Annotated in this window: 57 protein-coding genes (2 of these 57 cut by a window edge); 34 read left to right on the top strand and 23 right to left on the bottom strand. The window is 50.1% G+C overall.

Annotated features, from left to right (window positions below; all coding sequences use genetic code 11):
• The 3 genes from AC4QZR_RS00690 to ispE all read left to right on the top strand — a co-directional run.
• Positions 1-557: the final stretch of a trans-sulfuration enzyme family protein gene (locus AC4QZR_RS00690; RefSeq protein ID WP_494479208.1), read on the top strand. 577 nt of this gene lie to the left of the window's left edge; the window shows 557 of its 1,134 coding nt (coding positions 578-1,134); its start codon lies off the left edge, out of view; its stop codon occupies positions 555-557.
• Between the two features lie 54 nt (positions 558-611).
• Complete coding sequence (locus AC4QZR_RS00685; protein WP_494479207.1) at positions 612-1,175, top strand: LURP-one-related/scramblase family protein; 564 nt, start codon at positions 612-614, stop codon at positions 1,173-1,175.
• Positions 1,176-1,260: 85 nt separating this feature from the next.
• Positions 1,261-2,067: a 4-(cytidine 5'-diphospho)-2-C-methyl-D-erythritol kinase gene (gene ispE / locus AC4QZR_RS00680; RefSeq protein ID WP_494479206.1), complete on the top strand. Its 807-nt coding sequence runs from the start codon at positions 1,261-1,263 to the stop codon at positions 2,065-2,067.
• Here the strand turns inward: ispE and AC4QZR_RS00675 are convergent.
• From AC4QZR_RS00675 to tgt, 3 genes are read right to left on the bottom strand one after another with little or no spacing between them, the layout of a single operon-like run.
• Positions 2,023-2,964, bottom strand: coding sequence for a DMT family transporter (locus AC4QZR_RS00675; RefSeq protein WP_494479205.1), 942 nt, complete (start codon positions 2,962-2,964; stop codon positions 2,023-2,025). The two genes, ispE and AC4QZR_RS00675, sit on opposite strands and share 45 nt — an antisense overlap.
• On the bottom strand, positions 2,964-4,040 hold the full coding sequence (locus AC4QZR_RS00670; protein ID WP_253400578.1) for an LptF/LptG family permease: 1,077 nt from the start codon (positions 4,038-4,040) through the stop codon (positions 2,964-2,966). The genes AC4QZR_RS00675 and AC4QZR_RS00670 overlap by 1 nt, the downstream gene beginning before the upstream one ends.
• A 13-nt stretch (positions 4,041-4,053) precedes the next feature.
• Positions 4,054-5,184 (bottom strand): tRNA guanosine(34) transglycosylase Tgt, encoded by a 1,131-nt coding sequence (tgt, locus tag AC4QZR_RS00665; protein ID WP_494479204.1) that lies wholly within the window; start codon positions 5,182-5,184, stop codon positions 4,054-4,056.
• A 381-nt stretch (positions 5,185-5,565) separates the two neighbouring features.
• Between tgt and AC4QZR_RS00660 the strand changes: the two genes are divergently transcribed.
• The 4 genes from AC4QZR_RS00660 (at position 5,566) to rsmG (ending at position 8,427) form a co-directional block, all read left to right on the top strand.
• Positions 5,566-6,669, top strand: coding sequence for a glycosyltransferase (locus tag AC4QZR_RS00660; RefSeq protein ID WP_494479203.1), 1,104 nt, complete (start codon positions 5,566-5,568; stop codon positions 6,667-6,669).
• The gene (locus AC4QZR_RS00655; protein ID WP_007659731.1) at positions 6,660-7,268 is read left to right on the top strand and encodes an RNA polymerase sigma factor; all 609 of its coding nucleotides are present in this window, start codon (positions 6,660-6,662) and stop codon (positions 7,266-7,268) included. The genes AC4QZR_RS00660 and AC4QZR_RS00655 overlap by 10 nt, the downstream gene beginning before the upstream one ends.
• A gap of 245 nt (positions 7,269-7,513) precedes the next feature.
• Positions 7,514-7,726, top strand: coding sequence for a hypothetical protein (locus AC4QZR_RS00650; RefSeq protein ID WP_494479202.1), 213 nt, complete (start codon positions 7,514-7,516; stop codon positions 7,724-7,726).
• Between the two features lie 68 nt (positions 7,727-7,794).
• The gene (gene rsmG, locus AC4QZR_RS00645; RefSeq protein ID WP_494479201.1) at positions 7,795-8,427 is read left to right on the top strand and encodes a 16S rRNA (guanine(527)-N(7))-methyltransferase RsmG; all 633 of its coding nucleotides are present in this window, start codon (positions 7,795-7,797) and stop codon (positions 8,425-8,427) included.
• Between the two features lie 102 nt (positions 8,428-8,529).
• Here rsmG and AC4QZR_RS00640 read toward each other — a convergent pair whose 3' ends face one another.
• Positions 8,530-9,483 carry a YheT family hydrolase gene (locus AC4QZR_RS00640; RefSeq protein WP_494479200.1) on the bottom strand — a complete coding sequence of 318 codons (954 nt, stop codon included), beginning with the start codon at positions 9,481-9,483 and terminating at the stop codon, positions 8,530-8,532.
• Positions 9,484-9,604: 121 nt separating this feature from the next.
• Here AC4QZR_RS00640 and AC4QZR_RS00635 point away from each other — a divergent pair, with 121 nt between their 5' ends.
• From AC4QZR_RS00635 to rpsT, 3 genes are all read left to right on the top strand, one after another.
• Complete coding sequence (locus AC4QZR_RS00635) at positions 9,605-9,973, top strand: hypothetical protein (RefSeq protein WP_494479199.1); 369 nt, start codon at positions 9,605-9,607, stop codon at positions 9,971-9,973.
• A gap of 151 nt (positions 9,974-10,124) precedes the next feature.
• The gene (locus AC4QZR_RS00630) at positions 10,125-10,502 is read left to right on the top strand and encodes a hypothetical protein (RefSeq protein WP_494479198.1); all 378 of its coding nucleotides are present in this window, start codon (positions 10,125-10,127) and stop codon (positions 10,500-10,502) included.
• A 420-nt stretch (positions 10,503-10,922) separates the two neighbouring features.
• Entirely contained in the window at positions 10,923-11,183 is a 261-nt protein-coding gene (rpsT, locus tag AC4QZR_RS00625; protein WP_116542815.1) for a 30S ribosomal protein S20, read from the top strand.
• 522 nt (positions 11,184-11,705) lie between these two features.
• Here the strand turns inward: rpsT and pyk are convergent.
• On the bottom strand, positions 11,706-13,133 hold the full coding sequence (pyk, locus tag AC4QZR_RS00620; RefSeq protein WP_253400570.1) for a pyruvate kinase: 1,428 nt from the start codon (positions 13,131-13,133) through the stop codon (positions 11,706-11,708).
• A gap of 3 nt (positions 13,134-13,136) precedes the next feature.
• Complete coding sequence (locus AC4QZR_RS00615) at positions 13,137-13,568, bottom strand: IPExxxVDY family protein (protein WP_494479197.1); 432 nt, start codon at positions 13,566-13,568, stop codon at positions 13,137-13,139.
• 159 nt (positions 13,569-13,727) lie between these two features.
• On the opposite strand from AC4QZR_RS00615, the gene AC4QZR_RS00610 reads away from it, so the two are divergent.
• From AC4QZR_RS00610 to lgt, 5 genes are all read left to right on the top strand, one after another.
• The gene (locus AC4QZR_RS00610) at positions 13,728-13,964 is read left to right on the top strand and encodes an acyl carrier protein (protein ID WP_007659745.1); all 237 of its coding nucleotides are present in this window, start codon (positions 13,728-13,730) and stop codon (positions 13,962-13,964) included.
• Positions 13,965-14,026: 62 nt separating this feature from the next.
• The gene (fabF, locus tag AC4QZR_RS00605; protein ID WP_494479196.1) at positions 14,027-15,280 is read left to right on the top strand and encodes a beta-ketoacyl-ACP synthase II; all 1,254 of its coding nucleotides are present in this window, start codon (positions 14,027-14,029) and stop codon (positions 15,278-15,280) included.
• 66 nt (positions 15,281-15,346) lie between these two features.
• Positions 15,347-16,024 carry a ribonuclease III gene (gene rnc, locus AC4QZR_RS00600; RefSeq protein ID WP_253400567.1) on the top strand — a complete coding sequence of 226 codons (678 nt, stop codon included), beginning with the start codon at positions 15,347-15,349 and terminating at the stop codon, positions 16,022-16,024.
• Between the two features lie 270 nt (positions 16,025-16,294).
• On the top strand, positions 16,295-18,175 hold the full coding sequence (gene nadE / locus AC4QZR_RS00595; protein ID WP_494479195.1) for an NAD(+) synthase: 1,881 nt from the start codon (positions 16,295-16,297) through the stop codon (positions 18,173-18,175).
• A 172-nt stretch (positions 18,176-18,347) separates the two neighbouring features.
• Positions 18,348-19,190, top strand: a complete 843-nt coding sequence (lgt, locus tag AC4QZR_RS00590) for a prolipoprotein diacylglyceryl transferase (protein WP_494479194.1) — start codon at positions 18,348-18,350, stop codon at positions 19,188-19,190.
• Between the two features lie 68 nt (positions 19,191-19,258).
• On the opposite strand, the gene AC4QZR_RS00585 is transcribed toward lgt, so the two are convergent.
• Complete coding sequence (locus AC4QZR_RS00585) at positions 19,259-20,128, bottom strand: hypothetical protein (protein WP_494479193.1); 870 nt, start codon at positions 20,126-20,128, stop codon at positions 19,259-19,261.
• A 116-nt stretch (positions 20,129-20,244) separates the two neighbouring features.
• On the opposite strand from AC4QZR_RS00585, the gene AC4QZR_RS00580 reads away from it, so the two are divergent.
• Complete coding sequence (locus tag AC4QZR_RS00580) at positions 20,245-20,640, top strand: VOC family protein (RefSeq protein ID WP_494479192.1); 396 nt, start codon at positions 20,245-20,247, stop codon at positions 20,638-20,640.
• Between the two features lie 56 nt (positions 20,641-20,696).
• On the opposite strand, the gene AC4QZR_RS00575 is transcribed toward AC4QZR_RS00580, so the two are convergent.
• The 5 genes from AC4QZR_RS00575 to cdd all read right to left on the bottom strand — a co-directional run bounded on the left by AC4QZR_RS00575 (position 20,697) and on the right by cdd (position 26,246).
• Positions 20,697-21,884 (bottom strand): acyltransferase family protein, encoded by a 1,188-nt coding sequence (locus tag AC4QZR_RS00575; protein ID WP_494479191.1) that lies wholly within the window; start codon positions 21,882-21,884, stop codon positions 20,697-20,699.
• A gap of 89 nt (positions 21,885-21,973) precedes the next feature.
• Complete coding sequence (locus AC4QZR_RS00570) at positions 21,974-23,122, bottom strand: helix-turn-helix transcriptional regulator (protein WP_494479190.1); 1,149 nt, start codon at positions 23,120-23,122, stop codon at positions 21,974-21,976.
• A gap of 162 nt (positions 23,123-23,284) precedes the next feature.
• Positions 23,285-24,625, bottom strand: coding sequence for a hypothetical protein (locus tag AC4QZR_RS00565; RefSeq protein WP_494479189.1), 1,341 nt, complete (start codon positions 24,623-24,625; stop codon positions 23,285-23,287).
• A 233-nt stretch (positions 24,626-24,858) separates the two neighbouring features.
• Complete coding sequence (locus AC4QZR_RS00560; protein ID WP_494479188.1) at positions 24,859-25,497, bottom strand: alpha/beta hydrolase; 639 nt, start codon at positions 25,495-25,497, stop codon at positions 24,859-24,861.
• 266 nt (positions 25,498-25,763) lie between these two features.
• On the bottom strand, positions 25,764-26,246 hold the full coding sequence (gene cdd, locus AC4QZR_RS00555) for a cytidine deaminase (protein WP_494479187.1): 483 nt from the start codon (positions 26,244-26,246) through the stop codon (positions 25,764-25,766).
• 127 nt (positions 26,247-26,373) lie between these two features.
• On the opposite strand from cdd, the gene AC4QZR_RS00550 reads away from it, so the two are divergent.
• Entirely contained in the window at positions 26,374-27,723 is a 1,350-nt protein-coding gene (locus AC4QZR_RS00550) for a saccharopine dehydrogenase family protein (RefSeq protein ID WP_494479186.1), read from the top strand.
• A gap of 22 nt (positions 27,724-27,745) precedes the next feature.
• Here AC4QZR_RS00550 and AC4QZR_RS00545 read toward each other — a convergent pair whose 3' ends face one another.
• From AC4QZR_RS00545 to aroQ, 5 genes are all read right to left on the bottom strand, one after another.
• The gene (locus tag AC4QZR_RS00545) at positions 27,746-28,462 is read right to left on the bottom strand and encodes a tRNA1(Val) (adenine(37)-N6)-methyltransferase (RefSeq protein WP_494479185.1); all 717 of its coding nucleotides are present in this window, start codon (positions 28,460-28,462) and stop codon (positions 27,746-27,748) included.
• Between the two features lie 358 nt (positions 28,463-28,820).
• Positions 28,821-29,285, bottom strand: coding sequence for a ribonuclease HI (rnhA, locus tag AC4QZR_RS00540; RefSeq protein ID WP_494479184.1), 465 nt, complete (start codon positions 29,283-29,285; stop codon positions 28,821-28,823).
• A gap of 174 nt (positions 29,286-29,459) precedes the next feature.
• Positions 29,460-30,026 carry a MarC family protein gene (locus tag AC4QZR_RS00535; RefSeq protein ID WP_253401932.1) on the bottom strand — a complete coding sequence of 189 codons (567 nt, stop codon included), beginning with the start codon at positions 30,024-30,026 and terminating at the stop codon, positions 29,460-29,462.
• Between the two features lie 114 nt (positions 30,027-30,140).
• On the bottom strand, positions 30,141-31,202 hold the full coding sequence (locus AC4QZR_RS00530; RefSeq protein ID WP_494479183.1) for an aminotransferase class V-fold PLP-dependent enzyme: 1,062 nt from the start codon (positions 31,200-31,202) through the stop codon (positions 30,141-30,143).
• Between the two features lie 80 nt (positions 31,203-31,282).
• Positions 31,283-31,735, bottom strand: coding sequence for a type II 3-dehydroquinate dehydratase (aroQ, locus tag AC4QZR_RS00525; protein WP_494479182.1), 453 nt, complete (start codon positions 31,733-31,735; stop codon positions 31,283-31,285).
• Positions 31,736-31,862: 127 nt separating this feature from the next.
• Here aroQ and xerD point away from each other — a divergent pair, with 127 nt between their 5' ends.
• The 8 genes from xerD (at position 31,863) to lolA1 (ending at position 42,489) form a co-directional block, all read left to right on the top strand.
• Positions 31,863-32,762, top strand: coding sequence for a site-specific tyrosine recombinase XerD (xerD, locus tag AC4QZR_RS00520; RefSeq protein WP_253400555.1), 900 nt, complete (start codon positions 31,863-31,865; stop codon positions 32,760-32,762).
• Between the two features lie 53 nt (positions 32,763-32,815).
• Positions 32,816-33,211, top strand: coding sequence for a hypothetical protein (locus tag AC4QZR_RS00515; protein WP_494479181.1), 396 nt, complete (start codon positions 32,816-32,818; stop codon positions 33,209-33,211).
• A gap of 133 nt (positions 33,212-33,344) precedes the next feature.
• Positions 33,345-34,997, top strand: a complete 1,653-nt coding sequence (locus AC4QZR_RS00510) for a beta-N-acetylhexosaminidase (RefSeq protein ID WP_494479180.1) — start codon at positions 33,345-33,347, stop codon at positions 34,995-34,997.
• A 146-nt stretch (positions 34,998-35,143) separates the two neighbouring features.
• Positions 35,144-36,118, top strand: coding sequence for a YjgN family protein (locus tag AC4QZR_RS00505; protein ID WP_494479179.1), 975 nt, complete (start codon positions 35,144-35,146; stop codon positions 36,116-36,118).
• Between the two features lies 1 nt (position 36,119).
• Complete coding sequence (locus AC4QZR_RS00500; protein ID WP_494479178.1) at positions 36,120-37,190, top strand: M48 family metallopeptidase; 1,071 nt, start codon at positions 36,120-36,122, stop codon at positions 37,188-37,190.
• A 224-nt stretch (positions 37,191-37,414) separates the two neighbouring features.
• Positions 37,415-38,449 (top strand): quinone-dependent dihydroorotate dehydrogenase, encoded by a 1,035-nt coding sequence (locus tag AC4QZR_RS00495; RefSeq protein WP_494479177.1) that lies wholly within the window; start codon positions 37,415-37,417, stop codon positions 38,447-38,449.
• Between the two features lie 752 nt (positions 38,450-39,201).
• Positions 39,202-41,814: an FtsK/SpoIIIE family DNA translocase gene (locus AC4QZR_RS00490; RefSeq protein WP_494479176.1), complete on the top strand. Its 2,613-nt coding sequence runs from the start codon at positions 39,202-39,204 to the stop codon at positions 41,812-41,814.
• Between the two features lie 30 nt (positions 41,815-41,844).
• On the top strand, positions 41,845-42,489 hold the full coding sequence (lolA1, locus tag AC4QZR_RS00485) for an outer membrane lipoprotein periplasmic chaperone LolA1 (protein WP_494479175.1): 645 nt from the start codon (positions 41,845-41,847) through the stop codon (positions 42,487-42,489).
• Between the two features lie 68 nt (positions 42,490-42,557).
• On the opposite strand, the gene AC4QZR_RS00480 is transcribed toward lolA1, so the two are convergent.
• A complete protein-coding gene (locus tag AC4QZR_RS00480) occupies positions 42,558-42,920 on the bottom strand; it encodes a hypothetical protein (RefSeq protein ID WP_494479174.1) in 363 nt (120 codons plus the stop codon).
• 208 nt (positions 42,921-43,128) lie between these two features.
• On the opposite strand from AC4QZR_RS00480, the gene pyrF reads away from it, so the two are divergent.
• Positions 43,129-43,959, top strand: coding sequence for an orotidine-5'-phosphate decarboxylase (pyrF, locus tag AC4QZR_RS00475; RefSeq protein ID WP_494479173.1), 831 nt, complete (start codon positions 43,129-43,131; stop codon positions 43,957-43,959).
• 275 nt (positions 43,960-44,234) lie between these two features.
• Positions 44,235-45,215: an alpha/beta hydrolase family protein gene (locus AC4QZR_RS00470; RefSeq protein ID WP_494479172.1), complete on the top strand. Its 981-nt coding sequence runs from the start codon at positions 44,235-44,237 to the stop codon at positions 45,213-45,215.
• A gap of 42 nt (positions 45,216-45,257) precedes the next feature.
• Here AC4QZR_RS00470 and AC4QZR_RS00465 read toward each other — a convergent pair whose 3' ends face one another.
• The gene (locus AC4QZR_RS00465) at positions 45,258-46,406 is read right to left on the bottom strand and encodes an FUSC family protein (protein WP_494479171.1); all 1,149 of its coding nucleotides are present in this window, start codon (positions 46,404-46,406) and stop codon (positions 45,258-45,260) included.
• A 36-nt stretch (positions 46,407-46,442) separates the two neighbouring features.
• Positions 46,443-48,086: an ABC-F family ATP-binding cassette domain-containing protein gene (locus AC4QZR_RS00460; protein ID WP_253400541.1), complete on the bottom strand. Its 1,644-nt coding sequence runs from the start codon at positions 48,084-48,086 to the stop codon at positions 46,443-46,445.
• A gap of 293 nt (positions 48,087-48,379) precedes the next feature.
• Between AC4QZR_RS00460 and AC4QZR_RS00455 the strand changes: the two genes are divergently transcribed.
• The 5 genes from AC4QZR_RS00455 to AC4QZR_RS00435 all read left to right on the top strand — a co-directional run bounded on the left by AC4QZR_RS00455 (position 48,380) and on the right by AC4QZR_RS00435 (position 53,839).
• Entirely contained in the window at positions 48,380-49,669 is a 1,290-nt protein-coding gene (locus tag AC4QZR_RS00455; RefSeq protein ID WP_494479170.1) for a DUF2851 family protein, read from the top strand.
• Complete coding sequence (locus AC4QZR_RS00450) at positions 49,666-51,003, top strand: hypothetical protein (protein WP_494479169.1); 1,338 nt, start codon at positions 49,666-49,668, stop codon at positions 51,001-51,003. Before AC4QZR_RS00455 ends, AC4QZR_RS00450 begins: the two co-directional genes overlap by 4 nt.
• 40 nt (positions 51,004-51,043) lie before the next feature.
• Positions 51,044-51,679, top strand: coding sequence for a NeuD/PglB/VioB family sugar acetyltransferase (locus AC4QZR_RS00445; protein ID WP_494479168.1), 636 nt, complete (start codon positions 51,044-51,046; stop codon positions 51,677-51,679).
• 265 nt (positions 51,680-51,944) lie between these two features.
• Complete coding sequence (trhO, locus tag AC4QZR_RS00440; protein ID WP_494479167.1) at positions 51,945-52,913, top strand: oxygen-dependent tRNA uridine(34) hydroxylase TrhO; 969 nt, start codon at positions 51,945-51,947, stop codon at positions 52,911-52,913.
• Positions 52,914-52,984: 71 nt separating this feature from the next.
• Positions 52,985-53,839, top strand: coding sequence for a nucleoside phosphorylase (locus AC4QZR_RS00435; RefSeq protein WP_494479166.1), 855 nt, complete (start codon positions 52,985-52,987; stop codon positions 53,837-53,839).
• A gap of 266 nt (positions 53,840-54,105) precedes the next feature.
• Here AC4QZR_RS00435 and AC4QZR_RS00430 read toward each other — a convergent pair whose 3' ends face one another.
• The 3 genes from AC4QZR_RS00430 to AC4QZR_RS00420 form a co-directional block, all read right to left on the bottom strand.
• Positions 54,106-54,405 carry a hypothetical protein gene (locus tag AC4QZR_RS00430; RefSeq protein ID WP_494479165.1) on the bottom strand — a complete coding sequence of 100 codons (300 nt, stop codon included), beginning with the start codon at positions 54,403-54,405 and terminating at the stop codon, positions 54,106-54,108.
• An 88-nt stretch (positions 54,406-54,493) separates the two neighbouring features.
• Positions 54,494-55,279, bottom strand: coding sequence for a polysaccharide deacetylase family protein (locus AC4QZR_RS00425; RefSeq protein ID WP_494479164.1), 786 nt, complete (start codon positions 55,277-55,279; stop codon positions 54,494-54,496).
• A 14-nt stretch (positions 55,280-55,293) separates the two neighbouring features.
• Positions 55,294-56,304, bottom strand: a complete 1,011-nt coding sequence (locus tag AC4QZR_RS00420) for an acyl-CoA reductase (protein WP_494479163.1) — start codon at positions 56,302-56,304, stop codon at positions 55,294-55,296.
• Positions 56,305-56,412: 108 nt separating this feature from the next.
• Here AC4QZR_RS00420 and AC4QZR_RS00415 point away from each other — a divergent pair, with 108 nt between their 5' ends.
• Positions 56,413-56,763, top strand: coding sequence for a 4Fe-4S dicluster domain-containing protein (locus AC4QZR_RS00415; protein ID WP_253400532.1), 351 nt, complete (start codon positions 56,413-56,415; stop codon positions 56,761-56,763).
• 84 nt (positions 56,764-56,847) lie between these two features.
• Positions 56,848-57,092: the 5' end (the start) of a pentapeptide repeat-containing protein gene (locus AC4QZR_RS00410; protein ID WP_494479162.1), read on the top strand. 328 nt of this gene lie beyond the right edge of the window; 245 of the gene's 573 nt are visible here — the first part of the coding sequence; its start codon is at positions 56,848-56,850; the stop codon falls past the right edge of the window.

Raw genomic sequence — 57,092 nt, 5'->3', positions numbered from 1 at the left:
CGGGCCATAGCGATGTGACGGCCGGTGTGGTGGTGGCCGGAACCTCGGAAGACAGCAACCGGAGCAAGCAGATCATGCGCACCTACGGACTCAACCTAAGCCCCTTTGAGAGCTGGCTGGCAGCCCGTGGACTGAAAACCCTGAAACTGCGTATGCGTCAGCACTGCACCAACGCGCAGGCAATAGCTGAAATGCTGGAGCAGCACCCGCAAGTAAAGCAGGTATGGTATCCGGGGTTGACCCAGCATCCGCAGCACCCGTTGGCTAAAGAGCAGGGGCAAGGCATGTTCGGTGGTATGCTGTCCTTCAAACTGAAAGACGATGCGCCGGAAACGGTAAACGCCTTTATGCAAGCCTTGCAACAAATCCCGTTTGCCCCATCGCTGGCAGGCGTGAGTACTTCCATTTCGCACCCGCTCCGCACCTCGCACCGCAGCCTTAGCCCGGAGCAGCAGCAGAAACTCGGCATCACACTCGGCCTGATCCGCTTGTCGGTAGGTATAGAGGAAACCGAAGAACTGCTGGCTGATTTGAAACAGGCGCTGGAGAAAGTTTAGGAGTTAGAAAGCTTTCGAGGGGAGAGGCCAGGCACTGACTTAAAGAAATGAGGAATGGTCATTGATATAAACCAGAAGAAAATTGCTTTCGGAGATAAGTACAACATCTTCATCAACGGAGAGCAGAAGTTCTCTGCCTCCACAGCAATCATTAGCCTTCTTCCATCAGTTCACTTACTCAGCCTCGACAGAACATACAGCAGTTTGACAATTGATAAACAATGGTCGTGGTTCAATACCAAATATAACATCAAATTACCCGGAGGAGACTCAATTGATTTTAGAGCTGCTTCATTCTGGAAAGTCCATTACAAGTGTCAGGACGGAGGCGACTTGTATGATATTTATGGGCACAAAGGCAGGAGGTACTCAGTCTATAAAAACGATACGCAAATAGCTTGGTGGGACAAGGAAATGGTTTCCTGGTTTGAGGGTGACAACTACAGAGTTTTTGCCGATGACGACTGCAGCGCTGAACTGATTATTGGCTTTTGCCTCATAGTCGACAGCCAATTCAGCAGCAACAAAAATGGGAATACGATAACCATTGATTTTGGAAACATTGGACCCCAGGCCAGAGCATTCGATTGTACCTGGAAACCGAAGCTATTCCACTAAAGTATAGCAATTGTCAATCCCGACTACAGGGAATTAAATACCACTTATCACAACTGAACTGCCTGAAATTATCAACACCATACCTATGCTGGATTTTCCGAATGCTAAGATAAACCTGGGACTGCTGGTGACAGAGAAACGCTCCGACGGATTTCATAACCTGGAGTCGTGCTTTTACCCGGTGCGCTGGTGCGATGCCCTGGAAATTGTGCCAGCAGAGGCGGAAGTATTTACGATGAGCGGCCTGCCCGTGCCCGGTAATCCGGATACGAACCTCTGCCTGAAAGCCTACAAACTATTGCAGCAGGACTTTGAGCTGCCGCCTGTGCACATGCATCTGCACAAAGCCATCCCGATGGGAGCAGGGCTCGGAGGTGGCTCTGCAGATGCGGCTTTTGTCCTGAAGCAACTTAACAGTTTGTTCGAGCTCAACCTAAGCGAAGAAAAGCTCGAAGATTATGCCCGGCAACTTGGCAGCGACTGCGCTTTTTTTATTCGGAACAAACCGGTGATTGCAGTTGAAAAGGGAGATGTGTTCAAACCGGTGGAGCTGGATCTGAGTGGCTATACCTGTGTGATCGTATACCCGGGCATCCATATTACCACAGCCGAAGCCTATGGCAATATCATACCTAAAAAGCCGAGCTGTGGCATTGAAATGTACCTGAAGCAGGATGTGCAGGTATGGAAAGAGGTACTCAAAAATGATTTTGAAGAGGCACTCTTCCCGCGCTACCCAGAATTGACAGGTATAAAAGAGCAGCTCTACAGAGCAGGCGCCGACTATGCCTCCATGACCGGCTCAGGGTCTGCCGTGTACGGGCTTTTCAGGAACGAACCTGACAACCTAATCTTTCCCGGCCACTACCTTCTCTGGAGAGGGCTGCTTTAACTTCTTGCGGCGCTCGCTGTACGTGTCCAGCACCGGGTGGATGAACACGCTGAACAGGATAATGGTAGCCCCGATGTAAAAGTTAGAGGTCATCTGCTCATTCTCGTTGAAGATGAGCCAGGCCAGCAGGATGCCGTAAATCGGTTCCATGTTCACGGTCAGGTTCATGGTATAGGCTGATATTTTCTGCATCAGCCTGACAGAAGCGGTATAGGCGTACACCGTACACACCAGCGCCAGAACCAGCAGGTATACCCAGTCCATGCCGTTCATGGCAAAGCTCAACGTACCTGTCTCCGTAAACAGTTCGGCATAGATTGGGAAGAACAGTGCAGTACCGATACAGGCGCCTGCCATCTCGTAGGCCGTAATGGTAGTGGAAGGATGCTTCTTGGCCAGACGGGCATTGATGATCGTAAAGATGGCGCCCAGCAGTGCAGACCCAACTGCCATACCTATCCCCAGCATATTGTCAAACTCCGTCTCGGCCTGGAAAATAATGTACAGGCCTAGCAGGATGATAACTCCCAGTAGGATTTCGTGGAATTTAAGCTTTTTGCTCGTGAAGGCTGGCTCCAGCAGGGCCGTCCACAAACTACAGGTGGCCATACCTACCAGGCAGAGCGAAACCGACGAGATGCGGGCCGAGGCAAAGAACAGGATCCAGTGCGCCGAGATCATCAACCCGACACCCATGATGATGAACAAATTGTTGCGCCCCAGCCAGAACTTGGTCTTGCGCCGGTAAATGATGGCGCCCAGTGCCAGTGCTGCAATGAGTGTGCGCAGGAATACCAACTCCACTGCCGGAATCGTGATCAATTTGCCAAGTATGGCTGTGAAGCCCCATAACAAAACAATGAAATGGAGCTCAATAAAATCCTTGAGACGCGGCATTAGCGTGGAATATAGCGGTAAAGTAGAAAGCCTATACCTGTAAAAATAACACTCGGCACCCAGGCCGCATACATCGGGTCAAGGTCGCCGACCTGGGCCAGGCTGCGGCTCGTGATCACGAAAATAATGAAGACGAATGCCAGGAAGAAGCCCAGCGCGATCTGCATACCTACGCCACCGCGCGCCTTGCGGGCACTCACGATCACCCCAATCACTGTGAGAATGATGATGGCAAAAGGATAGCTGTAGCGCTCGTATTTCTCGATCAGGTAGGTTTCGATATCGTCGGCACCACGGCTTATTTTCTCGTCGATAAAGCGGTTAAGCTCCGGCAGCGTCATGGTCTGCTCCAGCTTGTAGGTACTCTCAAAGTCCTTAGGCAGCATGTTGAGCGTCGTGTCCAGTGCCCCGCCGTGGTAGATGCTCTCGTTCTCGCCGTCGAAGGTGCGGAGGGTATAGCGGTCCACGCTCCATTTCTGCCTGTCGGGGTTCCACTGTACGCTGCTGGCTGATAGTCTCTTGCTCAGATTGGTGCCCTTTATTTCTTCAATGGCAAAGTTATACCCGACGTGTGCCGTGACGTTGTAACTTTCCATATACACATAAGTGTCAGGGGCTATCTTGACATGTATGTTGCGTTTGTCGTAGGTAAAGGGGCTCTTCACATACTTTACCTGAAAGGCCACGCTCTCTTTATTCGAGTTCGGGATCACCCAGCCGATCAGGCCAAAAATAAGGGCGCCGATAATGGTAGCCCCAATCAAGTATGGCACCAGGAAACGTTTGAAGCTAACGCCACCACTCAAGATAGCCACAATCTCGGTATGCGAGGCCATTTTGGAGGTCACGAACACGGTCGCGATGAACACCGTAATCGGGCTCAGCATGTTCGCGTAGAACGGGATCAGGTGGATGTAGTAGTCGAAGATGATCTCGGAAATGGGTACACTGTGCTTGATAAAGTCGTCGTTCTTCTCCGTGAAGTCAATCACCAGAATCACAGAGACCATGATCAGCACCGTGAACACATACGTGGTCAGGAACTTCTTCAGGATGTATTTGTCAATTAGCTTCAATGCTGCGCTTTAGTTACAATCTTGTCATTAGTTTTTTCACCATCACGTCTTTCCAGTCACGGAAAGTGCCGGCGATGATGTGCTGGCGGGCCTGCTTGACCAGCCAGAGGTAGAAGGTCAGGTTGTGCACGCTGGCGATCTGTCCGGCTAGGTATTCGCCGCTGTGTACCAGGTGGCGAAGGTAAGCCTTGCTGTAGAACGTGCTCACATAGCCACCTAGTTCCGCATCAATCGGGCTGTGGTCGGTGGCCCACTTCAGGTTACGAATGTTAACGATGCCCTGCGTCGTGAACAGCATGCCGTTGCGGGCGTTACGGGTCGGCAGCACGCAGTCGAACATATCTACGCCCAGCGCGATGTTCTCCAGAATATTGGCCGGCGTGCCCACTCCCATCAGGTAGCGCGGCTTGTCGGCCGGCAGGATGTCGCATACCACTTCGGTCATCTCGTACATCATCTCGGCTGGTTCGCCCACAGAGAGGCCGCCTATGGCGTTGCCTTCACGACCAAAACTGGCGATGGTTTCAGCTGACTGCACACGCAGGTCCTTGTAAGTGCTGCCCTGCACGATCGGGAAGAGCGTCTGGTCGTAGCCGTACTTTGGCTCGGTAGAGTCAAAACGGTCGACGCAGCGCTGCAACCAGCGGTGCGTGCGCTCCATCGAGTTCTTGGCGTAGGTATAGTCGCAAGGGTAGGGGGTGCACTCGTCAAAGGCCATGATGATGTCGGCCCCGATGGTGCGCTGCGTGTCCATCACGTTCTCGGGCGTAAAATCGAGTGCAGAGCCGTCGATATGCGACTTGAACTTCACACCTTCTTCCTTGATCTTACGCGTACCGGCCAGCGAGAACACCTGGTAACCGCCGCTGTCGGTGAGTATAGGGCGGTCCCAACCATTGAATTTATGCAAGCCACCGGCCTGCTCAAGTATGTTCAGTCCCGGGCGCAGGTATAGATGATAAGTGTTGCCGAGTATGATCTCAGCCTTGATGTCGTCTTTCAGTTCACGCTGGTGAACCGCTTTCACGGTCCCTGCCGTACCTACGGGCATGAAGATCGGGGTTCCGATGGCGCCGTGCGCCGTCTGCACCACCCCGGCGCGGGCCTTTGACTGTATATCTTTTGCTACTAATGAAAACTGCATGGTATGTGATTGTCAGCGCACTATGCTACAAGAAGCAAGCCAACTGGTTCAGCTGCCTGAGGGCTGCCGGTTTTTGCTAAATGGTTATCGAAATAATCTGCAAAGATACATAGCGCGCACCCACAAAACATAAACAATTATTAAATGATGAAGATGTTCGTAAATGGCTTAATTATCCCTATTTTTGGTAGTTACTTGTGCCGCGCCGGATCAGGAATTCAAAATCAGGAATGATGCCGAGGCCAGCAATTTCCTTTACCAGGCAGACGAACCTTTTCTGCCGATTAATTTGGGAAGTAGCTTTTGTGCCGCGTCATCGTGCGATTTTGAAAAATCCCGTGAGCAGCCATTTAACAATCCAACCGTCAACTTTAGCAAGATTTGATTCCAATTATACTCCTGGCGGTGCTGGCTTTTTGCGTGCTGGTGCAGCTATACTATGCTTTGTTTTACTTCCTGCCGCTGAGCAGGTATAAAGATCCGGAGCCGGACACCCTGCGGCCCGTGTCGGTGATTGTGGCGGCGCATAATGAGCAGGACAATCTGTTTGAGTTACTCCCCATGCTGCTCGACCAGCAGTACCCCGAGTTTGAGATCATCCTGGTGAACGACCGCTCTGACGATGATACCGAATTTTACGTGTATGAGCTCGAGCGCCAGTTTCCGAACTTCCGGGTGGTGACGATCAAAAAGACGCCAGAGTATCTCAATCCGAAAAAATACGCGCTGGCTTTAGGTATACGCGCCGCCAAATACGAACACATGCTGTTCACGGACGCGGACTGCCGCCCTTGCAGCGAACACTGGATCGAAAAAATGCAGAGTGGCTATCATGCTGGTGCTGATCTGGTTATCGGTTATTCCCCTTATAAAAAACTGGGTGGTTTCCTAAATCATCTGATCAGGTATGAAACCTTACTGACCGCAATTCAGTATCTGTCTCATGCAAACAAAGGACACGCGTACATGGGCGTTGGCCGAAACTTATCGTATACTAAGTCATGTTTCTTTAGAAACAAAGGGTTTGCATCTCATATCAAGACTACCGGCGGCGACGATGACCTATTTGTCAGAGATGCCGTCAACAATAGTAAAGCAAGCATTGTTATCAGCAAGGAAGGGCAAACAGTCAGCATTCCCAAAAAGACGTTTCGGGAATGGCTGGTACAAAAAAGAAGGCACATGGCCGCCGGCAGGCAGTACAATGCGGCAGACAGAGGGAGGATAGGGACTTTTATTTCATCCAATATTCTTTTTTACGCACTGGTAATTATTCTTCTTGTTCTAAATAGCCATTTGACTATATTGGCCGCTCTTGTCGGAATCCGCTACCTGGCGGTGTATCCGATCTATGTAAGTGTGGCGCGCAGATTAGACGAAGGTGTTTCTTTGCCGTTGTTGCCGCTGCTCGATATTGCTTATTTTTTTAGTTACCTGCTCCTTGGGGTATCCGTAGTATTGAACAAACGAATCAGATGGAAGTAAACAAACAATTCTCCGCAAAAGCGAAGCACGATTTCAAGCTGATACAGGCGGCTGTTGAAGAAAACGACGAGAAAGCTTATGCTGAGTTGATGAGCATATACAAGAAGCCGGTATACCACGTGGTACTCAAAATGGTGCGCAACGCCGACGACGCTGAGGACCTGACTATAGAGGCTTTTGCTAAGGCTTTTCGCAACCTGCATAAATTCAACCCGGAGTACGCTTTCAGTACCTGGCTGTTCCGCATCGCCACCAACAACTGCATCGACTTTATCCGCAAGAACCGCATCAAGACGATGAGCATCGACTCGGCCATTAAGATAGACAATGGCGACGAGATCACGATCGACTTCAAAGACAAGAACCTGAACCCGCAGGAAGAAGCCATAAAGAACCAGAAAATCGAGATCATGCAGTACGTGGTAGCCAAGCTGCCAGAGAAGTACCAGCGCCTCGTAACACTGCGCTACTTCAACGAACTTTCTTACGAAGAGATTGCCACCGAGCTAAACGCCCCGCTTGGCACCGTGAAAGCCCAGCTGCACCGCGCCCGCGAGCTGCTCTATGACATGGTGAAGAACAAGAAGCACTTGATTTAATTGTTAAATTGTTGATGGTTAAATTGTTAATCGCACACAAGAATCGCTCTGCGAACCAACCATTTAACAATCAAACAATTTAACCATTAAAAAAGATATTGATTACGTTTTTAGAGCCCCTGTTGCTTTGTGCGGCAGGGGCTCTATTTTTGGGCTGATTTCCGGACTTATTTCATATTTTTGTGATGCCCATTGTTACAGCAGGGCGCTATAAGTAGTAGAGCTATACCTTGCAAACACAGACCATGCGAAACCTGAGCGAAGCCATCCTGGTACGAATGGGCAGGCTCCATCTATACCTGCGATACAGGGGAAGGGGTGAACAAGAGCTGCATCGCAGGTACGAAGGCCAGTACCGCAACGCCGGCCTGGTGCTCTTGTTCGACCTCTTTATGGCCCTGGCCGTAGTGGTAGTGGTAGCCGCTGTGGCAGGTTTACTATACCTTGTAACAAGTTAGAAAGAGAACGAGATGTATGATTATCTCAACTTTCAAACTCTTAAATTCCTAAACTCTTAAACTCAACCATGTCCATCTCCATCCGCATACTCTTGTCAGGTTATTTTCCGGAGCTCACCGAAGACCAGCTCGATAAATATGAGCGCATGGCCGAACTGTACCGCGAGTGGAATGAGAAGATAAACGTGATCTCGCGCAAAGACATGGAGCATATTGGGGAGCACCACATCCTGCACTCGCTAGGTATAGCCAAAGTGATTCAGTTCCCGGCGCAAGCGCATGTGCTGGATGTGGGCACAGGCGGCGGTTTGCCTGGCCTGCCGCTGGCAGTGATGTTTCCGGAGGTGAAGTTTCACCTGGTCGACTCGATTGGTAAAAAGATACACGTGGTGCAGGAGATTGCCCGCGAACTGCACTTGCAGAACGTAACGGCCACCCATGCCCGCGCTGAGCAGGTGCGCGAAAAGTTTGATTTTGTGGTAAGCCGCGCCGTAACCCGTCTGGCCAATTTCTACCCTTGGGTGATGAGCAGCTTTAAGAGAGAAGCTATACCTGACAAAGGCATCTACTACCTCAAAGGCGGCGACCTCGAAGAAGAAATAGCTGAATCAGGCCTGATCACGAAGGTATACGACCTGAAGGATTATTTTACAGAAGAGTTCTTCGAGACGAAGAAGGTGGTCGTTGTGCCGATGCCGTAATAAGAATTGTCGATGGTTTTGTCTCAATATTTATAGCCTATTCCAATGGTGGTAGGTCAACAATTACCCCAGACAACAATTCAACCATCAACAATTTAACAATCAAACCCCCTCCAACAAGAACTTCACAGCTCTCGCTTCGGAGTAGTAAATGTTGTTCCGGAAGTCTTCTGCAAAGCCCACGTGGCCGCCTCCTTCAGGTGTCTCCAGGTATAGGTATGGGTTTTCGCCCGCCTCTTCGAATGGGAAGCAAGAAGTTGTCAGGAACGGGTCGTTTTGGGCATTTACTAACAGGGTAGGTACTTGTATGCGCTTCAGGAATTGCTTGCTGCTGGATCGTTTGTAGTAGTCATCTGCATTTTCGAAGCCGTGCAGTGGTGCTGTATACTTGTCGTCGAACTCCGGGAAAGACCAGAATAAGCTGTAATTGCTGAGATCCAGGGCATCCGGGTACATCTCCTTCTTTTGCTCCAGTTTCTGGCCTAAGGTTTTTAAAAAGCGCTGGGTATAGATTTTGGAAATGCGTTTGGCAGAGCTTTTCAAATCGATGGGCACTGAAAAAACGGACGCACGTTTCACTTCGCCGGGCACTTGTTCCGGGTCTTCGCCCAAATATTTTAAGCTGATGTTGCCGCCGGCGCTAAACCCGACCAGGTATATGGTTTCGTAATTTCCGCTGTCTAAAGCATGACGCACCACAAAGTCGAGGTCGTCGGAAGCGCCCAAGTGGTAGGAGCGGAGGAGTTTATTAGGCTCGCCGCTGCAGCTGCGGTAGTTCCAGGCCAGCGCGTCTACGCCATGTTCGTTCAACGCCTTCACCATCCCCATAATATAGGGCCGGTGCGAGTCACCTTCCAGTCCGTGCGATAAAATGGCCAGCGAGCGGGATTTAACGCGCGACCAGTCGGCATCAATAAAATCGTCGTCGGGAGTGGTGAGCCGTTCGCGGTGGTAGCTCACACCTTCTACCTGCCGGAACAAACTGGGCACAATCGTCTGAATATGCCCGTTGAAGAGGTAAAAAGGCGGTTTGTGCTGGGACGTTAAGATCGGCATCAGGTATAAGGTATTTTGTAATGAATACGAAAAAGTCAAAATTACGGCCTTTCTATATTTGTAGCTACATCAGTGGGCTGCTTTTGACGTATTCCTTATATAACCAACACAACATAAGACAATGAAGTTTATTAAACATATCAAAACATGGATCCTAGCCTGCCTCCTGCTAGTTTCTGTTACGGCCTGTAACTCCGAAACACGGCATAGTGCCAATCGTGAGGTAGAGGAATTTTCGACTTGGGTAGATGAGAACAGCAGACGCGCCGAAACAGCCACCGAAGAAGAGTGGAATGAAATGGAGGCAGAGTACAACCGCAAAACCACCGAAATAAAGAAGCGCAGCGCCGACTGGGACGACCAGACCAAAGCAGAGTGGGAAAAAGCACAGGCTCAGTGGCAGGAAACCATTGGTCGAGCCGGAGCCCGGTTTAGGGCAACTGATGCAGAACCGGAGTTCGACACAGTACAGGAGACTGGAGAACAATAGGCTTTAGGGCAATACTATATAGAATAATGCTATACATTTATATGTTTTACTTTGAATATTACTATTCCAAGGAATGTAATAATGCGTATAAGGCAGTATAACTAACGATAATTATAAGATGAATATAAAATCAAATCTTAAAATGCTAGGTATGGCGCTAACAGTTAGTGCATTTACCTTTGCCTGTAACTCTGAAACCCGCACTGAAACGAACAGTGAGATTGATGAAGCACAAGTAGAAGCGAACGAAACGAGTGTGGAAGCGGAGCGTGAATATGATGAATTCTCAGTATGGGTGAACGATCAGTCATCTCGCGCTGAAACAGCTACCGAAGAAGAATGGCGTGAAATGAAAGCAGAATACAACCGCCGCGAGGCTGAACTTGACGCCAAAAGCGACACTTGGGACGACGAAGGCAAGCGTGAATGGCAGGAGGTGAAAGACAGCTGGAAACGTACAGAAGACAAAGTACAGAAGCGTATCGGTGATGTAGACGTTGATGTTGACGTAGAACGAAAAAATAACTAACCTAGTTTTTAGTTGAAGATCAAGCCTGGGGCTGCGGCGAACGCTGTGGACTCAGGCTTTTTTCATTGGAAGGTATGATAAAGTACTAAGCAAGGTGACAGGTATAGCCGGTTCGTTGGTCTAGGGTTTTTCAGGCGCTAACGTGTTCTGGTCTTCCTCTTTGCCGCTGGTGCAGCTAAAAAGAAGAGGCATACAGGCAGGCTGCAGAAAGAAACGAGCGGCAGTCATGGTTTTCATGCTAAATAAGTGTAATTTTGGGCCAGCATAGGTTAAGTATTGCGGCGGAATAATCCCAAGGCTGCAATAAATCCCTGATCAGGCTTTTTTATAGCGGGGAGGTTTTGGAATTTAATTTCAAAGAATATATCTTTGCAAACTCATTTAGGATACGCAACGAAATTTTAATTAGTATAAAATAACATGGCTAATCACAAGTCGGCATTAAAGAGAATCAGATCTAACGACGCGAAACGTCTTCGTAACAGATATCAGGCGAAAACTACTCGTACTTTCATCAAAAAGCTGAAAGGCACTACAGACCAAACTGAGGCGCAAGAACTGTACAAGACAGTTTCTTCTATGCTTGACCGTCTGGCAAAGAAAAACATCATCCACAAAAACAAAGCTGCTAACAACAAGTCAAAACTGGCTAAGTTCGTTAACGGCTTGGCTGCAGCCTAGTTTTTTGCTGGAATACCATTCCGAAGCCTTACACGTTAGTGTAAGGCTTTTTGTGTTTTCTGTTAGAGCTGTTTGAAGGTGTCTTATTTGCCTTTAATAGGCTCTTTCCTTTTTTTGATAACTTTCCTTGGTGTGTCGCTGATGGGATAGGGAAGGAGTAGTTGGTTGGTATATTTCGTAGTTAGTGGAATTTACGCTGTGAGGTATGAGAACTTTCTGTTTTTGCTTTTGTTATCCTGCAGGGATCATGGTTATAATACTGCTACTCCAATTGCAAACCTGCAATGCACAGTACTAAAACGCTATACCTGCGGTATGTTGAGTTAATCTTTAAATCTGCTATACCTGGGCCAGAGGCCCCACCATTGGAAGTTCGCTCCATTGTGCATGTACCCGTCAGCTAGGCGAACCCCCCTTTAACTACAATCACTCCAGTGGCTTCAGGTATAGCCCTCTCCTAAAATAAAAAATCCTGAGGCCGTTACACAACCCCAGGATTCTGAAAATCAAATATTCCTTATTCTAAGCAATACTCAACTTGATCATATTCGTGCGCTTCTGCTCGTATATCGGCATACTCGCTGTGTTGATGAACACATCGCCTTTGTTCAGGTAACCGGATTTGAGGAGCATCTGCTTGATGTCTTCAATGGTGGCGTCGGTTGACTCGAACTTGTCGTAGTAGAAGCCGCGGATGCCCCATACCAGGTTCAGGGTAGTAAGCAGGCGCTCGTTTTCTGTGAAAATAAAAATGTCGGCTTTGGTACGGTATTTCGCCAGTTGGAAGGCCGTATACCCTGACTTGGTCATACCGATCACAGCACGGGCGTTGGTGTCGCGGGCAAGGTTGCAGGCGTTGGCTACCAGGCTGTCGTTGTAGAAGGTGCCAGAGTGCGGATTCAGGATGTAGGTCTTGTTGAAGATATCGGCCTGGCGCTCCACCTCGCTGATGGTTAAGTTCATCGAACGGATTGTCTCAACCGGATAAGCGCCCACGGCTGTCTCGGCACTCAGCATCAGGGTGTCGGCACCGTCAATCACAGCGTTAGCTACGTCGTTGGTTTCGGCGCGGGTCGGCTTTGGGTTCACGATCATGCTCTCCATCATCTGAGTAGCGATGATCACCGGTTTGGCGGCCTTGTTGCACTTCTCTACAATCATTTTCTGTAGCATCGGCACACGCTCCATACCTGTTTCCACGCCCAAGTCACCGCGCGCCACCATTAGGGCGTCAGACTCTGCAATAATAGCATCGATGTTGCGGATAGCCTCCGGCTTTTCGATCTTGGCGATCACACGGGTGTCCTTGCCGCGCTCTTTTATGATGCGCTTGATATCAAGAATGTCCTCCACGCGACGCACAAACGAGAGGGCTACCCATTCCACGTTGTGGTCCAGACCGAAGTGCAGGTCACGCAGGTCTTTTTCAGTAAGGGATGGGGCCGAAACGATGGAGTCTGGCAGGTTGATGCCCTTGCGGGGTTTTACTACGCCACCATATTTCACTTCGGCTTCTACCACTTTGTCTTTGTCAGTGGAAATTACCTTGAGCTCCAGTTTTCCGTCGTCCAGCAGGATGGTGTCGCCTGGGTTTACGTCTCTGGCAAGCTCGGTATAGTTGGTGGCCAGGTGCTCGTGGTTGCTCACGGAGCCGTCGCAGCGCATGATCACACGCTGGCCTTCTTTTATTTCTACGCCACCGTTTTCAACCTCGCCAATGCGGATCTTAGGACCCTGCAAATCCTGAACGATGCAGACGTTGGTATTGAAGCGGCGGTTCAATTCGCGGATATGCTCTATTACCTGCAAATGTTCTTCATGCTCTCCGTGCGAAAAGTTCAGGCGGAAAGCGTCTACGCCTTCCTGCATCAGTGCCAGCAGGCGGTCAAAGGTATTGCTGGCAGGGCCAACAGTTGCCAGTACTTTGGTCTTGTTGAAGATTATCTTCATAATTCAGAATAGTAAGTGTTCCTTGTACTTAAGGGTAAGTGGATCAAATTGTTTCGTATATTGGATCAGGGGCAGACTTTGGAGTCTGTTCAGCAACTCCTGCGGATGAAGGTACTGCTGCAGCGCCCCTGTTATTTGCAGAATGTAATCATACTCTTTTACATCGGGCAGCAAAAAAGGCATTTTAGCAGTGAGGGTTCCTAGCGCTTTGTTTCGGAACAGACGCACAGTACTGTGCATGTCGTTGTGCTCAAAATGAGAGATGTACATCTTCTGCCGGTCTGTCATCTCGTAGCACAGGTCCCGCTGCCGGGTGAGGTTGAGCCCCAGAAGACGGTTAAGCGACCAGGCCATTTTGTAGTCACGGCACGAGGCAACCACACCAAAAAGGGCGAAGCTGAAATCATACTCAATGTCCAGGTGCAGTGTTTTCATGGGCTACCAAACGGCGTACTTGCAAATTTATAAACATGGCAACGGAAAACGACCTTTAAGGCAAAAACTTTTATCACTTAGCGAATACAGCAATTTTTTTTGACATTGTCTGCCTAATTACATTTCTTTGCACAGTGTTTTAATAAACTATAAGAAAAAATGTCAGAAATCGCAGAAAAAGTAAAGGCTATCATCATCGATAAGCTTGGTGTTGAAGAGTCAGAAGTTACTCCAGAAGCTAGCTTCACAAATGACCTTGGCGCTGATTCACTGGATACAGTAGAGCTTATCATGGAATTCGAAAAAGAATTCAACGTATCTATTCCAGATGACCAGGCTGAAAACATTGCCACTGTAGGTCAGGCGATCAGCTACCTGGAAGAGCACGCAAAGTAATATAACCCCATTACCTTTTTGTATTAAGTAATTTTTACCTATCTATCCTCTACTAGCAGCTTATGGAGCTTAAGAGAGTTGTAGTTACAGGGCTTGGCGCACTCACCCCACTTGGAAACAACGTTGCAGAATACTGGAACGGGCTGGCCAATGGTGTGAGTGGAGCTGCGCCTATTACACGCTTTGATGCGAGTAAGTTTAAGACCCAGTTTGCCTGTGAAGTAAAGGGATATGATCCTGAAAAATACTTCGACCGTAAGGAAGCGCGTAAGATGGACCTGTTCTCTCAGTTCGCCATGGTGGTGGCTGAAGAGGCGGTTCAGGACGCGAAACTGATAGACAGTAATGTTGACCCGGACCGCGTTGGCGTGATCTGGGGATCTGGTATCGGCGGTCTGCGCACTTTTCAGGAGGAGTGCGTAAACTTTGCCAACGGTGACGGTACCCCGCGATTCAACCCGTTCTTCATTCCGAAGATGATCGCCGACATCAGTGCCGGTCACATTTCAATTAAATACGGCTTCCGTGGACCTAACTTCGTTACGGTTTCTGCCTGTGCATCTGCTACCAACGCCATCATCGACTCTTTTAACTATATCCGCCTGGGTATGGCCGATGTGGTGGTAACCGGTGGTTCAGAAGCTGCGGTGACCGAAGCAGGTATAGGAGGCTTCAATGCCCTGAAAGCCCTTTCAGAGCGCAATGATTCCCCGGAGACGGCTTCCCGCCCATTCGACAAAGACCGCGATGGTTTTGTATTGGGTGAAGGGGCAGGTGCCCTTATTCTGGAGGAGTATGAGCATGCCAAAGCCCGTGGCGCTAAGATCTACGCCGAAGTAATTGGTGGCGGTATGTCTGCAGACGCTTACCACATCACAGCCCCGCATCCGGAAGGATTGGGCGCACTCAACGTGATGAAGAACGTACTGCGCGATGCCAACATCAAGCCGGAGGAGGTCGATTACATCAACGTGCACGGCACATCCACGCCACTCGGAGACATCAGCGAGGTGAAAGCCATCCAAACGGTGTTCGGTGAGCATGCCTACAAGCTCAACATTAGCTCTACCAAGTCTATGACGGGTCACCTGTTGGGCGCGGCCGGAGCGATAGAGGCCATTGCTGCCATTATGGCGATCAAGAACAGTGTGGTGCCGCCAACGATCAATCACTTCACAGATGATGAGAGCTTCGACGCTGGCCTTAACTTTACCTTTAACAAAGCGCAGGAGCGCGAAGTGAAAGTAGCGTTGAGCAACACGTTCGGCTTTGGTGGACACAACACTTCCGTTTTATTCCGTCAATTTATCGACTAGGTGTTTGGTCCAATAAAACCAGTACGGCGCTTCTATCACAGCCTTTTTACCAAGGATAGAGAAATAGTGCGCGCCATTTCCGGTATTATTGGCACTACTCCCGATAACATACGCCTGTACAAACTGGCGCTCACACACACGTCCTTTGCGCGGCAGAACCTGGCCAGCAAGCACGATACCAATGAGCGACTCGAGTTTCTGGGCGATGCGGTGCTCGGAACGGTGGTGGCAGAACTGCTTTTTAAGAAATTTCCCTACGAAGACGAGGGCTTTATGACAGAGATGCGCTCACGGATCGTAAACCGGGAGTCACTCAATCATATTGCCATTAAGATCGGCCTGAACCTGCTGGTCAAGGTCGATACTTCAGGCGGACAGAGTGCCCGGCATAAATCGGTGCATGGCAATGCCTTGGAAGCACTGGTAGGCGCCATCTACCTGGACAAAGGGTATACGACGACGCGTCAGTTCATACTTGGCAAGCTGATCAAACCGCACGTAGACCTGCACAAACTGGTCAACACCACCTCAAACTTCAAGAGCAAGCTCATTGAGTGGGCCCAAAGCCAGAATGCTGATATCCGCTTTGAGATCGTGAACCGCAAGAACCAGGGCAACACAACAGAATTTACATGTGAGATCTACCTGGATGACAAACCGGTAGCAGTAGGCGTGGGCCTCTCCAAAAAGAAAGCCGACCAGGCTGCTGCTGAAAAGGCATTGGATGTGCTCAACATCAGCTAAGGCGCTCTTCTGCTAGTGCGAGCTAGCTTACATTGCCCCACATACCTTCCTAATCTCAATTTTAGAAAAGCCACTGTCATTCAAACGGTAGCGACTCATCATCTCATCCCTTTCAATTCTTAGTTTCTGATTTCTGGTTCGGTACTGCGCCTGGCCTATACCTGAATGGGCTCAACAGTCCTCAGGCTATACCTGTTCAGGGTATGGCGGTTCTTTATTTGGCTGCCAAAGCTTAACTTGCTTCCGTATTGTTGCGTTAGAGAACACACTATGGAAGAAACTAGACTGATACTGGCCGGGGCTGCCCTGAATCAGACCCCGCTCGACTGGGAAGCCAATCTGCTGAATATCCGATCTGCTATCATCGAGGCAAGCACCCGCAATGTGGACATCCTGTTGCTGCCCGAACTTTGTATCACAGGCTATGGCTGTGAGGACATGTTCCTGCACCCCTGGTTCGCCGAGGAGGCATTCGAAAAGCTACTCCAGGTAAAAGAGTGGTGCGATAACATGACCGTGTGCCTGGGCGTGCATGTGATCATTGGAAAAGATGTGTTCAATACGGCGTGCGTTATCAGAAATAAGGAAATCATTGGCTTTACCGCCAAGCAGTTCCTGGCCCGCGATGGTATCCATTACGAGCCGCGCTGGTTCACGCCATGGCCCGCCAACGTGGTGGAAGAGTTTGAGATGAAAGGGAAGCGCTACCCGATCGGCGATATTGTGTACGAGGAGAAGGGCGTGAAATTCGCATTCGAAATATGCGAGGATGCTTGGCGAACAAACCGCCCTGCCGAGCGCCACATGCAAAAGGGCGTACAATTGATCCTGAACCCGAGTGCCAGCCACTTTGCCCTGAGCAAGACCGATCTGCGTCACCGTCTCGTAGTAGAGGCCTCCCAAAAATATCAATGCGCTTACCTATACGCTAACCTGCTCGGCAATGAGTCTGGCCGTGTGATCTTCGACGGCGAAGTGCTCATCGCCCAGAACGGAAAGCTGATTCGCCGCAACGAGCTGCTGTGCTTCAAGGACGTGGACTTGGAATGCGCTGAGGTTAGTTTCGGAGCCAACCCGGTAATAGCCGAAACGATTGAGTATCTGCCGCCTATCGACGAGAATGCCGAATTGATTGCTGCCCTGAGCCTGGCCCTGTTTGACTACATGCGCAAGAGCCGCAGCCGGGGTTTTGTGCTGTCGCTGAGCGGTGGCGCCGACTCATCGTGTTGCGCCGTGGCCGTGGCCGAAATGGTGCGCCGTGGCGTCGATAGCCTGGGTGTGACCGGTTTTGTGACCAAAGCCCGCATGTTCTCGCTGAAGGATGCTGAGTATTTCGAGGCTTTGCCGCAGGATCAGGTGGTCAGGCAACTGGTGGGGCGTATCCTTACCTGCGCCTATCAGGGCACTGTCAATTCTTCTGATGCCACCTATACCTCCGCCAAAGAACTGGCTGAGTCCATCGGGGCCGTGTTCCACGACTGGACCATTGATGAAGAGGTGAAAGGCTATACCTCTAAAATAGAGAGGGCACTGGAGCGTGAACTGACATGGGAGCACGACGACCTGGCCTTGCAGAACATACAGGCGCGCGTGCGTGCTCCTGCCATCTGGATGCTGGCCAACATCAAAAACGCCCTTCTGCTTGCGACCTCTAACCGGAGTGAGGCAGCAGTTGGTTATGCCACCATGGACGGCGATACGGCCGGCAGTATTTCACCCATCTCAGGTATAGATAAATCCTTCATTCGTCAGTTTTTGATCTGGATGCAGGAGGAACTGGGTTACCTGGGGCTGGACTATGTGAACAACCTTCAGCCAACGGCCGAACTGCGACCTTCTTCTGAGGACCAGACGGATGAAAAGGACCTGATGCCGTACGAAATCCTGAACATGATCGAGCGGCTGGCCTGGTATGAGCGTCTGTCGCCGCAGCAGGTGATAGACCATCTGGAAAAGGAAAACGTGGCGCCCATAGAATCGCTGAAGGGATACGTACACAAGTTCTATACCTTGTGGTCGCGCAACCAGTGGAAACGGGAGCGCTACGCCCCGGGCTTCCACCTCGACGACTACAACCTGGACCCGCGCAGCTGGTTGCGGTACCCTATCCTGAGCGGCGGATTCCGGGAGGAGCTGGGCAAGCTGAAATAGAAGCCGAAATTTATACCTGTGAAAGGCACCATCCTATACCTGAGAGAGCAGGGCGGGGTGGTGCCTTTTGCTTTTGTCGCTATACCTGTGGATAAATATACCTATACCTGTCCGGCGCTGGTTTTTTAGCTTTGCTAAATATTGTAACTTTGGCAGAACCATACCGCTGTATATGAGCATTCTGAACTATATAACCTGGGATGTAAGTCCTTCCATCTTCTCCATTGGCTCTTTTGAGGTGCGCTGGTACGGACTCCTGTTCGCACTGGCGTTCGTGTTCGGGCAGCGCATCCTGACCAAGATCTACGTGGCAGAAGGCCGCACGGAAGGCGACGTAGACATCATCACCCTATACATGATTGTGGGCACGGTGGTAGGCGCGCGTCTCGGCCATACCCTGTTTTACCAGCCCGAGTATTACCTGAGCAACCCGATTGAGATCCTCAAAATCTGGGAAGGCGGACTGGCCAGTCATGGCGCTACGATCGGTATTCTGCTGGCTTTGTGGCTGTTTAGCCGCAAGCACCACTTTGACTACATGTGGGTGCTGGACCGGATCGTGATCGTAGTGGCGCTGGGCGGTGCCCTCATCCGACTGGGCAACCTGATGAACTCTGAGATTTTTGGTCGTCCGACTGATCTGCCGTGGGGCTTTATTTTTGTTCGGCAGAGCGAGTACTCCCACGTGCCGCGCCACCCGACGCAGCTGTACGAATCGTTCAGTGTGTTCCTGCTGTTTGTGTTGCTTTACTGGCTCTGGAAGAAATACAAGGAGGCCTTGCCAAGGGGTTTGCTGTTCGGGATTTTCGTGACGGCTCTCTTCACATTCCGCTTCCTGGTTGAGTTCCTCAAAGAAGTGCAGGTAGAGAAAGAGGAAACCATGGCGCTGAACATCGGTCAGCAGTTGAGTATCCCACTGATCATCATCGGCTTGATCATACTCTTCAGGGTATGGCGCGATCCCAAGCCGGCCCTGCCCGGTGGAAAGCCCGCACGGGAAGTAGCCCGAAAGTAAAATCAGTCAAGAAATGGAAACGGCCGGCAATCATTGCTGGCCGCTTTGCTTTTAATAGGTTCAGGCAATTAGTTGAGGCTATACCTGAACAAGCCGCCGTCTTCGCTGGTGATCACCAGGGTATTCTCATCTTCAAATGCCACTGCCTCGGTCTGCCCGGCCTCCTTGATATTCACCTTCTGATAGTCGCTCCTGTAGAAAGCAGCCGGATCGCTTACGTTGCGGAAAATGTGCAGGCCTCCCTCGCTTACGAGCGCCACCGTACTGCCATCGGCGTTGCTGCCTGCCCCGGTCACCGGTACGCCCAGTTTGTGACTGCCCAGCAACTTGGCTTTGTACTGACCGCCGCTGTCCGGTAGTTCGTATACCTTGGCCGTCTGCTTTTGGCCCCTGTCCTTCGACACCAGGTATAGCTTGCCGCCCTGCCAGAAGATGGCCTCCACATCATAGTTCATGTCCTTTTTCGAAGGAGGAAACTTCTTCTGATCTTCGTAAGAGAACCGTATGGCCTCGATTTTGTCAGGCTTGTCGAGCTGGAGTTTGTAGATGGCCAGTTCTTTGCGCTTGTTGTTGTTATTGCCCGTATCGGCTATGTAGATGTTGCCTTCGCTGTCGCGGGCCAGGTCCTCCCAGTCCACGTTGGGCAGTTGTAATTTAATGGTCTCGATTAGTTTACCTTTTCGATCGACCAGGTAGAGGTGTGGTTTGTTGCCTGCATCATTGTGCGTGACATAGGCATCCCGCTCAGTTATAAACTCGACACCAGAGCTTTCGCTGACCGGGGAAGGAAGTTTGGCTAATTTAACCAGTTTGCTGGTAGTTACTTCGGAGGTAGTGGCTTCGGAATTGGTAACGGTATCGGAGGGTCGCCCCAAAAAGTAAAAGAGGACTACCATCACAGGTATAAAAAAGGCAAGTATTTTCAGCATGAGCTTCATAGTGTTGTTTAAAACAGTGGGCGCGTTATGGTATAACGGAAAGCAAAAGCCCTGTGGTTGCGTACAAACTGTAAATACCCGTTTTTTTACCGGATTACTGTTGATCAAGCCAAGCAATGGAGATAAAAAAGATAAAAGAAACCTGCCTGTATGTAGCCGATCTGGAGCTCAGCCGCCAGTTTTACAATGGAAAGTTGGGACTGCCTGTAATTGGAGAAGTGAAAGACCGGCATATTTTTTTCAGAGCAGGGGAGTCGGTGTTGCTCTGTTTTGTGTCGGAGGCATCTAAGAAAGGAGGCACCCTGCCACCTCACTTTGGGTCCGGCCAACTGCACCTGGCGTTCGAGGTAAGTCGGGAAGACTACCCTGGTTGGAAAAGCAAAATAGAGGGGGCAGGTATACCGGTGGAGCAGGAGTACGATTGGGGACGCGGCTTCCTGTCGTTCTATTTCCGCGACCCTGACCAGCACTTGCTGGAGGTGGTGATGGAAGGGATGTGGGATAAGAAGTAGCGACTGCTTCTTCTGCACATGCCGATACTGCTTCACGAAGTTTACCTCCAAACCTTTCAACGGCTAACGACGGGCTCGCTTTCCTTTCTCTTACTGGAATTAAGACCTACAGGCTGTCGTGCTTCCTGTTTACGGATAAGCTTCATCCCAAATGGCACACGCAGCCAATTAAATGGCATGATCAGGTATTTAATCAGCAGAAAGCAGATGGCAAAAGTGCCCAGGCTGATGACAGAAAACTTCAGGCCGATGCTCCAGTTTGCCTGCAACAAGTAATAGCCCAATGCCACGATGACGGTCTGGTGCAGTATATAGAATGGGTATACCAGCTCGTTGGCCTGTGCCAGGTATTTGTTTTTCAGGTTGAGGTGCTGCATGGCAAACCCGAGGATCACCATCAACCAAAACCACCGGTTGCTTTGCTGCAGCACATAGTAGAAGGCCAATTCGATCTCGCCCAGGTCTCTGCCTTTAAACCAATAAAAGGTATACAGGACGGTCAGGGTGATACCTGCCAGGCTTAAACTATACCAGCGTAGTTTTCGCACCTTTTCCTGCAGTTGGGGAAGTTTCATCAACAGAAAGCCAATCAGAAAAACTGTGATGTAGAGGAAATGGTTGGCCCAGTCATCGATCAGGGCGTTGGTAGCCGGAAAGCGTTCGTTGAGCAGTGCTCCGCCTATACCTAGCCACAGGGCCGGGACTGCCAGTAGCACCCAGCGCGGTATATGGGCTACCTGCATGTTGGCCCGGCGCAGGTATACCAGGAAGGGAAGCAGCAGCAGACTGTAGCAGAAGATGTACGCCAGGTACCATAGGTGGTGCCAGCTGAAGTTGCCTTCCGGGTAGGGCTCAAATTCGAACACAGAGGGGTAGAAACTCAGGTAATTGGTAGCCGTGCCCTGCACCGCCCGCTCAAAGTATACCTGTGGCGGCACAATCAGCAGCATCCCGATGACCAGGGGCAGCAAAATGCGCTTCAGCCTGTCTTTGGCAAAAGCACCGGCACTCCGGAACCCCAGGGCAAAGTACACGCCCACACCCGACACCAGGAAAATGAGCGACATGCGCCACTGGCTCATAAAGATCATCGGCACCTGCAGCGTTTCACTGATTACCGGATTTTTGACGTGCCAGTCCCAACTGACGAAGTACATGCCGGTGTGGTAAAAGATGAGGAGGGAAAAGGCCAGCACCCGCAGCCAGTCGAACTCGTAACGTCTGATTTTGATCTGATTTTCCATAGCTTTTCGTTTGACACAAACATCGCCAAAGAGGCCCTCATCAGAAGAATCTGCCGATAGGTGCGGGGTGCTAACTTATAGGGAAGTACTTAAACGGAGCCAGAAACGGCTGTTTTGCGGTATTGCCCCGGTGTCTGGCCGGTATGTTTTTTAAAGACGCTGCTAAAAGCGGACTTTGACATATAGCCCACTTGCTCGGCCACTTCCTCTACTTTGAGGTGTTGCAAGGCGGGGTCAGCCAGTATGGCCTTGGCTTCTTGTATGCGCAGCTCAGCCAGGTACTCAAAAAAGCTCTTACCCAGGCGCTCGTTCAGGCTTTGAGACAGGTAGTGAGGAGAAGTGTGCAGTTGTTTGGCCAGCGTAGGGAGGGAGGCTGATGGTTGGATGTAGAATTTCTCCTGCTCGGCCGCTCGCAGCTTGTGGATCAGGTCCTGCTTGGCTTCCTCGCTCAGGGCGGATTTCTCATACTTTACCTGCACCACCGGCTGAAAGAAAGCAGAATCGGTGATGATCTTGTAGCTCGCAAAAAACAGCTGCACCACCAGGAACATGGCCAGGAAGTGATCGCCCAAGTCGCGCTCATAGCTTATTTTGACAAGCACGATCAGTACCAGCGTGGCAACGAAAAAGTATAGCAGGAACCTTGCCCAGGTATAGAAATAAGGGTTAGGAGACTCCGCAGTGCTTTGTTTCCTCAGAAGCAAAAAGCAGAGTATAATGTAGAGGAGGATGTGCAACATGGTCAGCTCGTTCACATAGCTCGTCCAGTGCAGTGGGTCCCAGAAAAGGGTAATGGTAACCGGCAGGCGCTCCATTTCCGGAAAGTAGGCTCCGATGTAAGCGTTGTATTTGACTTCCTCCGGCTGTATGTAAAAAAGTATGTGGTAGAGGAAGTACACTCCAAAAGGAATGAAATGCAGCCACTGTCTCCGCGTCCATTTGTTTCCGTTCAGACTCCGGAAAAGCAGGTAAGTGAGCGGGCCAACGGCAAAATTTGCCGGTTCCGAGAAGTCAGCCAGGTGGAGGACCCGGAACATAAGGCCGCTGTAGCACAGAAAGACCTCCAGCACCATGCAGGCACAGGTAAAGACCAGTGCCGCCAGCAGCAGGTGGTGATAAGGTTGCCGGTGCGGGCGCCGGCCCAAAAAAAGTAGACTCATGAAGAAACCCTGCACCACGCCTACCAGTAGGATGGCTGCAAACCAATCGAATCGGAAGAAGGACTCTGTGTGTGGCATTGGCAGGGATAATCGGCTACTGACAGTTCATAATACTAAAGCTAAATTTCAACTTACGTTTCAATATGGCACAGGATTCTGTTATTGCATTGTAAGGGAGCCGTTTAAAAAGTAAAACCCCCGCTGTGTGCGGAGGTTTTTGATGTGATTAAACTGATAGAGTTACTGCAGTCGCGCCTGAATCTCTTCGATCAATCCGTCATAGCGCTTCAGCAGGCGGCCCCAGTCTTTAAAGTCTTCATCGTCCTTTACACTGATGTTACGCGCCGTGTTGTTCTCGCGCTCATGACGCTGGCTCACGATCTTCACCACATAGGTCAGGTCGTTGGAGTTGCCGCCGCTACTCACGATCACGCGGGTGCGGATCATGTTCGCGCCATTGAAGTTCTGCACCTGCCAGGCGCTTGTCAGGTAGCCGGTGTTGTAGTCTACTGTTTCCAGCACATCAAAACGCTTGGTAATGATCGAACTCAGGATTCTCCAGGCATCAGCCGGGTCTACGGTTTTGTTTATAGGTATAGTGATGCGCACATTGGCCATATCTGAAGAAATAGAAGAGGTATAGGCTTCATCCACGGCAAGCTCTACAAACTCTGTTGGTTCTGGAGCCTGCATGTTTTCCTGGTTGCAATAGTTTTTGATGTAGCGCAGGAAACCGTCTTTGGTCACACGCACTTCTACGCAGCCGTTCTTAGGTACTTTCAGGTCGTATTTGCCCACGCCCACTACTTTACCGGCTACCTCAATGTTAGCATCAGCAGGAGAGGAGGTGATTTTCACCAGACGGTCTTCCAGCAAGGCGCGGCTGCGAAGCGGGGGAAGCGGGTCTGTGGCTGGCTTGTTGCAGTATACCTGCACTACTTCGGCAAACCCTTCTTTTGTGACGGTAACGGTTACGCACGTACCGAACGGTACGCTCACATCAGTGTTGCCACGTCCGTTTACCACGCCGTTCAATGCTACAGAAGCATCAGCCGGAATGACTTCCAGGCGCACCTGGCGGTCTTTCAGTTCAAAAAAGTCTTTTACAGGAGGTGCTTCACGATCCTTTTGGTTGTAGTATACCTTGGCTTGTGGCGCAAAGCCAGGCTTCTTCACCTCTACGTTCAGGAACTTGTCTTTCTCCACAATCAGGTTGATGCGCTTCGTGCCAGCCAGTCTACCGTCCACGTAAATCTCTGCGTCGTATGGCTCCACACTGATGTCGATCAGGCGGTTAGCCAACTCAACCTTTTGCTCTTTGTCCCATTTCATGGTGCGCGGAAACTCGCGGATCACGGGCTCATAGCCTTCTTTTACAATGGCTATGCGGTTGCGGGAGTCTTTGTTCAATTTCAACTCAATACTTCCGACACCGAGTTCCGTTACAGTGCTGTTGTCCGCATCATTCAGCAAAAAGAATTTGGCATCGGGGAAATTAGCGGCAACGTTTATTTTGCTTTGTGCGAAAGAAGAAAACGCCAGGAAGCAGAGAATAAAGGATAAGTAGAGAATTCTCTTCATAGAGATCAGATGAAGTTGGTGAAAGTATAAGATAGGTTGGTTGTAAATTTATCGCCATAAATTTAAATAATATTTATTTAAATTTATATATAAGGATGTATGCATCGATGAAAATACCCAGAAGTAAGTACTCGATAATTACTATGAAGGGAAAGGCAGCCAGTGTTATGACGTAAATGCGAGGTGCAGAGAAGGGGCCCCGCACCAGTCGTTGGCTGTCTTGAAGAGTGGCCTTACGATTTTAGCTTCAGCAGCAGCTCTGGGGCAATGGTATGGCCGCCCTCGAAGGTATGGACCTGTGGCGAAATGCTAAGGCGATGCATGATTTCCTGTTGGTGCTGGAGCTTTTCTGGCGTGATAAATTCATCCTGCGTGCCGTACACCACATCCACCCGTATACCTTCGAATACCGTTTTGCCTGATTCAAAGTCAATATCCTCGGGGAAAGAGGCGGCCCAGAGCACCAGGTGCTGGCATGGTACCTGATTGGTCGCAAGCCAGCGGCAAACTGTAGCGCCGCCCTGTGAAAATCCCAGCACGTGCACCCGCACGTCGGCAGGTGTTTGCTGTAAGAGTTCCTGCAACAGTAAGTTCAGGTAGACTGACTGGTCCCCTATTTCAGAAAGTCGATCCTCTTTGGTCATCCAGGTAGCACCCACCCGGCCTGAAAAACCATCCAGGTAAAAGCGGGACAATCCCTCTGGTGCCACAATTACGGTAGCACCGTCGTCGAGCACGGCGAAGTGGCGCAGAAAATAACGAGCCAGTTGCCCATACCCATGACACACCACCCAAAGGTCGCGCGTCTGCTCTGAGGGCGTTCCCAAGGTATAGTAGCGGGCCGTTCGCGGTACTGTCAGCTTATGCTCCATGTTGGTATTGAGTGAGTTAGTGATGGAGTGAATTAGTGATTTTTTAAATTGTTGAATGATTAGATTGTTGATGGTTGGGTGCACTATTTGAGCAGGTTGCGATTAGCCTCCACAAGTGTTTTCGTTTGCTATACCTGCCTATTAGTCAGTTTGTTATCTTGGCGCGATGTTATGGCATTTGAGAGGGAATCACTTATCCACTCCATCACGAATTCAAAAAACAAAACCAATCACGCAATCACTAACTCACTCATTCACTCAGTAAATTATAAATGTTCTTTGTTGAACTGGAAAGGCAGTAGGTCGCTTACGCTGCGGAGACGGTAGAAATTGCCTTCCGGGCCATGCATCAGAACAGGTATAGGCTCCCCCTGTTTGTGCTCGTACTCGGCCATCACCTGCCGACAGGCACCGCATGGCATGGCTGACAGGAAATGCTGTTCACTTCTGCGGCGGGCAGCCACGGCGATCAGCTTTATCTTTTTGTTCGGGTAATGGGCACTCATGGCGAACAGGGCGGTTCGCTCAGCACAGAGGCCGGAAGGGTAGGCCGCATTCTCCTGGTTGCTGCCTTTAAACATGGTGTTGTCGTCCAGCACCAGGGCGGCGCCTACCAAAAAGTTGGAGTAAGGAGCGTAGGCATCCTTTGCCGTTTCTTGAGCGAGCAACATCGCGTCGCGCTCCTGTTGGGTCAATTCGTCTGTCGAGAGTACGTCGATGCAGATTTGTATATTCAGCTCACTTGCCATTTAAGACCTTATAGGTATAAAAATTAGAAAAGGGCTATAAATTTAACCCATTATTCTGATAAAACAATACAAAAGGTTGGCCTTGCAGGGGGTAATTGCTAAATTCAAACGCAACGATACGAATACTATGAAAAATATACTCCTGCTTGGGGCCGGTCGCTCCGCCTCTTCGCTGATCCAGTACCTCTTACAAAACGCGCCGTCCGAAAACTGGCGCATCACCATTGGCGACATTAATGTGGACCACCTTCGTGACAAGCTCGCGCAGCTGGACTTTGCCGAAGCCATTGTATTTAACGTGCATGACGAGGCGCAACGGGCTGCGGAGGTAAGCAAAGCCGATCTCGTGATTTCGCTTTTGCCGGCCATCTTCCATATTGAGGTGGCCCGTGAGTGTGTGAAACAGGAAAAGCACCTGATCACGGCATCCTATGTTTCGCCGGAGTTCAGGGAGCTGCACGAAGAGGCTAAGCAGAAGAACCTGACCATTTTGATGGAGTCAGGCTTAGACCCAGGTATAGACCACATGTCGGCGATGGCGGTGATTCAGCGGGTACAGGGTATGGGCGGTAAAATAACCTCCTTCAAGTCTTATACGGGCGGACTGGTGGCACCGGAGTCAGATAATAACCCCTGGAACTATAAGTTCAGCTGGAATCCCCGCAACGTGGTGCTGGCAGGGCAGGGGACAGCCAAGTATATAAAGAACGGCGACTATAAGTACATACCATACCATCAACTTTTCAAGCGAACGGACGAGCTGTACGTGGAGGGCTACGGCCACTTCGACGGCTACGCCAACCGCGACTCGCTCAGCTACCGGGAGCATTATGGCCTGAAGGATATCCCGACGATGCTGCGCGGCACACTGCGACGCATCGGCTACTGCGCTGCCTGGGACGTGTTCGTGCAACTGGGCCTCACCGACGACAGCTACGACCTGGAAGGCGTAGGCAGCATGACGCACCGCAGCTACCTGGAAGCTTTTCTTCCTCCTGCTGCCTTTGCCAAAGAAACAACACGACAGCGACTGAGCCGCTATGTGGGTATAGTCCCCGAAAGCGAGATAATGGAGAAGCTAGCGTGGCTCGGTTTATTCGAAGACACACCACTAGAAATGCAAGTCGCTACTCCTGCGCAGGTGCTCGAAAAGATACTGGTTGGCAAATGGAAGCTGGAGCCCGGCGACAAGGACATGATCGTAATGCAGCACCTGTTTGAGTACGAACTGAACGGCGAGCAGCACGAACTCACCTCATCGCTGGTGGTGCTGGGCGACGACGAAGTGCAAACGGCCATGGCCAAAACCGTAGGCCTGCCGGTAGGTATTCTGGCGAAACTTCTGCTACAAGGCAAAATTGATCGTCGCGGCGTAGTTATCCCTATTTACCCGGATCTGTACGAACCTGTGCTGGAAGAGCTCAAAAGGTATGGAGTTGACTTTGTGGAGGAAGAGAAGGTAAGGGCAATCCATTAGAAGGCGTAGCCTCTGGCAGTTTTCAGAAGATCAGGTAGTAGTCCCGCAGCAGTGCTGTGAAATCAGCGGTATAGGTTGTGCCATCTTCTTCACGGATGTAAAGCTTTTTAGAAATAACCTGTTTTGTCGGCTCGAAGGTATAGGTCTGGATGTGGCGGATGCACTTGCCTCCAGTGCGGGTATATACCTCCAGCGTATCGGCCAGGTATAGTGCGTGCGCTATGGCAAGCTCAGCAAAGTGGTTGGCCTCAGCTGGCGGCAAGAGCAGGTATAGCTTGCCGTCTTGGGTAAGATGTTTCTGCGCGAAGGTCAGGATATCTACAAAGAGTAGGTCGCCGGTGTGTTTGGCAGTGTTCTTCGCAGCGTTATCAGACTTGAGCGAAGCCAGGAAAAAAGGCGGGTTCGACAGAATGACATCGTACTGTTGCGTGCAGGTTTTTGCAAACTCCTGCAGCGACATTGAGTGCAACTGAAGCCGATCCGCCCAAGGGCTTTCCTGAAAGTTTTGCCCGGCTTGTAGCTGCGCCTCCGGATTGATCTCCACGGCTTCCACCAACGCCACCGACCGTTGCGCCACCATCAGCGCCAGCAAACCCGTACCTGTTCCGATATCCAATATCCGCTTCGCCTGACGTACCTCCACATAAGCCCCGAATACACAGGAATCCGTGCACACCTTCATCGCACACAGGTCCTGGTTGATGCGGAATTGCTTGAATTGGAAGTAGGTGTTAGGCACGGGTTGGAATGAGTAGTGGGTAATAATGAATAATTCTTAAGCTCTTTTCTGGAATCGCTTTGTGAATAAGAGGAAGGAGCTGTTAAAGAGAATAATGGCGATCGCAGAAATAAAAATACAGTCGGGGTTCTTGAAGGTATGAGTTAAGCCATATCCTATAAGAAATAGCAGTGGCGTACTGCAAAAATAGATCGTGCTTATTAGTCTTTGTCTCTTCAATAGGACAAACACTCCAACAATGATGTAAATGATAAGAGCAATTATTAACAATATAATTGCCGCATATACTGCCGCGACTAATCCATCTAAAGCAATCATATTCTTTGGTTAATCATCTATATCCACTAACCAATATTAATCACTTCGAGTTAAACTGTCCCGACTCAAACCCCTCATCTATCAACAAATTTGGCGACAGCGCACTTGCAACAGCTAATTCATCGCAGCGCTCGTTCTCGGGGTGCCCGGCGTGGCCTCTGATCCAGACGAAACGAACGTTGTGTTTGGCGTATATCCGCAGGAAACGGGCCCAAAGGTCGCCGTTTGCTTTGCCGGCGAAGCTCTTCTTCTGCCAGCCAAAGACCCAGCGTTTCTCCACGGCATCCACCACATATTTTGAGTCAGAATACACTGTGACAGGTATACCCGGTTTGGTGATCGCCTCGAGCCCCACAATCACGGCGAGCAGTTCCATGCGGTTGTTGGTGGTTTTACGGAAACCGGCAGTCAACTCTTTCTCGTGGTTTTTCCAGCGCAGTATCGTTCCATACCCCCCCGGACCTGGATTCCCTCTTGAAGCACCGTCTGTAAAAAGCTCGATCATTTTTTAATTTTTGAATGAGTGATAGAGTGAATGAGTGATTTTATAAATTGAGGTTGCGTGCGTTTTGACTTGTAAAGAGTGCAGAAGCAATCGCCTTTTTTGACCGCTGCAAGCTTGAGGATCCTGATTTATTCAAAATTATTCACTCAATCACTCATTCACTCCATCACTCACTTAAATAGGTAGGTTTGTTTTGAACAGTTTGATGGCGATGGCCAGCAGGATAACACCGAACACTTTGCGGAGTACGTTAGCACCGGCTTTGCCGAGTTTACGCTCCAGCCAGGGCGAAGCTTTGAGAACGATGTAGACGAACAGTAGGTTCAGGATGATGCCCACCAGTACGTTTGGCAGGGAATAGGCGGCGCGCAACGAGAGTAGCGTGGTCATGGTGCCAGCTCCTACGATAAGCGGGAAGGCCAGTGGCACGATGGAGCCACTCTTCACTTCCGGGTCGGAGTGGAACAGGTCTTTCCCCAGAATCATCTCCAAACCGATCAGGAAAATGATAATAGCGCCGGCCATTGCGAAAGACTCGAAATCGATGCCAAACAGCTTCAGGATACCATCGCCAACAAAAAGAAAGGCGATCATCAATACACCAGAAATGATGGTGGCTTTCTCGGACTCGATCCTGCCTTCGCGCTTGCGGAGGTCGATGATGATGGGGATAGAACCGAGGATGTCGATTACCGCGAACAGGATGAGCGTGACAGACGCGATTTCCTTGAAACTGAACAGGTCCTGAATCATTACTTCGTTTTTGTTAAACTGCTTGAAATACAAGCAATTAGGTATAGGTATGCACTGAATTGCTGTTGGCAATTCAGCTAACAAGCCGCAAAGGTAGGATTCTTAGACGTAATAATGTAGGAAAAAGCGCTTCAGCTCTTCGTACTCCTCGTTGCCGATGGCCGGGAAGTTGGCGATCCGAAACGTGTTACGCTGCCATGGGCCATAACCGTTGCCCAACCGGATGTTGTGGTGCAAAGCCCGTTTCTTGATGTCTTCCACTACGCGTTCGTTCGCCTCCAGCACTACCACCGTTTTAGAGCGCACCTCTTCGTTCTCGATCAACAGTTTAAATTCCGTGAACTGCCCAAAGAACTCATACAGCTCGTTGGCGCGATCGACCAGGTCAATGTCGAGCTGCTTGATAAACGGCCGGTCTTCGAGCATGCGCTTGAGCAGGTAGATGTTGAGCGTGTTGGGTGTGTGCACGGTCTGGTAGTTGAGCATCTTTTCGTAGAGCGACACCAGGCTGTTGTAATGGTTGCGCTCGTTCATTTGCTTGGCCCGGAAGATGGCACGCGGCGAACAAACGAGTATACCCAGCCCCGGCGGCAGACCAAAGCACTTCTGCACAGAGGCAAACCAGATGTCGGCTTTGATGTACTTGAGATTAAGGCCAGCCATGGAAGAGGTGGCATCTACCGCCGTGAGGGTGTCGCGGAAGCGGTTGTGTAGGTTGAGGATGGAAGCTGCCGTTACCTGCGTCCCGTTGGAGGTTTCGTTCTGGGTAAAGCAGATCAGTTCGGTGTCGGTGCTGATGTCAAGTTCCTCCACCGGCATGGCTTCGTTGATGTCGAAACGTACACCCTCTGCTTCCGGTCGCATTTTTTTGGCATATTCGTACCATTTCTCCCCAAAAGAGCCATTGTAGATGTGGAAGCTCTTCTTTTTGGTGAGGCTCTGGATCAGGATTTCCCAGCACTCAGTAGCGGAAGAGGTAAAGAAAATAGAGTAGTCCTGCGGTATGTTCAGGCGGCGCTTGAGCGAGCCCACCACCGTGCGCGATAGCTGTACAAACTGTTCTCCGCGGTGCGGAGCTCCTAATATACCTTCATCGTACGCATCTGTCAGGTAGCTGCGTACTTCCGGGTATATCTTCGACGGTCCTGGAAAGAAATTCAACATGGAGGTAATATAAAGAATTATAGTATGGCTACTATAGTAAAAACCAAATATTTAGTGAACAGCAATTTGCTGTCGTCACGCTATTTTTTAGAGCCAAAACCGATCTGCTTCGGCTTCATGCGCTCAAAATACTGCAGGGCCATGCGGTAGCTTTCCAAACCAAAGCCCGTGATCACGCCTTTGCAGAAAGGGGCCAGCATGCTTTTGTGGCGGAAGGCGTCGCGGGCGTACACGTTGGAGATGTGCACTTCAATTACCGGCGTTTCAATGGCTTTGATGGCGTCAGAAAGAGCCACGGAGGTATGGGTATAGGCGCCGCCGTTGAATACGATGCCCTTGTAGCTGAAACCAACTTCGTGCAGCTTGTCGATGAGCACGCCCTCCGTGTTGGATTGAAAATAGGATAACTCCATGGCTGGGAAGGCATCCTTGAGATCTTCAAAGTAAGATTCAAAGGACTCAGTGCCATATACAGATTTCTCGCGGACACCTAAAAGATTAAGGTTTGGGCCGTTCAGGATCAGGATTTTCATAGTTTTAGGGTATCGTAGTGAATTCAGCTCAATTAAGCGTTTGCAATTTAAGGATTAACTATCTTTGCTTTGTTTTTTTTGATAAAAGAAAGTTTTGTCAGCGCCTCGTTTGCCCAAATCTTAACTTATGAAGTGGTCCATTTGCATTACCCAGTTCGAACAGTACCTGCGCCTCGAAAAGTCGCTTTCCGGTAACTCCGTGGAAGCTTACCTGCGTGATATCCGCAAACTGACCGATTTTCTGGAAATTAAAGGTATAACGGTGCAACCGGAGCAGATGACACCGCCTATACTTCGGGAGTTTCTGGAGTGGGTGGCCGGGCTGGGTATGACGCCACACTCGCAGGCACGCACGCTGTCAGGTATACGGGCCTTCTATAAATTTCTGATCATGGAAGATATGATCACCGCCGACCCTACCGAGACGATTGAAGCGCCAAAACTAAGTCGCAAACTGCCAGACACGCTGCACTTCCACGAGATTGAGCAATTGCTGGCCGCCATCGACCTGTCTACGCCGGAAGGCACGCGCAACCGGGCCATGCTGGAGACGCTCTATAGTTCCGGCTTGCGTGTGTCAGAACTGCTGGACCTGAAACTGAGTAACCTCTACGAAGACATGGGCTTTCTGAAAGTGGCCGGTAAAGGCGACAAAGAGCGACTGGTGCCGATCGGGCGCGATGCGCTGAAACATATACAACTTTACCGTGATGGCGTGCGCTGCCACCTCACCATCAAAAAAGGGCATGAAGATTTTGTGTTCCTCAACCGGCGTGGTGCCAAACTCACACGCGTTATGGTGTTCACGATTATCAAAGACTTGGCGGCCAAGGCAGGTATACAGAAAACGGTGAGCCCCCATACCTTCCGCCACTCTTTTGCCACGCACCTCATCGAAGGCGGCGCCGACCTGCGTGCCGTGCAGGAAATGCTGGGCCACGAATCCATCACTACCACCGAAATCTATACCCACCTCGATAGAGACTACCTGAAACAAGTGATCAAGGATTACCATCCGAGAAGCTAGAGATTTTGGGAGTTAGAGAGTTGAGGAGTTTAAGCGATTTATAGAACCAACGCATGAAGAAAATGTACATCGTTTTGCTGACGGTATTTTTGATAAGCTGTAGCGTAAGAGAAAGTGAGGAAGAGTCAGTAATCGAGCATGAGAATACAAAGTCTTCTCCAATTATTGAGTCACAGCACTCAATAATTCAGCCACTATTCACTAAAGAAGATATAAAAGGGGTATGGACCTCAGGAGAAACTGAAAACGCTAGCTTTAGTATTGAAGAAGACTCAATATTATTTGTGGACGCACTTGAGTATATAAAATATGAATTTAGAAATGATACTCTGATATATCTGGATGGTAATGATCCCTTTTTTCAGACTAGAGTAATAAAAGCAGACAAGGATTCATTAGTAACCTACAACCAAGATGGTATCCGTAGATTTTGGAGGTTTAAAGATTGAATTAACCATTGCTTGAGCAAGTTGAATTATGGCTTGTTCGGACAGATCGCGACCTGCGCGAATCATTCCTCGACGATATTAAACCAATCATTTTTCCGGAAGTCAATAAGCAACACAAACTCAAAAAACGCGCATGCCAGCTACCTTTCATCGGATATTTTCCGTTCTACTACTTTTCCTGTCTATCCCTGTTCTTGCCACTGCCCAGTCCGTTGACGACATAACGCCTATACCTGTTGAGGTGATCAAAGAGGCGAGAGGGCATGTGTCCATTGACGAGAAAACCCAGATCCTATTCGACAAACAGTTTGGAGCGCAGGCTGATTTTCTGAAAGAAATGCTGGCCGCACAAACGGGACTGAATCTGCCCGCATACCCGAACACAACAACTAAGCCAAAAGCCAGTCACCACATCCGGCTCGTTTTCGATAACAAGACCATCGACAAAACCGAGATGTATACCTTAGTTGTTTCTGGCAAAGACATAACGATACGCGCCAAAGACACGGGCGGCATGGTATATGGTATCCAGACTTTACTGCAGTTGTTCCCGCTCAAGCAGGTGAAGGAGGTGAAGATTCCGGATGTGCAGATCAAGGACTATCCGCGTTTCGCCTACCGCGGCATGCACTTGGATGTGGTGCGCCACATGTTCCCTGTGGAGTTCATCAAGAAGTACATCGACTACCTGGCCTTTCACAAGTTCAACACCTTCCACTGGCACCTCACTGATGATCAGGGCTGGCGCATTGAAATGGAGTCTTACCCAAAGCTGAATACCGTAGGCTCCTGGCGCGAGGAAACCCTGATCGGGCATTTCAAAGACCAGCCGATTAGGTATGACGGCACCCGGTATGGTGGTTTTTATACCAAAGACGAAATACTGGAAGTGATCAACTATGCCTCCGTGCGGGGCATCAACATTATACCTGAGATCGATATTCCCGGCCATAGTCGCGCGGCTATTGCTGCTTACCCGGAACTCAGCACCCGTCCTGACACCACCTGGAACGTAGCGACCACCTGGGGCATGTACAACCGCCAGAATAACGTGCTGCAGCCCAACCCGGCAACTTTTCAGTTTCTGGAGACTGTGTTTCAGGAAGTAGCCGATCTGTTCCCTTATGAGTACTTCCACCTGGGCGGGGACGAAACCAGCAAAAAGTGGTGGAAAGAAGACCCCGTGTCGCAGGCTTTCATCAAAGAACACAACCTGAAAGATGAGAAAGGCCTGCAGACCTATTTTGTAGAGCAGGTAGCAAAATACCTCGCCGTCAAGGGCAAGAAAGTGATTGGCTGGCACGAGATTCTGGAAGGAGACCTGAGCACCTCTACGCTGATCATGAACTGGGGCGGGGAGAAGGAAGGTATAGCGGCCGCCACGCGTGGCCATCAGGTGATCATGGCGCCGGGCCACCCGCTGTACTTTGACCATTACCAGTCCAAAGACCCGAACGACAGCCTGGCCATACATGGCTACAATCCGTTGGATGCTGTTTACAACTTCGAGCCGGTGCCGCCCGCCCTGCGCGAGCAGAAGCTGGACCACTACATCATAGGGGCGCAGGCCAACTTATGGGCAGAGTATATTGGCAGCACAGCCAAGGTGGAATACATGGTCTTTCCGCGTATGACGGCCCTGAGCGAGGTGCTTTGGTCACCACAAGAGAAAAAAGACTTTTCGGATTTCAAACGAAGACTCAACACTGCCATTATTCCACGCTATACCTTCTGGGGAGCAAAATACTTTCCTCACTTTGAGCAGTGGACGATGGAGAAGAAATAGGATGTAAAATTTTGGTGCAAAAATGCAGTGTGTATGGTAAGTAACTGATATTTACTATATTTAAATGCTGTAATAACACAGGCTGTGTTTTATGCATAGCCTGTGTTATTTTTTTAACCATTTTTCAACCTATTTCCAGACTTTTTATGACAACAACTTTACTCGAAAAAGAAAAACAAACCACTCACTTCTCTTTCACTGGCAAGGGCTCCGAATACTTTGCCATCGAAATAGTAAACCTCCTGCTCACTATCGTGACACTAGGGCTTTACTACCCATGGGCCAAGGCCAAATCGCTGCAGTATCTGTACCGCAAAACCGAACTGGCCGGTATGCCCTTCGTTTTCCATGGCACCGGCAAAGAGATGTTTAAAGGCTTCATCAAAGGATTGGTTATACTGGCATCCCTGTATGCGTTTATGGTTTATGCGGTGGTAACAGAAAACATAGGTATGATGCTGCTAGCCTATGCCGTGTTTCTGCTGGGCTTTCTGGCGCTGGTACCCTTGGCGCTGCACGGTATGATGCGTTACCGCACATCCCGCACGAGCTGGCGCGGCATCCACCTGGGCTACCGGGGCGAACTCTCCGATATGTACTCCACCTACCTGATCGGCTTCTTCCTCACCATCCTTACGCTCGGTATCTACGGATCGTGGTTTGTGGTCAAACTACGCAAGCAGATGATCGATAACGTGCGCTTTGGCAACGTGAGACTGCGCTATGTGGGCGATGGAGGTGACTTATTCCTGATTCACGTGAAAGGCTACTTCTTTTCCATCTTCACGCTGGGCATTTACCTTTTCTGGTACACCAAAAATCTACTTCACTTTTATGTGAACAACATTGTGGTGCTGCAGGAAGACGGTACCTATAGCCGTCTGCAGTGCCATGTTTCGGGCTGGGACGTGTTAAAGCTGACGGTTGGCAACATCCTGATCGTTGTGTTCACGCTGGGGCTGGGTATACCGTTTACCACTACCCGCACCATGTCGCTAATCATGAACAACACCGTAATGAGCGGACACTTTGATGCCGACGCCCTGGTGCAAACCGAAGAAGCCTACGATTCGGCTACTTATGAAAGCATGACGGATATGATGGATATCGGTGTGATCTAACATGACATTTGAAGGGAAATACTATAACGGGCAAAGCTCCAAAGGTATGCCGGCTCAGATCGCTTTGCTGGCAGACGGGCTGCACATTGACTATTGCGCCGACGAGGTATGTAGATCCGTGCATTGGGAATTGGCAGGTATACACCAGTCGGAGTTCAATAATGCGACTACGCTGCTCCGTTATGGAAAATTCCCGCAACAAAGTATTTCAGTGGTAGACAAGGGATTTAAGGAAGCGCTGCAGCAACAGTATCGCGGGGCAGCGTTCCTTAAATCCGGCTACAACAGCGTGCTAAGTTTAGGCCTGACAGGTATAGCCATCATGGCTTTGAGTCTTTTGGGGCTGCTGGTGGCCTTCCTGATTTGGGGTGTGCCGGCGCTTGCCGACCGGGTGGCCATGCATTTTCCGGAAAGCTACGAACGCCAGCTAGGTGAGCAACTCTATGCCAAAATGCTGCAGGGCTACCAGGTAAACGACGAAAAGACCGCCGCGCTAAATGCATACCTGAGCGAACTGAACACCGACCTGGACCATCCGGTCACAGCCGCCGTGGTAAAGAGCGATGAGGTAAATGCCTTTGCTATACCGGGTGGCTACGTGGTGGTGTATGAAGGCATCATCGACAAGATGGAGCAGCATGAAGAGCTGGCCGCTTTGATGGGGCACGAGCTGGCGCATATCCAGAAGCGACATTCGCTACGTGCCATGACGCGAAGCCTTTCGTACTATATGCTGGCATCGGTGCTTTTTGGTGATGTGAGCGGGGTAGCCGCCGTGCTGGTAGACAATGCCTCGGCGTTGCGCAACCTGGAGTACAGCCGCAGCCTGGAACTGGAAGCGGACCGGGAAGGACTGGAACTGCTGCGCCGGAACGAGTTGAACCAACAAGGTGTCATCCTGCTCATGGAGCGCCTGCAGTCGGGCAGTGAATCGGAGATGCTGGCCTTTGTGAGCACGCACCCCAATTCAGAAGAGCGTATCAGAGTATTGAATGAAATGATTGGAGAGGGAGAGCAACCCTACAAAAAGAATCCGGAACTGCAGCGCCACTGGGAAAAGCTGAGGCACTAAGCCAGGTATACCACAAAGACCTAGCGATGTGCCCAACTCCCGCGAGTGTTTAAAGCAATGGAGATGGGGCCTCGGAAACCGGGTATAGCTGCTGCCTTCACGCCAGACACTTGCGGCTCTGAAGACACCGCGAGGTCTATCTGAACCCGCTCCAGAATTCTCAAGCGTTGTATGGTTTCACTTTCTATCTTTGCAGGCAGCTAACCTTAACCAAACCCGCTGCCGTGTATAAGAGCCTCCTTCGTCCGCTGCTTTTCAAATTAGACCCCGAGAAAGTTCACTACCTCACCACCGATGCTTTGCGTACGGCTTTCAGTCTGCCATTTACAAAAGGCATCAGCAGAAGCATGTTCCGGGTCGAAGACAAGCGGCTGGAGCGGGAGTTGTTCGGCTTGAGATTCCCCAACCCGGTAGGTTTGGCAGCAGGCTTTGACAAGGATGCCAAACTGGTGGATGAGCTGGGAGAACTGGGCTTTGGTTTCATCGAGATCGGTACGCTCACTCCAAAACCACAGGAGGGTAACCCCAAACCCCGTCTTTTTCGTCTACCGGAAGATCAGGCCATCATCAACCGCATGGGCTTTAACAACGAAGGCGTAGAGGCAGCTGTGAAGCGTCTGCGGGAGCGGAAAAGCAACATTCTGGTAGGGGGCAACATTGGCAAAAACAAAGTGACACCAAACGAGGAGGCGCTCAACGACTACCTTTACTGCTTTAAGGCGCTGTACGACGTGGTGGATTATTTTGTGGTGAACGTGAGCTCGCCCAACACCCCGGACTTGCGTGCCCTGCAGGAAAAGGAGCCGCTGCAGCAATTGCTAATGGCCTTGCAGGAGTTGAACAGCTCGATACCGAAGGCTAAACCCCTGCTTTTGAAAATCGCTCCGGATCTGAACGAAGCTCAATTAAATGATATTATCGAGATTGCCATAGCTGCCAAGCTAAGTGGTATTATTGCAACCAACACCACCATCAGCCGTGAAGGGCTGCATACCGCTTCCAACCGCGTTTCAGAGATCGGCGCAGGCGGACTAAGCGGTAAGCCCCTCACCAAACACGCCACCGAGATCATCCGCTACTTGCGTCAGCACCTGCCGCAGCAGATCAAGATTATTGGTGTGGGGGGGATTATGACGGCCGAAGATGCTGTTGAAAAGTTAGAGGCCGGTGCCGATCTGGTGCAGCTGTACACTGGTTTTATTTATGAAGGTCCGGCGCTGGTTGCAAGTATAAATAAGAAATTGCTGAAGCAGGGATAAGTGGTTCTTCGCTTTGCCAGAGGAGCTTAACTTGCTGAATTGCTTGGGTTATTGCAGGTATAGCAACTTCTTCGTTTCATTGCTTCGCCTGTGCGGCGGGCACTCACTTTTTTCCTTGATGAAAAAAGTAAGCAAAAAAATCAAGACTCCCCAAACTCGCTGAACGCTCAAACAGTGGGTAGTCGTTTAGTGCACTTGGCTGAGGTGATCTGTTTCATAGCCTAAGGGGCAAGTTAGTCTTGCTATACCTGCAAGCGTACTGATACAATAACTACAACGCTTATACTTATAAATTCGCAACGGCGGGAAAGTCCCCCTTCGAAGGGGGCAGGGGGATGTTAATCGTGCACCGCTCCTTCCCCTATTTTGGGGGTAGGGGCCCTCGACAAAAGGGGAAGGTTGGGATGGGGTGAAATTTCCCTCTTGAGAGGGGTAGGGGTGAGTTACAGTAACTGCTTAACCTCCCTTTAACTAAGATCCTCTCAGGATAACATTTAGGAAAGCAATAGCCGAAAAGTCCCCTTAGGGGTAGTGGCATGACAATCGTGCACGAGCATTCTGTCAATCCTCTAATCCTGTAAATCCTGATTCAGACGATTAAAAAACGGCATAGGTTTACCTTTATCACCCCTTCCTGTTTTTAGGAGGGGGCAGGGGGAGGTTTTTTAGCACATTTCTCCAAAAGCCTTCGGATTTGCTGAGCGGCGTGTGCCGAAATAATGTAAATTTGGAATCTTAATTAGTTGAAGGGTATGGCAAAGAACACTTACAGAAACGATGCGGTGAGCACGGGAAGGGCGAGGAATGAGGTGCGTGGACGTAATGAACCACGCGGCACTGCCTCTACCACTGAAAAAACCAAACAGAAAAAAACAAAGAAGCCTTTTTTTAAGCTGCCGTCTTTCCGGTTCAACCTCAAGGCGCCCGCTTTCCTGACCGATCGGCGCTTTAAGCTGTTCATCGGATTTTCTTTTCTGCTGATCGCCTTCTTTATGACCATCGCATTCGTGTCCTACCTCTTCACAGGGCAGGCCGATCAAAGTGTAGTGGAGTCGGTGCAGGGCACGGGCCTGAAGGAATCGGGGCAGGAGGCGGAGAACTGGCTTGGGCTGTTCGGCGCCTGGGTTTCCCATTTTTTCATCTACGACCTCTTAGGTATAGGGGCTTTTTTCCTGATCCCGATCGCATTCTTTGCCGGAAGTCGCATTGTGTTCCGCTGGAAGACTATCTCTATGCCGTACGTGCTGGGGCTCTGCACCTTCTCGATGCTGTGGCTGAGCCTTACGTTGGGGTACATCGTGCTGACTACAAATACAATAGGTGAATTAGGCTTTTTGGGCGGAGGTATAGGTATAGAAACCGCTACCTGGCTGAGCAGCCTGATCGGCTGGGGCAGTGGCCTGCTGCTTGGCTTCCTGTTACTTATTTTCCTGGTATTCTTCTTTAACATCACGAGCATAAACTGGAGCAAACCAGCTGCTGAGGAAGACGGTGATGTTGAAATTGAACGTGGAAGCGCTTCGTCTTTGCGTGATGTGGTGCACGGCTCGGCCCGCAACATCAACCACAACGCCGACCCAACCGCTTCGCTGGATGCTGACGAAGAAGAGGATCTATACCTGGCTGAAGAAGAGGAAGAAGCCATTAACCGTGCGTTGGAGATGGAACTGAGTTCGCTTAAGCCAGAGCCGCCAAAACCTGCTACACCGGCACCAGCGCCAACCCTGGAGCTCGATATTGAAACCGAACTGGAAGAAGAACTGGCCGAAGCTGAGTTTGACACCGCCGAGGGAGAAGAAGAGCTGGACCTGCAGATTGAAAAGACGCCGGAAGAGGAAGCGGCAGACGTGCTAGCCACCGAAAACTACGACCCGACGCTGGACCTGGCCCGATACCAGTACCCGACTATCGACCTGCTCAATGACTACGGTGCCACCAAAGTGTCGGTGACCAAAGAGGAACTCGAAGCCAACAAAGACAAAATTGTGGCCACACTCGGCCATTACAACATAGGTATAGCGAGCATTAAAGCCACCATCGGCCCGACTGTAACGCTGTACGAAATTGTGCCGGATGCAGGGGTTCGTATCTCCAAAATCAAGAACCTGGAAGACGATATTGCCCTAAGTTTAGCGGCTTTAGGTATACGTATCATCGCGCCTATACCTGGCAAGGGCACGATAGGTATAGAAGTGCCGAACACCAAAAAGGAAATGGTGTCGATCAAGTCGATCCTTTCGACGGAGAAGTTCATGAAGAGCGAAATGGACCTGCCGATCGCTTTCGGGAAAACCATAACGAACGAGGTGTTCATTACCGACCTGGCCAAAATGCCGCACTTACTTATGGCGGGTGCCACCGGTCAGGGTAAGTCGGTTGGTCTCAACGCCATCCTGACCTCGCTGCTCTACAAGCGCCACCCTTCACAGCTCAAATTCGTGCTCGTGGACCCAAAAAAGGTGGAATTGTCGCTGTTCAATAAAATAGAGCGTCATTTCCTGGCCAAGTTACCTGATACCGAGGAGGCGATTATCACCGACACCAAAAAGGTGGTGAACACGCTCAACTCGCTCTGTATGGAGATGGATATGCGCTACGACCTGCTCAAGGATGCCGGCTGCCGTAACCTGAAAGAGTATAACCGCAAGTTTGTGGAGCGCAAGCTGAACCCGAAAAAGGGACACAAGTTCATGCCCTACATCGTGCTGGTGATAGACGAGTTGGCTGACTTGATGATGACGGCCGGTAAAGAGGTGGAAACCCCGATTGCCCGTCTGGCGCAGCTGGCCCGTGCCATCGGTATACACTTGGTAGTAGCCACGCAGCGGCCGTCTGTGAACGTGATCACGGGTATCATCAAAGCTAACTTCCCGGCGCGTATCTCTTTTAAAGTAACGTCGAAAATCGACTCCCGCACCATTCTGGATGCCGGCGGTGCCGACCAGCTGATCGGTCAGGGCGACATGCTCTTCTCGATTGGTTCGGACATGATTCGTATTCAGTGCGCCTTTGTGGATACGCCGGAGGTGGACCGCATTTGCGACTTTATTGGCGAACAACAAGGGTATAGCGATGCCTACCTGCTGCCTGAGTTTGTGGGCGACGAGAGCGGCAACGAGAAAGCTGATTTCGACTCCAGCTCCAAAGACCCGATGTTCGAAGAAGCCGCCCGCATTATTGTGCAGCACCAGCAGGGCAGTACCTCGCTGTTGCAGCGCCGCCTCAAGCTAGGCTACAACCGTGCTGGCCGCCTAATCGACCAATTAGAGTCTGCAGGTATAGTGGGGCCGTTTGAGGGAAGCAAGGCCCGTGAAGTTTTAATTCCGGACGAGTACAGTTTGGAACAGTTATTGAATACGCTCTAGGAAAGAAAACCAAGACACTTAAAGACTAACATGAAACGAGTATTATCCCTTTTGCTGGCTGTAATGTTGCTTGCTAACCTGGCGCACGCGCAGCAGGACCCTAAAGCAGGCAAAATACTGGACCAGATGAGCCAGAAGTACAGAAGTATGAAAGCTTTTAAAGCGACTTTTGCACAGACACTGGAGAACCCTTCTTCCAAAATAAAAGAGACCATGCAGGGTGATATCCTGGTTAGCGGCCCGAAGTATAGACTCGCCGTTAGCGGACAGGAGATTATAAGTGACGGCAAACTGATGTGGACCTATTTGAAAGAGGTGAACGAAGTGACCATCACAGAAACCGACGCGGAAGCCGAGGCCATGGCACCGAGCAAGATCTTCGATATGTATAAGAAAGGCTACAAGTATGCCTACGCTGGTACTGAGAAGCAAGGCGCTGACACGTTTGATGTGATCGAGCTGGCTCCGGAAGACCGCAGCAACCCGATTTTTAAGGTACGTCTCTACATCAACCAGAAAGATAAGTCGCTGAAGAGCTGGCAGATGTTCCGTAATAACGGCAGTCGCTATACCTATACCATCAATAACTTCCAGGCAAACCCTGCGTTGGCGTCCGACGCCTTCAGTTTTAACAAAGCCAAGTACAAAGGCGTGCAGGTGGTGGACTTACGATAACCTAACTAGTTTCGACTGGTAAAAGAGCTGCTCCGATTGGGGTGGCTCTTTTTTTTAGTTTAAAAATCTTAGGCGGTAATAACTTCTATAGTTGCGATAATAAACCCTACCTGAGGGGTGGAGCGGAATTTTAAGGTATAGGTGCCTGGTTCGGGCGGGCTTAAGGTATAGGTTGCCTTGCGGATGGGCAGATCATCGGTGCAGATCTTCCCCTTATACTTCGCCACAACCCGTACGACCGTTTCCTTGCCGGAAGAATTTACATCAAAAGAGCCAAACTCACCACAACCACCGTTAACCTGAAAGTAAACATCAACTGTCACGTTTTCGCCAACCTGTGTTGTTGCAGGAGCCTCTACGCGGACAATAGGAGCAGGCCGCTCCTGTGCCGCAGGTTCAGCATCCTCCTTAGAGCAGCCGGTAGCAAACAAGAGAATTAAAGCGGAGATGAACAGGAGTCGTATAATTTCTTTATGCTATATGTTTATTCTATAGAGCCGTTTAATGATAAAATGGTTGCAAGGCATGGCAGATCGAGCAATGCAATTCAATTAGTGGTTGGAGCAGGTATAAAAAATTTGTAGCTGCCCCTAAATAAACTAGCTTTGCTATACCTGAACTTTAGCTCCTATACCTATCATGACCAGAGAAAAGCTGTTTGAGCAGATACTCCAGAAAAAATCATACCTGTGCATTGGCCTCGACACAGACCCTAAGCGCCTTCCTGAGCACCTGCTCGACCACGAAGACCCGGTGTTTGAGTTTAACCGCCAGATCGTAGAAGCGACTGCCGACTTGTGTGTAGCCTACAAGCCAAATATTGCTTTTTATGAAGCACAGGGGCCGAAAGGTTGGGTGAGTCTGGAAAAGACGCTTGAAGTTATACCGGAAGAAATTTTCACAATAGCGGACGCCAAGCGCGGCGACATCGGCAACACCTCAGAACTGTACGCCCGCGCCTTTTTCGAAACCATGAATTTTGACTCAATTACAGTAGCGCCTTATATGGGTGCTGATTCGGTGAAGCCGTTCCTGTTACAGCCCGGCCGTTGGGTGATTTTGCTGGCGCTTACCTCCAACCCCGGCAGCAAGGATTTCCAGATGCTGAAGTTGTCGGATGGTAACGAGGAATACCTGTTTGAGCAAGTGCTGCGCGAGAGCGCCAATTGGGCCAGCGTGGGACAGATGATGTATGTGGTAGGCGCCACACAGGGCGAGTACATTGAGCGTGTTCGGGCCATCGTACCCAACCATTTCCTGCTCGTGCCAGGCGTTGGCGCACAAGGTGGTAGCCTAGAAGAGATTTCCCGTTTAGGTATGAACCAGCAATGCGGTCTGCTCGTCAACTCTTCCCGCGCCATCATCTACGCCTCCTCCGGCCGCAACTTCGCTGACAAAGCCAGAGAAGCTGCCCTGGAAGTTCAGAAGGAAATGGAGCAATACCTGGAGCAGTATGTAACGCATTTGTAAGACAATACAGCGGTTTGAATCCGCTTTGTTACGGAGCCGCTATACCTAAGCTATCAAACTGGGGTATAGCGGTTTTTATTAAGGTCTTTTTGAAAAGAATTATTCTTCCGAGTTTCCAGCTTCTGTCTTGCTGTGACACAATTGATTTGTTTGTAATGGATTGATATGTAATTTTTTGATACACATTAGTTGAGCGGCAAATAAAATTAAAACAAAATAGCGTGAAAAGGCTTTACATATTATTAGTCTTACTCAGTTGCATTGTCTTACAGACAGTGGCACAAACGGGAAAGCCAGAAGACTTTGGCTACCTCCATCTGCAAATGCGCTACCAGCATGATCCTGTAGACATACTGGTGCTGTCAAAGAAAGGGGAAGAACAGAAAACAAAGCCTATTATTCTTTTTGACCAAGGCTCTCAGGCACGTCCTCTTATTTTACTTGATAACGAGGGGAAGCCTTATAGGGTATTCCCATATCAGACCGATAGTCTATTGATCAATTTCCACTTGGTTATAGTTGGGAAACCCTACGTGCCGCTTATTGCTAAACACAGCGAATTACAGAATGGTGCTTACGCTGATCCCCAAACGGGGATTCCTCCTGCCCAATTCTATTCCAGAGATAACGTAGACTACTATGTCAACCGCGCTCAAGAAGTGATAAAGCATCTAAAGAAACAGCAGTGGGTGAATAAGGACAAGCTGGTAGTGGCAGGTCACTCAGCAGGCTCAACCGTTGCGGCGAAGCTTGCCTTTGAGAGCAAAGATGTAACTCATCTGATCTATTCAGGCGGTAATCCTTTTGGTCGAATGGCTTCCATCATCTCACAGGCTAGAGCCTATGATGACTCTATAGGCACACGGGCAGAGAGAAGCTTCAAATACTGGGAAGACGTAGTGAAAGACCCTGCCAATGTTGCATCTCAGGGCGGTGACTCAAACAAAACCACCTATGACTTCTCCTTGCCTCCAATCGATTACCTGATGAGGCTTCAGATACCTATGCTCGTTACCTATGGCACAAAAGATCATGGTGTTGCCTTCAATGATTATCTGAGACTGGAGACAATTAGAAAAGGAAAAAAGAACTTTACATTTAAGCCTTACACAGGCGTTGAACATAACTACTTTGGCTTTAACAAAGAAGGGAAGGTTGACTATGACAAGTTTGGCTGGGACCAGGTGGCACTGGATTGGCAGGCTTGGCTTGAAAAGAAAGAAATTCATCGCTCAACAAAACCTATAGTGCATTGAAACGCACCATAGCAAAACCGTTAGTATCAACCCATACCATCACTAACCCCACCGTTCCTTTCTCAAAATCGCAACACGTGTTTTCCGAAGCTGCCGCACCGCATTGTGCCGTAGTTTCTGATGATACAAGAACACCCCGCCCACAGCTCCGATCAGACTACCCAGCACGATGTCCACGAAGCGGGTGTAGATGAGCGCATTGGGATCTGCTGTCATGGCGCTACCAGCTTCCGCCAGAAAGAGGGTCATGGGCGTAATGAAAATCACGGCCAATCCGTAGTGCCGCACCACGAGCATCTCAATGATAAACTGCAACGCAATAATGCCAAGGCAAAGCGACAGTGGTGTGGTAGTATAGGACAGCAATAGCCAGGCAAGCCCCATACCCAGGAAAGTGCCCGCTATACGCTGAAAGCTGCGCTGCCACACGTGGCGCAAACTCACTCCCTGCATAACGGCAAGGCAGGAAATCGGTACCCAGTAGGGGTTTTCCAGTTGCAGCAAGTGACCGGTAAGTAGCGATGCCCCCATAAACACGCCTACCACCACAGACTCGACCAGGTTGGAGTAAAAGCTCTTCCGTACAACCAGGAACTCAGTCACAGGCTTTTGCTTCCGGAGCATGAGCAGGCTGTAGAAAAATGCCAGCAGACAGGCCAGCATCGTGCCGATGCCTATCAAACCGATGCGTGTCGGAATGTTCTCTAATTCGAAGGGCATGACACTGGCAATGGAGGCGATCATGATAAAGAAGAAGCTGCCAGGCGGTTTCATGGCAAAATAATTTGCCACCCAGTGCATTCCTAGCGCAAACAAGCCGATGGCAAGCGAAGAGGCATAGGGATTAAAGCTGAAACTGATTCCGGTGGCAAAGGACACCATAAAGCCAAAACAACAGGCGATCAGCGTGATCATGCGATGGGCCAACGTGGCATGGGTCGGCAGGTATAGGATCACCAAGCCGCCGATACAGCCCAGTATACCAAAGTCGAGGCGACCAATGGCATAGCCTGCCAGCAGGGGCAGGCCGGTGCACAAAGAAGCCAGCAAAGGGATGTGCCAGAGCCGCTCGGTTTTCTTAAGTTCGAACAGTTCCCTCGCTTCTGCGCGAATAATTTGTCTGATATGCTGCATCATCTGAATTAAAATACTGCTGAGCATTTTAAGAGTTGCCACAAGGTATAGCAGCATGTAAAAAGCCCCGGCTTACGACCGGGGCTTGTGTTATTACTTGGCTACGGTACGTTCAATTTCCCGCAGGTTTTCCATTTTCTTGTTTTTGAGGAAGCCGTTGATGTTCTCGAAGTGCTCGCGCACGCGTTTGTTGCCAAACTCAAACACCTTGTCAGCCAGTCCGTCCAGGAAGTCGCGGTCGTGCGACACCAGTATGATGGTGCCGTCGAAAGCCTTTAGCGCATCTTTCAAGATATCCTTGGTTTTGATGTCGAGGTGGTTGGTCGGTTCGTCCAGAATGAGCAGGTTCACCGGCTGCAGCAACAGCTTGATCATGGCCAGTCGGGTCTTCTCGCCCCCTGAGAGTACTTTTACTTTCTTCTCGATGGTGTCGCCGCTGAACATGAAGGCGCCCAGCAGGTCCTTTACGCGTGTACGGGCATCGCCCACGGCAATCTCGTCGATGGTCTGGAATACGGTCAGTTCACCATCGAGCAGGGCGGCCTGGTTCTGGGCGAAATAGCCGATCAGGCAGTTGTGGCCCAATTGCAGCTTGCCCTCAAAGTCGATCTCGCCCATAATGGCTTTCACCATCGTAGACTTGCCCTCGCCGTTCTTGCCCACAAAGGCTACTTTCTCGCCCCGGTTGATGGTCATGGAAGCGTCTTTGAACACCGTGTAGTCACCGTACTTTTTGGTCAGCTCCTCCACGATAACCGGGTAGTTGCCCGAGCGCGGTGCTGGTGGGAACTTGACATTCAAAGCAGAGGTATCTACTTCGTCCACCTCCACAATTTCCATCTTCTCGAGCATCTTCACCCGCGACTGTACCTGTAGGGTCTTCGAGTAAGTACCCTTGAAGCGGTCAATAAAGGTCTGGATATCGGCTATTTCTTTCTGCTGGTCGTCGAACTGCTTCTGCTGCTGTTCGCGGCGCTCTTTGCGCAGCTGCAGGTATTGGCTGTACGTAACCTTATAGTCGTAAATGCGGCCCATCGTCACCTCAATGGTGCGGTTGGTGATATTGTCCACGAAGGTCTTGTCGTGCGAGATCACGATCACTGCCTTGGCGTTATTCACCAGGAAATCCTCCAGCCACTGAATGGACTCAATGTCGAGGTGGTTGGTCGGTTCGTCGAGCAGGATCAGGTCCGGCTTCTGAAGCAGAATCTTAGCCAGTTCGATGCGCATGCGCCAGCCACCACTAAACTCGGTGGTAGACCGTGTGAAATCTTCGCGGCTAAAGCCAAGTCCTTTGAGCGTAACCTCTACCTCAGCGTCAAAATTGATCTCTTCGATGGAATAGTATTTTTCGCCCAGTTCCGATACCTGCTCGATGATCTTGTAGTAGTCATCAGAGTCGTAGTCGGTGCGGGTTTCCAGTTCGGCATTGAGGGCATCCATCTGCTTTTTCATGTCGAGCACTTTGGCAAAGGCTTTAGAGGCCTCCTCGAACACGGTGCAGTTGTCTTCGGTGAGCAGGTGCTGCGGCAGGTAGGCGATCACAGCATCCTTCGGTGCCGATACCTTGCCACGGGTCGGCTTACTGGCGCCCGCTATAATTTTGAGCAGCGTAGACTTACCTGCTCCATTTTTCCCCATGAGGGCAATGCGGTCGTTTTCGTTGATGTTGAAAGAAACATTGCTGAAAAGGGCCGCACCATTGAACTCCACGCTCACCGCGTCAACTGAAATCATAATCGTTTAATTTTAAGGCTGCAAAGATACGAAAGTTTGGGAGTTTAGGGGGTTGAGAGTTGTGATTTGTAGGGACAGGTCGCGGCCTGTCCGAATCGTGCACCGGCAATCGAATACAAATATTTTTGCTTCGTCAATTGTGTGCCCAATCCATTTTTTAATGCTTGTCGCATTTGGACCTGCAGTTCCTGTTTCATCGTGCAGCTATTCCCCGGACAGGTCACGACCTGTCCCTACATATTAACCTCCCGAACGCTGACTTCGTATTCTTGTCCAACCCACAACCACCGCCCATGAAAGAAGAGTTCCTGCACTACATCTGGCAGTATCAGTATTTCGATAAAACCGATTTGTATACAGTAGATGGGGAACTGGTGCAAGTGCTGCTTGTGGGTATGTATAACACGGATGCGGGTCCTGATTTTAAGGAGTCGATCATACGAGTAGGTGAGGTGGAGTGGTCGGGTAGTGTGGAGATACACCTGCGCGGCTCGGACTGGCGACGGCACCAGCATCAGCTCGACTTTAAGTATAACCAGGTGGTGCTGCATGTGGTATGGGAAGCTGACGAACCTGTGAAGCGGACTGATAGCACGGCTATACCTACTATTGAACTGAAAAATCGCGTAAACACGGCCCTGCTCTATACCTACGAACAATTGCGACTGGCACCTTTTGCTATACCTTGCGCCAGCTTCTGGCCACACGTCCCCGATATCACCAAAACCATGATGCTAGGCCGTGCCCTCACCGAACGGCTGGAACTGAAAGGGGAGGAGGTACTGCAGGTATACCGCCAACTTAACAACGACTGGGAAGCCACCACTTTTCAGGTGCTTTGCAAAGGCTTTGGGTTCAAAATTAACCAGGATTCTTTTGAGCGATTGGCGCGAGCGCTGCCTATGCAGGTGGTGCGCAAACACCAGCACGACTTGTTGCAGCTGGAGGCTCTGCTATTTGGGCAGGCAGGGTTTCTGGCCGAGCCTGCGGACGAGTACAGCACCACATTGGCTAAAGAGTATACCTATCTGAGTCGCAAATACAACCTGCAGGATTTGGCCATGCAGCGCCATCACTGGAATTTTCTGCGCATGCGTCCCGCTAATTTCCCGACTGTGCGGCTTGCGCAACTGGCTGCGCTGCTGCACAAGCACAAAAGCCTGTTTTCCACTATCATCCAAACCGAGGGAGCCAGAAACTACGATGCGCTGTGGCAGGCGCCGGTATCGGCATATTGGCAAAAACATTATACCTTTGGGGCAGAGTCGAAGGCGGTGCAGGTGCAACTGGGCAAGTCGAGCGCGCAGAACCTGACCATCAATGTGGCAGCGCCTTTGTTAGCAGCTTATGCTGTGCATACTGGTCAACGGGAGCATCTGGATAAAGCGGTGGACTTGCTCGAAAAGGTGAAAGAAGCCAGCAACCGTATCACCCGACAGTACGAGGAGCTGGGCTGGAAAGCCGCCTCAGCTGCTGACAACCAGGCTGCGCTCGGACTCTACAAACGCTATTGCCAGCCGGTCAACTGCCTGCGCTGCGCCATTGGCAACAAGATTATGAAGCAAAATCTACCAACTACGTGAGTGTACTGATCTACGGCCTGAATCTGCTGGTGCTGGCTGGGCTAATCTGGTGGCTCTGGAAACAGGACTGGAACCCCCGGTTGCGGCCTTTCTTTTTCCCGACGCTGCTACTCAAACTCGCCTGCGGACTCCTGATTGGGGTGCTGAGCTTTTACGTGTACGACAAAGGCGATACGCAACTCTACTACCAGCGCGCCCTCCTGATGACCGACCTGGCCCACGAGCAAGGTGTAGGCACCTATCTGTATTATCTTTTCTTTAACGACCCAACGGGCACTCCGCTGCAAGGGCTGCAGAAGCCTTTTTACGAAAGTGCCTGGAACATGCCGCGCTTGCTGAGTGTGCCCATGCTGCTCACCAACGGTAACTATTATATCAGTTCGCTATACCTGTCACTGTTCAGTTTTGCGGGGCTTTGGTTTTTTGTGAATGCGATTACCCGCTATTTTGCCAATACCGCTATACCTGCCGTAGTGGCTTTTCTGCTTTTTCCGTCGGTCGTGTTCTGGTCGTCGGGGGTGCTTAAAGAAAGTGTAGTGCTGGGCGGGATGGGGCTGCTGCTGGGGAGTAGTCTATACCTGCAGTTTGGGAAATCCAAGCCGTTGCTATACCTGCTGCTGGCTGTAGTGGGGCTATACCTGATCTGGCTCGTGAAGTACTTTGTGGCGGTGGCACTGGTGCTACTGGTAGTCCTGGCCCTATTAGTGCGGTTGATTTTTTACAGCGCGAAGCTCGCGCACATCCATTGGTTATTGAAGGGAGTGGCGCTGCTGGTATTGTTTTCAGGTATAGCCTGGCTCGGATCGCAGCTCAACCCCAACCTGCACCTGGAGGCCCTGCCCGATGTGGTTTATCAAAACTATCAGGTGAGCTTAATTGCATCGCAGGGCAGACCACGCATCGATTTTCCGTTTCTGGAACCCACCTACCTGAGCTTTACACTACACTCGCAACTGGCTTTTATCGGTATGCTGTTCCGGCCTTTTATCTGGGAAGCTTACAACATCCGCACCTTTGCGGCAGCGTTTGAGAATACCTTGCTGCTGGTACTGGCTTTTGGTTTTTTGCGCGATCTATTTGAGGCAGGCCGTATAAAGTGGCGCTATGGTTACCTGTTGCTAGCGGTGCTGGTATACCTGTTTGCGATGGGCGTTCTGCTGGCTTACAGCATGCCGAACCTGGGTACGCTGAACAGGTATAGAGTGGTAGTGCTGCCCTTTGTGGTATACCTGCTGCTGCTCTGCAAAACCAACAGCGACTTGCTCAGCTACTTGTTCCCCGTCCGTCAGCATCAACCAGAGGAAGACGAACCCGCACAAATCGCTGCAGATTAGCGCTAATCTTCGTACCTTTGCACCTTATTTGACATAGGCTATGCAAAATCCGGTAATTATACTTGGTGCCCAGAAACTGGGTACGGCAGCTCTCGATATTTTCAACAGCAACAACGTGGTGGTGTACTGCTTCCTCGATGACAGCAAGGACCTGCAGCAGCAGGAACTGAACAATGTGTCGGTGATGAGTGGCACTGAAGACAGCGAATTCCTGAAACTGATTGGGAAAAAGTGCGATGTGTTTGTGGCCGTAGAGGACTCAGCCGCCCGCAAAGGCCTTGTCAAGATGCTCAAGGACGAGTACAAAGTGGTGCCAGTTAATGCCATTCATAAATTCAGCGCCGTATCAGAATTTGCCTGGCTGGGCCACGGTAACATGATCGGAGCAGGTGCTATCGTGAACAACAACGCCAAAATCGGCAACAACAACGTCATCGAATCCCGTGCGCTGGTCGATACCAAAGCCGAAATCGGTGACAACGTACAGATTGGAGCAGGTGCCATCATCAACTCCGAAGTGGTGGTTGAAGACGGTGCTTTTATCGGTACAGGTGCTGTGATCGTGTCAGGTGTGAAAGTGGGTAAAAATGCCCGCATAGGCGCTGGCTCTGTGGTGGTAGCCAACGTGCCTGCCAAATCCACTGTGTTCGGCAACCCGGCCGCTCCGGTTAAGTAATTTTATACCTGTCCTGTTTTCCAAAACCGAACTGACCAAAGTCATTTTTGGTTAAAAAGAAAAGCAGGAAATTTGCAGGAAGTTGAAAAGTTAAAATGCAGCGATGTTACACCGTAACATCGTATCGGGTAGGTTTAAAAACAAGCCCGTTCGTAGAAACAGGTCGCAACCTGTCCGAATCGTGCACCCTACAATTCAACAATTTAACAATAGCCCCGAAGGAGCAAACAATTTAACTCAAACACTTAGCCGAAACTAAGCAGTTATGAACAAGCCATACAGCATACTACTGTACTACTGCTACACACCGATAGCAGACCCAGAAGCGTTCCGGGAGGAGCACCATTTACTTTGCCTGGAGCTGAATCTGCTCGGCCGCATCATCATTTCCAAAGAGGGCCTCAATGGCACCGTTTCCGGTCTGAAAGAAGACTGTGAGAAGTACATGGAGATCGTAAAAGCCGATCCGCGCTTCGCTAAAGTCGACTTCAAGGTAGATGAGTCAGACAAACACGCTTTTGCCAAGTTGCATGTGCGTACTAAAGCTGAGATCGTACACTCCGGCCTGCTACACATCGACCCGAACGTTCGCACAGGTATACACCTGGAGCCGAAGGAGTTCAAAGAAATGAAGGACCGCGACGATGTGGTGGTAATGGACATGCGCTCAGACTACGAGTACAGCGTGGGTCGCTTCAAAAACGCCGTAACCCTGGACATCGAGAACTTCCGTGAGTTTCCGGAAAGGATCGATGCGCTGAAAGAAGAGTTGAAAGGCAAGAAGATCCTGACCTACTGCACAGGCGGTATAAAATGCGAAAAAGCCAGTGCTTTCTTGCTGGAGCAGGGTTTTGAGGACGTATATCAGCTGCATGGTGGCATTATCAAGTATGGTAAAGAAGCTGGCGGCGAAGATTTCGAGGGCAAATGCTATGTGTTCGATAACCGTGTGGCTGTAGAGGTGAACTCTGTAAACCCGAAGGTGATTTCGAAGTGCCACGTATGCGGCACCGTGGAAGACCGCATGGTGAACTGCGCCAACCCGGTGTGCAACCTGCACGTGCCTATCTGCGAAAAATGCGGCTGGGAACTGGAAGGAGCCTGCTCTACCGAGTGCAAAGAGCACCCGGAAAAACGTGCTTACGACGGCACCGGCTACTACCAAAAGAACCTGAATGGCTACAATCCATTAAAAGGATTCAACCGTCGCAAGACTTCTATCGTATCTAAGTAAGTATTCTCTAAAGCTAAGAAAAGCGTGCGCTCACCAGCCACGCTTTTCTTTGTTTTTAACACAACCAATCTATGGCAATTCCAGCATCAGAACTGATCATCAATAAGAACGGCACCATTTACCACCTCAATCTGCAGCCAGAGCACATTTCAGACACCATTATCACGGTAGGCGACCCGGATCGCGTGCCCATGGTGAGCAAGTATTTCGATGAGATTGAGGTACAGATCACCAAGCGGGAGTTTGTAACCCACACCGGCTACTACAAAGGCAAACGCATCACGGTCATCTCGACAGGTATGGGCACCGATAACATCGACATTCTGATGAACGAACTGGATGCCTTGGTGAACATTGATTTTCAGTCGCGGGAGCCGAACGAGGAGAAGATAGCATTGAAGATTGTGCGGATTGGTACATCTGGTTCGCTGCAGTCGGATATTCCACTGGGTAGCCATTTGGCCTCGCATTTTGGTGTAGGGTTGGATTCGCTGATGGAGTTTTATCCGCTGGAGCAGGACGAAAACGAGCAAAGCATCAGCAAAGCCCTGCAGGAGCAGCTGGGTGTAGGTTTCCGCCCATACGTTGTGAATGGCTCTAAAAGTCTGATCGAGAAGATCGCTTTTGATATGATTCCGGGGAATACGCTTACCTGCCCGGGCTTTTACGCACCGCAGGGCCGTGTGCTGCGCGGCGGCCTACGCAATCCGGACCTGCTGAAGGTATACCAGAATTTTAAGGTATGTGATTTCCGGTTGACCAACTTCGAAATGGAGACAGCGGGCTATTACGCCTTGGGCCGTTTGATGGGCCACGAAATGCTGTCGCTCAATGCCATCGTCGCTAACCGTATTTCGCAGGAGTTCGCGACAAATGCTGAGAAAGTGATTGATAGCCTGATCGTTAAGGTGCTGGAGAGAATCTAGTTGAATTTGAGACTGAGTGATTGATTGGAATTTGTAGGGAAAGGTCGCAACCTGTCCGAATCGTGCACGAAATATTATTCGTTTGAGTAACTATAAAAGAGCTCGCCCACAGATTTTTAGAATTTATAATGTCAGAAGCTTGACCTTCAACTGACAGCAGCATCTAACAAAAAACAGCCCGCAGAAGAGTTGATTTTCTAAAGCGGGCTGTTTTATTTTATTTGAAATCTTTCTAGAGGTATAGCAACTGGTCAGGTGTTGTGCCATTAGCTGTTCTCTATTTTTAGAATGGAATTAAGAGCGAGAAACGTACCTGACTTCAGCAGCACAAACTTATCGTCATAGCACCAAACCGTAGTCTCTACTCTTTTAACATCGCCGTCTGCGGTGCAGAACGTGATGGTGGCTTTGTTGCGATAGGCGTTACCCAAAATAGTGGCGCGGTTGGCTTCGTAATTGCGTATACTACGGGCTGCGGGGTCTTTTAACACATCGTCCTGGCCAAAGCGAAGCATCGGGATGTGCTCTTTCTCGATCAGGCTGGCTCTCTTCTCGGTCCTCTTCATAGTCGTAAAATTTTAATGATGGCAGGTATATAACCACAAAACATGCCACACTAATATTTTAGTTCTATGAAGGCTGGCTTTGAAAACCTTACAAAACTAGTTCTCTGAAGGTAAGGGAGCTTAATTTATGCTTTTGAGCGAGTTGGAAAACAGCTTCGAGTGTTTGAGGAGATATACTATAGCCCGTGGTATCCTCTGAAATATTATGTGCATAAATAAGAATTGCCTCTTTATTATGATATGCTCGTTTAAAGCCTGCCTCCATATCCTGCAACGTAACACCACTGTTGCTATCTATACCTAAGCCGTGCACCAAACGGCTACCATCGTATTTGTAAAAAATTCTATCCAGTTCCTCTATACCTTTTCCTGTCACCTTCCACGAGTCACCTCTCAGCAGATGGAAGTACTTAGTAAGCTCCTGATCAAGCTTAAGGGAGCGGACACCATACGGGTAAGCAAATGTAGAGGGGGAGAATCCAATTGCCTGCATAGCTTTAATAGCAGGTGTAATTTCATGTGCAACATATGTGGCTATGCCATGCTCTTTGATAAACTTACTGGAGTTCTCGTGCTGATAACCATGGGAAGCAATTTCATGTCCATCTGCAGCTAGCTCCTGCAGCATTTCTATTTCTGACTGGGAGAGCTGTTGTGGCATTGTGATAAAGAAGGTGGCCTTTACCTTATACCTTTTGAAAAGCTCCCTTTGTGAATGCCATTCGCTGACATACTTATCATCGAAACTGATAACAAAGGCTGGTTGTGCAGGGCGGTTATAGGTATAGGTAGGTTTAAGCAAACTGTAAACAGTCAGACCTGAAACTGTGGCTAATATAAGTGCAAGTATAGCCCAAAGAATATGTATTCGCATATATCGCGCTATACCTACAGCTTCTGCAAAAACGCCATTGTATCTACACCATCAGCATAATCCCATGGCATAGGACACTGAGCGTCGCCGAAAGGGATAGAACCCTCGAACCAGCCATGGGCAGAAACCACGCATTGTGTTTTGTCTTTTACAGCAGCCAGTTTCTGGCGTAGGTCGGGCAGGGCGGTGAAAGTCTCGTAGAAGAGCACCGAAATAGGGGAAACCAGTTGCGCGCTTTCATGCACCAGCAGGAAGCCATTATCGAAGTGCGGCACGCGGTTAACCAGCATAATGGACTTGTTGTAGTCGTAGTTGTTCTGGTACTTGTGGTGGTTGAGAATCGTTTTATGGTGCTCGTTGGCTTCGTACAACTTGTCGAAGGTATAGCCCTCGGGCACATATACCTTGGCAACGTTGCGGCAGCCTAAGCCATAATATTGGAAAATATCGTTGCCCAGGTCGCGGAGGTCTTCTTCCTCTTCGTGACCCGTCAGTATGCCGATACTGGTGCGGTTCTTCCGGATGATGTGCGGGCGCTTGGCAAAGTAATACTCAAAGTAGCGGGCTGTGTTGTCGGAGCCGGTCGCGATGATGGCATCGGCTTCCTTGAGCATATCCACGAACTCAAACTGGTTGGCAAAAGCCGGCTCTATACCTACCAGCATGCTGGCAAGGCGGCGCATGAGCACATCGTCGTCGGAACTCAGCTTGGCCAGCAGGAAGTGACCGCTCAGCAAAACCGACATAAAATCGTGGAAACCGACCATCGGGATGTTGCCCGCCATCACCACGCCAACCTTTTTAGGTGTAACCTGTTTGAGGTGGTAGGGGTAAAGCCATTCACGGAGATACTGTTCATCGAGTAGGGTCGTGACGCCCTGCAGGGCAGCGGAAACGTTGTCCTCATCAAACCATGGGTTCTTGGCCTGGGCAATTAAAGACAGCGCCTTGTGCTCTTCCGGCGTCAAATCCTGCAGTTGCTTTCCCAGTTTCACGAAAGCTTCGATTCTGTTCTCTAATGTCATGGCAAACCGCTGTGTTAAAAATTATTTGATAAGGATACTTAATGTTCCTAATTTTGTTCAGTAAATAAAGCGATACAAAAGTACTAAAAATATACAGGAGATACGATTATGGCGATAATGATCACGGATGAATGTATAAACTGTGGCGCCTGCGAACCGGAGTGTCCGAATACTGCCATCTACGAGGGCGGTGCGGAATGGACCTGGGGTGGTGGCACGGCTCTGAAGGAAGTTGAGATTGACGGCGGCGAAATCATAGCTGGAGATGCCGCGCAGACTCCAATTTCGGACGAGTTCTATTACATTGTATCCGATAAGTGTACCGAGTGCATGGGCTTCCACGAAGAGCCTCAGTGTGCTGCTGTCTGCCCGGTGGATTGCTGCGTCGACGACCCGGACTACCGCGAGACAGAAGAAGAGCTATTGGCAAAGAAAGACTGGCTGCACCAGGCCAGCTAAGGTATAGCCTGCACCAAAAGCATAAAAAACCTGTCTCTTACGGCAGGTTTTTTTATTTTTACTCACTTCACGCCAATTATACCCATGGAAGAGCAACTGCATCAGGACAAAACGTTCGAGAAAATCACTTACCCAAACAAAGCCGTCAAAGGCAGGGAGTTTGAGGACTGCGTGTTCAAAAACTGTGATTTCTCCAGTGCTGATTTCTCCAACAACCGCTTCACCGACTGCGAGTTCATTGGCTGCAACCTGGCCATGCTGCGCCTGAGCAACTCGACCCTAAATGGCGTGACGTTCAAGGAGTGCAAACTTACAGGTATAAACTTCAG

Source organism: Pontibacter sp. YIM B11418 (genome assembly GCF_059278805.1).
The sequence above is the reverse complement of the archived record's forward strand: the minus strand, read 5'-3'. Positions and strand labels throughout refer to the sequence as shown.

Coding starts and splice junctions, on each gene's coding strand:
- AC4QZR_RS00685 (WP_494479207.1), top strand. CDS start 612: ATGGTCATTGATATAAACCAGAAGAAAATTGCTTTCGGAGATAAGTAC.
- ispE (WP_494479206.1), top strand. CDS start 1,261: ATGCTGGATTTTCCGAATGCTAAGATAAACCTGGGACTGCTGGTGACA.
- AC4QZR_RS00675 (WP_494479205.1), bottom strand. CDS start 2,964: ATGCCGCGTCTCAAGGATTTTATTGAGCTCCATTTCATTGTTTTGTTA.
- tgt (WP_494479204.1), bottom strand. CDS start 5,184: ATGCAGTTTTCATTAGTAGCAAAAGATATACAGTCAAAGGCCCGCGCC.
- AC4QZR_RS00655 (WP_007659731.1), top strand. CDS start 6,660: ATGGAAGTAAACAAACAATTCTCCGCAAAAGCGAAGCACGATTTCAAG.
- AC4QZR_RS00650 (WP_494479202.1), top strand. CDS start 7,514: ATGCGAAACCTGAGCGAAGCCATCCTGGTACGAATGGGCAGGCTCCAT.
- rsmG (WP_494479201.1), top strand. CDS start 7,795: ATGTCCATCTCCATCCGCATACTCTTGTCAGGTTATTTTCCGGAGCTC.
- AC4QZR_RS00640 (WP_494479200.1), bottom strand. CDS start 9,483: ATGCCGATCTTAACGTCCCAGCACAAACCGCCTTTTTACCTCTTCAAC.
- AC4QZR_RS00635 (WP_494479199.1), top strand. CDS start 9,605: ATGAAGTTTATTAAACATATCAAAACATGGATCCTAGCCTGCCTCCTG.
- AC4QZR_RS00630 (WP_494479198.1), top strand. CDS start 10,125: ATGGCGCTAACAGTTAGTGCATTTACCTTTGCCTGTAACTCTGAAACC.
- rpsT (WP_116542815.1), top strand. CDS start 10,923: ATGGCTAATCACAAGTCGGCATTAAAGAGAATCAGATCTAACGACGCG.
- pyk (WP_253400570.1), bottom strand. CDS start 13,133: ATGAAGATAATCTTCAACAAGACCAAAGTACTGGCAACTGTTGGCCCT.
- AC4QZR_RS00615 (WP_494479197.1), bottom strand. CDS start 13,568: ATGAAAACACTGCACCTGGACATTGAGTATGATTTCAGCTTCGCCCTT.
- AC4QZR_RS00610 (WP_007659745.1), top strand. CDS start 13,728: ATGTCAGAAATCGCAGAAAAAGTAAAGGCTATCATCATCGATAAGCTT.
- fabF (WP_494479196.1), top strand. CDS start 14,027: ATGGAGCTTAAGAGAGTTGTAGTTACAGGGCTTGGCGCACTCACCCCA.
- nadE (WP_494479195.1), top strand. CDS start 16,295: ATGGAAGAAACTAGACTGATACTGGCCGGGGCTGCCCTGAATCAGACC.
- lgt (WP_494479194.1), top strand. CDS start 18,348: ATGAGCATTCTGAACTATATAACCTGGGATGTAAGTCCTTCCATCTTC.
- AC4QZR_RS00585 (WP_494479193.1), bottom strand. CDS start 20,128: ATGAAGCTCATGCTGAAAATACTTGCCTTTTTTATACCTGTGATGGTA.
- AC4QZR_RS00580 (WP_494479192.1), top strand. CDS start 20,245: ATGGAGATAAAAAAGATAAAAGAAACCTGCCTGTATGTAGCCGATCTG.
- AC4QZR_RS00575 (WP_494479191.1), bottom strand. CDS start 21,884: ATGGAAAATCAGATCAAAATCAGACGTTACGAGTTCGACTGGCTGCGG.
- AC4QZR_RS00570 (WP_494479190.1), bottom strand. CDS start 23,122: ATGCCACACACAGAGTCCTTCTTCCGATTCGATTGGTTTGCAGCCATC.
- AC4QZR_RS00565 (WP_494479189.1), bottom strand. CDS start 24,625: ATGAAGAGAATTCTCTACTTATCCTTTATTCTCTGCTTCCTGGCGTTT.
- AC4QZR_RS00560 (WP_494479188.1), bottom strand. CDS start 25,497: ATGGAGCATAAGCTGACAGTACCGCGAACGGCCCGCTACTATACCTTG.
- cdd (WP_494479187.1), bottom strand. CDS start 26,246: ATGGCAAGTGAGCTGAATATACAAATCTGCATCGACGTACTCTCGACA.
- AC4QZR_RS00550 (WP_494479186.1), top strand. CDS start 26,374: ATGAAAAATATACTCCTGCTTGGGGCCGGTCGCTCCGCCTCTTCGCTG.
- rnhA (WP_494479184.1), bottom strand. CDS start 29,285: ATGATCGAGCTTTTTACAGACGGTGCTTCAAGAGGGAATCCAGGTCCG.
- AC4QZR_RS00530 (WP_494479183.1), bottom strand. CDS start 31,202: ATGTTGAATTTCTTTCCAGGACCGTCGAAGATATACCCGGAAGTACGC.
- aroQ (WP_494479182.1), bottom strand. CDS start 31,735: ATGAAAATCCTGATCCTGAACGGCCCAAACCTTAATCTTTTAGGTGTC.
- xerD (WP_253400555.1), top strand. CDS start 31,863: ATGAAGTGGTCCATTTGCATTACCCAGTTCGAACAGTACCTGCGCCTC.
- AC4QZR_RS00515 (WP_494479181.1), top strand. CDS start 32,816: ATGAAGAAAATGTACATCGTTTTGCTGACGGTATTTTTGATAAGCTGT.
- AC4QZR_RS00510 (WP_494479180.1), top strand. CDS start 33,345: ATGCCAGCTACCTTTCATCGGATATTTTCCGTTCTACTACTTTTCCTG.
- AC4QZR_RS00505 (WP_494479179.1), top strand. CDS start 35,144: ATGACAACAACTTTACTCGAAAAAGAAAAACAAACCACTCACTTCTCT.
- AC4QZR_RS00500 (WP_494479178.1), top strand. CDS start 36,120: ATGACATTTGAAGGGAAATACTATAACGGGCAAAGCTCCAAAGGTATG.
- AC4QZR_RS00490 (WP_494479176.1), top strand. CDS start 39,202: ATGGCAAAGAACACTTACAGAAACGATGCGGTGAGCACGGGAAGGGCG.
- lolA1 (WP_494479175.1), top strand. CDS start 41,845: ATGAAACGAGTATTATCCCTTTTGCTGGCTGTAATGTTGCTTGCTAAC.
- pyrF (WP_494479173.1), top strand. CDS start 43,129: ATGACCAGAGAAAAGCTGTTTGAGCAGATACTCCAGAAAAAATCATAC.
- AC4QZR_RS00465 (WP_494479171.1), bottom strand. CDS start 46,406: ATGCTGCTATACCTTGTGGCAACTCTTAAAATGCTCAGCAGTATTTTA.
- AC4QZR_RS00460 (WP_253400541.1), bottom strand. CDS start 48,086: ATGATTTCAGTTGACGCGGTGAGCGTGGAGTTCAATGGTGCGGCCCTT.
- AC4QZR_RS00455 (WP_494479170.1), top strand. CDS start 48,380: ATGAAAGAAGAGTTCCTGCACTACATCTGGCAGTATCAGTATTTCGAT.
- AC4QZR_RS00445 (WP_494479168.1), top strand. CDS start 51,044: ATGCAAAATCCGGTAATTATACTTGGTGCCCAGAAACTGGGTACGGCA.
- trhO (WP_494479167.1), top strand. CDS start 51,945: ATGAACAAGCCATACAGCATACTACTGTACTACTGCTACACACCGATA.
- AC4QZR_RS00435 (WP_494479166.1), top strand. CDS start 52,985: ATGGCAATTCCAGCATCAGAACTGATCATCAATAAGAACGGCACCATT.
- AC4QZR_RS00430 (WP_494479165.1), bottom strand. CDS start 54,405: ATGAAGAGGACCGAGAAGAGAGCCAGCCTGATCGAGAAAGAGCACATC.
- AC4QZR_RS00425 (WP_494479164.1), bottom strand. CDS start 55,279: ATGCGAATACATATTCTTTGGGCTATACTTGCACTTATATTAGCCACA.
- AC4QZR_RS00420 (WP_494479163.1), bottom strand. CDS start 56,304: ATGACATTAGAGAACAGAATCGAAGCTTTCGTGAAACTGGGAAAGCAA.
- AC4QZR_RS00415 (WP_253400532.1), top strand. CDS start 56,413: ATGGCGATAATGATCACGGATGAATGTATAAACTGTGGCGCCTGCGAA.